The 57671-nt window shown below is 60.8% G+C and carries 41 protein-coding genes (2 of these 41 cut by a window edge); 34 read left to right on the top strand and 7 right to left on the bottom strand.

All coding sequences use genetic code 11. The annotated features are described in order from the left end of the window. From pglX to hypD, 6 genes are all read left to right on the top strand, one after another. Positions 1 to 3319, top strand: the 3' portion of a protein-coding gene (gene pglX / locus GS_RS10575; RefSeq protein WP_010942751.1) for a BREX-1 system adenine-specific DNA-methyltransferase PglX. It extends 494 nt beyond the left edge of the window; 3319 of the gene's 3813 nt are visible here — the last part of the coding sequence; the start codon falls outside the window, past its left edge; its stop codon occupies positions 3317 to 3319. A gap of 15 nt (positions 3320 to 3334) precedes the next feature. After that, on the top strand, positions 3335 to 5932 hold the full coding sequence (locus tag GS_RS10570) for a PglZ domain-containing protein (RefSeq protein WP_010942750.1): 2598 nt from the start codon (positions 3335 to 3337) through the stop codon (positions 5930 to 5932). Positions 5933 to 5940: 8 nt separating this feature from the next. Beyond that, positions 5941 to 7971 carry a protease Lon-related BREX system protein BrxL gene (gene brxL, locus GS_RS10565; RefSeq protein ID WP_010942749.1) on the top strand — a complete coding sequence of 677 codons (2031 nt, stop codon included), beginning with the start codon at positions 5941 to 5943 and terminating at the stop codon, positions 7969 to 7971. Positions 7972 to 8641: 670 nt separating this feature from the next. Continuing rightward, positions 8642 to 9142, top strand: a complete 501-nt coding sequence (locus GS_RS10560) for a YybH family protein (RefSeq protein WP_235044871.1) — start codon at positions 8642 to 8644, stop codon at positions 9140 to 9142. Between the two features lie 295 nt (positions 9143 to 9437). Next, positions 9438 to 10334, top strand: coding sequence for a glycyl-radical enzyme activating protein (locus GS_RS10555; protein WP_010942747.1), 897 nt, complete (start codon positions 9438 to 9440; stop codon positions 10332 to 10334). A 4-nt stretch (positions 10335 to 10338) separates the two neighbouring features. Continuing rightward, the gene (gene hypD, locus GS_RS10550; RefSeq protein ID WP_010942746.1) at positions 10339 to 12699 is read left to right on the top strand and encodes a trans-4-hydroxy-L-proline dehydratase; all 2361 of its coding nucleotides are present in this window, start codon (positions 10339 to 10341) and stop codon (positions 12697 to 12699) included. 1017 nt (positions 12700 to 13716) lie between these two features. Here hypD and katG read toward each other — a convergent pair. Next, positions 13717 to 15900, bottom strand: a complete 2184-nt coding sequence (gene katG, locus GS_RS10545; RefSeq protein ID WP_010942744.1) for a catalase/peroxidase HPI — start codon at positions 15898 to 15900, stop codon at positions 13717 to 13719. 300 nt (positions 15901 to 16200) lie between these two features. On the opposite strand from katG, the gene GS_RS10540 reads away from it, so the two are divergent. The 8 genes from GS_RS10540 (at position 16201) to GS_RS10500 (ending at position 25774) form a co-directional block, all read left to right on the top strand. After that, the gene (locus GS_RS10540) at positions 16201 to 16899 is read left to right on the top strand and encodes a LytTR family transcriptional regulator DNA-binding domain-containing protein (RefSeq protein ID WP_010942743.1); all 699 of its coding nucleotides are present in this window, start codon (positions 16201 to 16203) and stop codon (positions 16897 to 16899) included. Positions 16900 to 17031: 132 nt separating this feature from the next. Then, a complete protein-coding gene (gene cooS / locus GS_RS10535; protein WP_010942742.1) occupies positions 17032 to 18954 on the top strand; it encodes an anaerobic carbon-monoxide dehydrogenase catalytic subunit in 1923 nt (640 codons plus the stop codon). Positions 18955 to 18971: 17 nt separating this feature from the next. Next, positions 18972 to 19850, top strand: coding sequence for an AAA family ATPase (locus GS_RS10530; RefSeq protein WP_010942741.1), 879 nt, complete (start codon positions 18972 to 18974; stop codon positions 19848 to 19850). 16 nt (positions 19851 to 19866) lie between these two features. After that, the gene (locus GS_RS10525) at positions 19867 to 20460 is read left to right on the top strand and encodes a 4Fe-4S dicluster domain-containing protein (protein ID WP_010942740.1); all 594 of its coding nucleotides are present in this window, start codon (positions 19867 to 19869) and stop codon (positions 20458 to 20460) included. Then, entirely contained in the window at positions 20460 to 21728 is a 1269-nt protein-coding gene (locus tag GS_RS10520; protein ID WP_010942739.1) for an NAD(P)/FAD-dependent oxidoreductase, read from the top strand. The genes GS_RS10525 and GS_RS10520 overlap by 1 nt, the downstream gene beginning before the upstream one ends. Before the next feature lie 593 nt (positions 21729 to 22321). Beyond that, a complete protein-coding gene (locus GS_RS10510) occupies positions 22322 to 23311 on the top strand; it encodes an HD domain-containing phosphohydrolase (protein ID WP_010942736.1) in 990 nt (329 codons plus the stop codon). Between the two features lie 242 nt (positions 23312 to 23553). Further along, a complete protein-coding gene (locus tag GS_RS10505; RefSeq protein ID WP_010942735.1) occupies positions 23554 to 25191 on the top strand; it encodes an ABC-F family ATP-binding cassette domain-containing protein in 1638 nt (545 codons plus the stop codon). Between the two features lie 28 nt (positions 25192 to 25219). Continuing rightward, positions 25220 to 25774, top strand: coding sequence for a YaeQ family protein (locus tag GS_RS10500; protein ID WP_010942734.1), 555 nt, complete (start codon positions 25220 to 25222; stop codon positions 25772 to 25774). 93 nt (positions 25775 to 25867) lie between these two features. Here the strand turns inward: GS_RS10500 and GS_RS10495 are convergent, their stop codons facing one another. Further along, a complete protein-coding gene (locus tag GS_RS10495) occupies positions 25868 to 26758 on the bottom strand; it encodes a phosphoribosylaminoimidazolesuccinocarboxamide synthase (protein ID WP_010942733.1) in 891 nt (296 codons plus the stop codon). A gap of 25 nt (positions 26759 to 26783) precedes the next feature. Then, positions 26784 to 28367 (bottom strand): peptidylprolyl isomerase, encoded by a 1584-nt coding sequence (locus GS_RS10490; RefSeq protein ID WP_010942732.1) that lies wholly within the window; start codon positions 28365 to 28367, stop codon positions 26784 to 26786. 203 nt (positions 28368 to 28570) lie between these two features. Here GS_RS10490 and GS_RS10485 point away from each other — a divergent pair, with 203 nt between their 5' ends. The 12 genes from GS_RS10485 (at position 28571) to rodA (ending at position 40336) form a co-directional block, all read left to right on the top strand. Further along, complete coding sequence (locus tag GS_RS10485) at positions 28571 to 29614, top strand: rod shape-determining protein (RefSeq protein ID WP_010942731.1); 1044 nt, start codon at positions 28571 to 28573, stop codon at positions 29612 to 29614. Positions 29615 to 29670: 56 nt separating this feature from the next. Then, on the top strand, positions 29671 to 30876 hold the full coding sequence (locus tag GS_RS10480) for a glycosyltransferase (RefSeq protein WP_235044870.1): 1206 nt from the start codon (positions 29671 to 29673) through the stop codon (positions 30874 to 30876). Continuing rightward, positions 30873 to 31442 (top strand): D-sedoheptulose 7-phosphate isomerase, encoded by a 570-nt coding sequence (gene gmhA / locus GS_RS10475; protein WP_010942729.1) that lies wholly within the window; start codon positions 30873 to 30875, stop codon positions 31440 to 31442. The genes GS_RS10480 and gmhA overlap by 4 nt, the downstream gene beginning before the upstream one ends. Further along, on the top strand, positions 31439 to 32389 hold the full coding sequence (locus GS_RS10470) for a hypothetical protein (RefSeq protein ID WP_010942728.1): 951 nt from the start codon (positions 31439 to 31441) through the stop codon (positions 32387 to 32389). Before gmhA ends, GS_RS10470 begins: the two co-directional genes overlap by 4 nt. Before the next feature lie 7 nt (positions 32390 to 32396). After that, complete coding sequence (rfaE1, locus tag GS_RS10465) at positions 32397 to 33869, top strand: D-glycero-beta-D-manno-heptose-7-phosphate kinase (protein WP_010942727.1); 1473 nt, start codon at positions 32397 to 32399, stop codon at positions 33867 to 33869. Between the two features lie 3 nt (positions 33870 to 33872). Continuing rightward, positions 33873 to 34448, top strand: coding sequence for a D-glycero-beta-D-manno-heptose 1,7-bisphosphate 7-phosphatase (gene gmhB / locus GS_RS10460; protein WP_010942726.1), 576 nt, complete (start codon positions 33873 to 33875; stop codon positions 34446 to 34448). Between the two features lie 81 nt (positions 34449 to 34529). Beyond that, positions 34530 to 35432: a glucose-1-phosphate thymidylyltransferase RfbA gene (rfbA, locus tag GS_RS10455; protein ID WP_010942725.1), complete on the top strand. Its 903-nt coding sequence runs from the start codon at positions 34530 to 34532 to the stop codon at positions 35430 to 35432. Continuing rightward, positions 35422 to 35910: a dTDP-4-dehydrorhamnose 3,5-epimerase family protein gene (locus tag GS_RS10450; protein ID WP_010942724.1), complete on the top strand. Its 489-nt coding sequence runs from the start codon at positions 35422 to 35424 to the stop codon at positions 35908 to 35910. The genes rfbA and GS_RS10450 overlap by 11 nt, the downstream gene beginning before the upstream one ends. Before the next feature lie 103 nt (positions 35911 to 36013). Then, positions 36014 to 36838: a rod shape-determining protein MreC gene (mreC, locus tag GS_RS10445; protein ID WP_010942723.1), complete on the top strand. Its 825-nt coding sequence runs from the start codon at positions 36014 to 36016 to the stop codon at positions 36836 to 36838. Next, complete coding sequence (gene mreD / locus GS_RS10440; protein ID WP_010942722.1) at positions 36831 to 37316, top strand: rod shape-determining protein MreD; 486 nt, start codon at positions 36831 to 36833, stop codon at positions 37314 to 37316. Before mreC ends, mreD begins: the two co-directional genes overlap by 8 nt. Then, complete coding sequence (gene mrdA / locus GS_RS10435; protein WP_010942721.1) at positions 37313 to 39232, top strand: penicillin-binding protein 2; 1920 nt, start codon at positions 37313 to 37315, stop codon at positions 39230 to 39232. The genes mreD and mrdA overlap by 4 nt, the downstream gene beginning before the upstream one ends. A gap of 3 nt (positions 39233 to 39235) precedes the next feature. Further along, positions 39236 to 40336, top strand: a complete 1101-nt coding sequence (rodA, locus tag GS_RS10430) for a rod shape-determining protein RodA (protein WP_010942720.1) — start codon at positions 39236 to 39238, stop codon at positions 40334 to 40336. Between the two features lie 16 nt (positions 40337 to 40352). Here the strand turns inward: rodA and GS_RS17430 are convergent, their stop codons facing one another. Continuing rightward, on the bottom strand, positions 40353 to 40505 hold the full coding sequence (locus GS_RS17430) for a hypothetical protein (RefSeq protein ID WP_010942719.1): 153 nt from the start codon (positions 40503 to 40505) through the stop codon (positions 40353 to 40355). A gap of 1154 nt (positions 40506 to 41659) precedes the next feature. On the opposite strand from GS_RS17430, the gene GS_RS10425 reads away from it, so the two are divergent. From GS_RS10425 to GS_RS10390, 8 genes are all read left to right on the top strand, one after another. Continuing rightward, positions 41660 to 43081: an IPT/TIG domain-containing protein gene (locus GS_RS10425; protein ID WP_010942718.1), complete on the top strand. Its 1422-nt coding sequence runs from the start codon at positions 41660 to 41662 to the stop codon at positions 43079 to 43081. Positions 43082 to 43202: 121 nt separating this feature from the next. Then, positions 43203 to 44660 (top strand): S8 family peptidase, encoded by a 1458-nt coding sequence (locus GS_RS10420; protein ID WP_010942717.1) that lies wholly within the window; start codon positions 43203 to 43205, stop codon positions 44658 to 44660. 14 nt (positions 44661 to 44674) lie between these two features. Beyond that, positions 44675 to 45640 carry a peptidylprolyl isomerase gene (locus GS_RS10415; RefSeq protein ID WP_010942716.1) on the top strand — a complete coding sequence of 322 codons (966 nt, stop codon included), beginning with the start codon at positions 44675 to 44677 and terminating at the stop codon, positions 45638 to 45640. A 54-nt stretch (positions 45641 to 45694) separates the two neighbouring features. Continuing rightward, on the top strand, positions 45695 to 51034 hold the full coding sequence (locus tag GS_RS10410) for a putative Ig domain-containing protein (RefSeq protein ID WP_010942715.1): 5340 nt from the start codon (positions 45695 to 45697) through the stop codon (positions 51032 to 51034). Positions 51035 to 51234: 200 nt separating this feature from the next. Continuing rightward, complete coding sequence (locus GS_RS10405) at positions 51235 to 51888, top strand: lysophospholipid acyltransferase family protein (protein ID WP_010942714.1); 654 nt, start codon at positions 51235 to 51237, stop codon at positions 51886 to 51888. Continuing rightward, on the top strand, positions 51872 to 52321 hold the full coding sequence (gene rnhA / locus GS_RS10400; protein WP_010942713.1) for a ribonuclease HI: 450 nt from the start codon (positions 51872 to 51874) through the stop codon (positions 52319 to 52321). The genes GS_RS10405 and rnhA overlap by 17 nt, the downstream gene beginning before the upstream one ends. A 16-nt stretch (positions 52322 to 52337) precedes the next feature. Continuing rightward, positions 52338 to 52643 (top strand): HNH endonuclease, encoded by a 306-nt coding sequence (locus tag GS_RS10395; protein ID WP_010942712.1) that lies wholly within the window; start codon positions 52338 to 52340, stop codon positions 52641 to 52643. Next, entirely contained in the window at positions 52627 to 53265 is a 639-nt protein-coding gene (locus GS_RS10390) for an HAD family hydrolase (RefSeq protein ID WP_193360256.1), read from the top strand. Before GS_RS10395 ends, GS_RS10390 begins: the two co-directional genes overlap by 17 nt. A 25-nt stretch (positions 53266 to 53290) precedes the next feature. On the opposite strand, the gene pfkA is transcribed toward GS_RS10390, so the two are convergent. The 3 genes in view from pfkA to GS_RS10375 are tightly spaced (at most 37 nt apart) and all read right to left on the bottom strand, a layout consistent with a single transcriptional unit that may run on beyond the window. Beyond that, entirely contained in the window at positions 53291 to 54250 is a 960-nt protein-coding gene (pfkA, locus tag GS_RS10385; RefSeq protein WP_010942710.1) for a 6-phosphofructokinase, read from the bottom strand. Further along, entirely contained in the window at positions 54247 to 55569 is a 1323-nt protein-coding gene (locus tag GS_RS10380; protein ID WP_010942709.1) for a replication-associated recombination protein A, read from the bottom strand. Before GS_RS10380 ends, pfkA begins: the two co-directional genes overlap by 4 nt. Before the next feature lie 37 nt (positions 55570 to 55606). After that, positions 55607 to 57671, bottom strand: partial view of a glycogen/starch/alpha-glucan phosphorylase gene (locus GS_RS10375; protein ID WP_010942708.1) — the 3' portion only. The gene runs 449 nt beyond the window's last position; the window shows 2065 of its 2514 coding nt (coding positions 450–2514); its start codon lies beyond the right edge, outside the window — the gene reads right to left on this strand; it ends in the stop codon at positions 55607 to 55609.

Raw genomic sequence — 57671 nt, 5'->3', positions numbered from 1 at the left:
GCTTGCCCGCGATGTGTCCGTGCTCTTTGACCCATCCACACTTCCTACCCGCCTCTTCCCCCGGCCAGCGATTGTCAAGCAACTCGCTGAATCCATGAACACCGAAGCCCGTATAGAAGCTTGGAAACCGGGTAATGAGGAAACCCTCGGGTGGGTTTATGAAGGCTTTATTGAAGATGAAAACGAGGCTGTCTTTAAGAAATTCAGCAAAGGGAAAAAGGTCATTGCCGAGGAAATCGGCGCGGCGACTCAGCGGTTCACCCCTCGCTGGATCGTTCGGTTTCTGGTGGAAAACTCGCTGGGACGATTATGGGCTGAGATGCATCCTGACAGTAGGCTCAAGGATTCGCTCTCTTACCTCGTGCCAATAGAGAACTCTCAAGCCCATCCGCTGAAGCTGGTACGTGATATTACATTCCTTGACCCCTCATGCGGGTCAATGCATTTCGGTCTGGTAGCATTCGACCTCTTCGCTGAGATGTATCGTGAGGAATTTGAAAAGGCGGGACAGCCCGGCTGGCCGGAGAACCCTTCCGTTAATGCTGAAGATGAAATTGCGAGCAGTATCATTGCTCATAATCTGCATGGGATTGATATCGACCTTCGTTCCGTCCAGATTTCCGCTCTTACACTCTTATTGCGTGCGCGAACTTTAAGCCCCAAATGTGCCTTTACTGACCGTAATCTTGCCTGTGCGAACGTCGAACAAACCAGCGGCGGCAAGCTTGAGACTCTCATTGCTGCTGCTAAATTCAGTCACCCCATCTATGAACGTGTTCTCCGGACCCTTGCCGCTGAGATGAAGGATTCGGACCAGCTTGGTAGTCTCCTCCGTTTGGAGAGGAGTCTGGAGAGACTGGTGATCGAAGAACGCCGTAAGGCGGAAGAAAATAAGCAGTTTCTTCTCTCATTTCCCGGGATATCGCCAGAGCAATTTGATACCCAAGCAGGCATTGAGGAGTTTTTTGATCTCCTCTCTGATCAGTTGCTGCGGCATCTTGACTTTTTTGTTCGTGCGTCACGAGAGATGGGAGGCGACCCTGGCCATATTGTAAACGAAGCTGCCAAAGGATTGCGATACATGCAGTTGGTCTCTCACCATTATGATGTTGTAGCGACCAATCCGCCCTATATGAGCCGCCGGAACATGTCCGATGTCATCGCTAAGCATCTTGATAAACATTACCCTGAAACGAAGGGTGACCTATACGCCGCCTTCATTGCCCGATGTTTGGAATTGGTTGCACCACAGGGAAAGGTGGCCATGGTAACGCAGCAATCGTTCATGTTCATCGGGACTTATGAGAAATTCCGAAGCAACCTACTTTCTAGAGTGACTGTTGAGACGATGGCGCATCTGGGGCCTAAAGCCTTTCCCAATATTACTGGAGAGAAAGTCAATACAACTGCCTTCGTTATTCGGCGTGAGCCGGATGGAAAGTCGCTGGAGGAGCACTGTGGGGTGTACTTCCGCCTAGTGCGCGAGAGGGATGCTGTAGCCAAGCAAATAGCTTTTGAGGGTGCAGTCTCCGCTATGCGTTCAGGCATGACCACTCCAATTGTCTTCACCTACCGCCAAATTGACTACGACACCATACCAGAAAAGCCCTGGGTTTATTGGATGCCTGAAAAGATTCAGGAGCTTTTCCGCCAAGGTCGCCTCCTTTCCGTTGTTGCCCCACCCAAGGTTGGTCTTCAGACAGGGGATAATACGCGTTTCCTCCGCAAATGGTGGGAAATTGGGGTGAATCATATTGCCAGAAATGCGACTTCATGCTCAGACACCAAGCGTTCTGGAGTTAAATGGATTCCTTATATGAAAGGCGGAGCACCCATCCCTTGGAATGGGAATCATGAACATGTTGTTAACTGGAAGATGGATGGTGTTGAAATACGGGCCTTCTGTCCCAGGGCAGTTGTTAGAAACCCCACCTTCTATTTCCGAAAAGGCGTGACGTGGAGCGATGTAAGCCCCAAAGGTTTTGCAGGGCGGTTATCCCCAGGTGGGTTTATTCATGATGTAAAAGGCATGACGTGCTATCCGAGTGACGAATCGCTCAATGAAGTCCTTGGCATTTTTAACTCGACCACAGCGAAGTTTATCCTGAGCGCCTTGAATCCCACCATTTCCTTTCAAGTAGGTGATATCGAACGCCTGCCAATCCCCAGCAAGTCTTCCAAGGACCTAGAAGCTAAAGTTGAAGAATCAGTATCATTGGCTCAAAAGGACAGCTCCGACAGCGAACGGACCTACGACTTTATTCACCCGCCGCTTTGTGTAACGGAAGTAGACGAGAGACATGCCCGCTTGCGACGAATCGAGGAGGAGATTGACCAGGAGGTCACTCGCCTCTACGGTCTGGATGAAGCGGACCGTCTTGCCCTCAAAACCGAACTGGAGGGAATAAAGGCTGTAGCTGAAGATAATAATGAAGAAGAAGGTGATACAGAGGAAGAAGAGGAAACCGTCGCAGGGGCGTGGACCGACTTATCGCTTGCCCGCGCCTGGGTGAGTTATGCTTTCGGCATGGCCCTTGGCAGATACCGGATTGGCGAGCCCGAGGGCTTGGGGCGAGGAAACTTTGATGCTGCGACCATTGCCGCCATCAGCGCCCTCATCGACTCTGACGGGATCATGCCTTCGGACGCCGGCCATCCCCAGGACATCGTGTCTCGGACTCTGCGAATTCTGGAACTCATGCGTGGGGAGGATACTGCGCGGAGGCTCGTCCGTGCAGCCACCGGCGGCGACGGCGTGCCGGAGAACCTTCTGCGCGGCTTCCTGGATCGCTTCACTGGTCAGCCAGAGGTTTCGTACTGGCGCTATCATTACCAGCTCTACCGCAAACGCCCCATCTATTGGCCGTTGCAGTCGCCAAAAAGAAAATTCACCGTCTGGATTTTCCAGGAACGCTTCACCACCAACTCCCTCTTCGAAGTACGTAGAATGGTAGAGGAGCGCCTGCGCATGCTGGAGCGGGAGATCGCCGACAAACGAATCGTGGCAGCCAGCAATCGCAGTGTGGCGAAAGAACTCGACAAGCTCCTCGAGCTCTCCGACGATCTGCGAGATTTTTCGAAAAACCTTCAAGACATCCTTCAGGCCGGATACACCCCACATATCGACGATGGGGTGCTCCTCAACGCAGCTCCACTGCATACTCTTCTGCCGAGCTGGCCGGAGACTCAGAAGGCTTGGCAGGAGCTTGCCGAAGGGAAATACGATTGGGCGCAACAGGCCATGGACCATTGGCCCGAACGGGTACGGGAAAAGTGCAAGACGAACAAGTCATTCGCCATCGCCCACGGGCTGGCGTAAGCCGAGGCAGAGAGCATGGGTAAGGTTTCCGACAAGGTTTGTGAATTGCTGAACCGCCAAGTCAAAGAGCGGGGGATCGTCGTCTGGTACGACTCGGAGAAGGTCTATGACGGCTTGGCAAAACGCCTGCAAATTCCGGAGACGACCGTACTGTGTTATGAAAATGGCTTCTTCCCCTTACGGGAGCGGATGGAGCAGTTCCTGGAGTTCGTCACCGAAGACGGCCGCCCCCAGGACGATTGCGGCGTGCCACCCAAGCTGATTGTCTATGTCCCGAAGTCACGGAGTGAAACAGGTTTTGCCCTCATCGAGGCTGAATCGGTCGGAGCGGTGGTTGAGCCTGGCGCGCCGACAGCGGATCGTAATTCGCGGCTTTCTAGCCTGGTTGAACAGGTCTTCAACGGAGTAGCCCCGGAAAAGGCGGCCCATGTGGCACGCCAGACCGAAGAAGGTTTGCTGACACTTGCGGAACTCGACCAGATGGCCGAGGAGGCGGGTACAGTAACCACCGGGGCACTCAAACTCATATTCGGCGCAGCATCGCCGGTGGATGTGATCCTTTCCTTCTTGGCCGGGAATGAGTTCGATGTGAAGCTTGAGAAAAAGCACAGCCTAAGCGAGCTGGCTGTCGTGGCCCGCGAAGAGCTTGGGCTGGATGTCGAGCTGATACCAACGGCGACGGAACTGCGAACGGCCATCCGCCGGCATCTGCTCCTGTGCGAGTTGATCCAGGGACTACCGGAAGAGGGTTTTCCTCCCTCGTTATCTACCATTGCTCTCCCCCGGAAACCAGTCCAGTTCGACACGATCCGTCATGTTCTGAATGTCTGGCGGCAGCGCCTGGATCTCCAAGAAGCCTACCGCGAGACTGCCGAAAACGTCCAGGCAATGACGCAGCTGGATAAGGCGGTTTTTCCAACAGAAGCGCTTCGTGGTCTCGAAACATTTCCCTTCATCGAATACCGTCTGTTGCTGTCCGCAAGAAACAACTTGGCCCAGAGGGACACAGACTCGCCGCTGGCTCTGGCCAAGGAGCGCAGAGCCTCTTTCTGGAGCCGTGTCTATCCCGAAATCAGTCTGCGTTGGTCCCTCGTTGAGGTGGCGGCCAGGCTGCTCCAAGTATCAGGCTTGATTTGCGATGCTCTGAAACGGCGCAAATTTACTGCCGAAGAACTGATAACGGCTTATACGCGTCATGGTGAGCCGTGGATGCTCTTGGATCGTTATGCGCGTCACCTGGAAAGCCGCTATGTCCGCTGCGAAACCTTCGGTTCTACTGATGATGCTGGCATGGATGAATTGATGCACCAATGCCGGGTCGAGTATGCGAACACCCTGGCGGTGCTGGCGGAAGCGTACAGCGGGGCATTGGAGAGGGAAGGATTTACCCCTGCGGGATTCGACCAACAGTCACAAACATTCAGGAATGCCGTGGCGCCGCTCCTCAAAGATGGTGGCAAAGTGGCCTATTTTCTGGTTGACGCCCTACGGTACGAAATGGCCGATGAACTCTGCGAGGGCCTGAGTGCGGATTTTACGGTACATCTCGAACCGGCACTGGGGCAGTTGCCCGGCATAACTTCCGTGGGAATGGCAGCCCTTCTTCCCGCAGCTGAGAACGGGCTCGCGCTCGAAGCTGTCGGGGGGCGGATGCGCGTCTGTGTACAGGGAGAGACGGTGAATGATCGTTCGGCCCGCGTGACCTGGTTTCAGGAGAAAAGTGATTCACCGACCAAGGTATTCAAGCTCGGCGATATTGTGCGCTTGACGCCGAAACGGAAAAGGGAGCTGGCAGAGGCACAACTGGTCATCGTGACCTCTCAGGAGATCGACCGGCATGGTGAAGAGGGGGGGGAAGATGAGGAAACCCGTCTCTACATGGACGAGGTGCTCGAAAAGTTGCGCCGGGGACTGCGTAACCTTGTCCAGGCGGGGATAATGGAACTTGTCATTGCCGCAGACCATGGCTTCATCTTTGCCGAAGCGCTTGAATCTGGGCTGAAGATGGATCCGCCGGGCGGCAAAACGATAGCTCTTCATGACCGGGTCTGGATCGGACAGGGTGGCGTTGCTGCGGATGGCTTCTTCCGGGTCAATGCAAGCGACCTTGAGCTGGGCGGTCCCCTTGAGCTGGCATTTCCCAAGGGCCTGGGAATCTTCAAGGTCCCGGGTGGCGGTTGCTCGTATTTCCACGGCGGCGCGTCCTTGCAGGAGCAGATCATCCCGGTGTGCCGGCTGACGGCGAAGGCTCCAAAACGATCTGCTGTTATCACGGTTAATCTGAAACTTCAACTGGCCAAACCCAAGATCACGAATCGCTTCTTCTCAGTCACAGTGAGTCTGGAGGCGGAAGGGCTTTTCACGGACGTGGCGAAACGGGTCCGTCTGGAAATTCTTTCCGGCAAGGATGAGGTTGGTCATACGGCTATGGCTGCCTATGGATTTGAGGAAGGCTCGCGGGAGATAGTTGTGGACTATGGGAAGCCCAATTCCGTCACGATTATGATCTCAGAAACCAAAAAGCTTGAGCATATCGAAATCCGTGCCGTTGATTGTGAGTCCCAGCTGCTGCTTGCCTCATTGACTGGAGTGCCGGTCGAACTGGCAATATAGGAGTTACCATGAACGATGTTCTAGACCAGAAGCTGGTCGATGTATTCTCCGGCAAGGTGGTGCGCAAGGACCTGGTGCGCAAGGTCAAGGTCGGGGCCAACGTGCCGGTATTTGTCCTCGAATACCTTCTGGGAAAATACTGCGCCACGGACGACGAGGCGGCAATGGAAGCGGGACTTCGGGTGGTGAACAACACCCTCGCCGAAAATTTTGTCCGCCCCGAGGAGGCGAACAAGGCTCAAGCACTGGTCCGAGAGAAGGGGCGCCATACCTTTATCGACAAGGTGAAGGTCCGCTACCTTGCAGAGGATGACAAATACTGGGCGGAATGCGTCAACTTCGGCCACAAGTACCTGCATATTCCGGAACGCTACATACGGGAGTACGATCGGCTGCTCATGGGCGGTGTCTGGGCGCAGATGGAGATCCGGCACCAGTACGACGAGGAGGCCAAGGGGCGCCGGAGTCCCTTCTGGATTGAAAGCATCACCCCTATTCAGTTGGCCACCTTCGACTTAAACGCTTACCAAGAAGGACGTCGGCAGTTCACGTCCGAAGAGTGGGTGGATATGCTGATCCGCAGCGTCGGCATGGAGCCGGAGCATTTCACGCGGCGGCTGAAGCTGCTGTTTCTGATACGGCTCATTCCGCTGTGCGAGGCCAACTACAACCTTGTCGAGCTTGGACCGCGCGGCACCGGCAAGTCCTACGCTTATCAGGAGTTGAGCCCCTACGCCATTCTGATGACCGGCCCGACGACCGTGGCAAACCTGTTCTTCAACATATCCACCAATAAGATGGGGCTTGTGGGATTGTGGGATGCGGTGGCTTTTGATGAGGTGGCCGATCTGGAGAAGATGCCCAAGGAAGTCGTAACCACGATGAAGACGTACTGCGAGTCCGGGTCGTTCGCCCGTGGCAAGGAGTCGCTCTCCGGCATGGCATCCATTGCGCTGTTCGGGAACACCAACCAGCCTGTGGAGACGATGGTGAAGTCCTCACACCTCTTCATCCCTTTGCCGGAGATTGTCAGGGAAGACATGGCGTTCCTGGACCGGATTCACTATTACATCCCCGGCTGGGAAATCCCCAAGATGCGGATCGAGTATTTCACCCAGCATTACGGCTTCGTCGTGGACTACCTTGCCGAGGCCCTGCGGGAACTGCGCCGGCATAACTTTACTGAAGTCAGCGACCGATATTTCTCGTTCGGCGCCCACCTGAACGCCCGGGATGTGAAGGCCGTACGCAAGACGGTGTCTGGCCTCGTCAAGCTGCTCTATCCTCATGGTGAGTTCACTAAAGACGAACTGGCCGAGACCGTCGACATCGCCATGGAGGGCCGGCGGCGGGTGAAGGAACAACTCAAGAAGATGGGCTCCTTCGAGTACCACCAGACATCCTTCTCATACCGTGACAACGAGAGCACGGAGGAACGCTACATCGGCGTCCCCGAGGAAGGTGGCCGTGCCCTGATATCCACTGACCCGCTGGCACCCGGCTCCGTTTATGCGGCATCCGTCAATGCTGATGGCAAGGTAGGTCTCTATCGGATCGAAGTGGGTGTCTCAGCCGGCACCGGCAAATTGAAGCTTGCCGGTGGCGTGGAGTCAACGATGAAGGAATCCATTACTCGCGCTTTCGGATTCCTTCAGGGACACAAGGTTCCGATGGGGATAGCGAGTATTTTCGATACAACGGACTTCCATGTCGAAGCCATCGATCTTCTTACCAACCGGGTAGGTTGCGAAGCCGGTATTGCCTTCATCATAGCCATCATATCGGCCATAAAGAAAACCCAGGTTGCCCCGGGAATGGTGATCCTTGGTGACCTGAGTATCCAAGGGAACATAAAGGGGGTCTCTTCTCTGTCGGAACCGCTTCAGATCGCAATGGAAAACGGCGCAAAGCGGGCACTCATTCCTCTTGAGAACAAGCGCAACTTCCTAGAAGTATCCGGGGAGATCGTGGAAAAGGTTGACCCTGTGTTTTTCTCTGACCCCCAGACTGCTGCTGCGAAGGCGTTGAACTTATCTTGAGAGGCGGCTTTGCTTGTCAGGATAATTGCGCGATACGAAGCCACATGCGCTATGGCCAGTTAGAGCGGAGAATAGGTTGTGTTAAAACCTTTGACCAAACTTTGACCAAATGTTTGTGAGATAGTGTCTTCAGTTGAATGTTTGCAAACGAAAATCAACCGAAAAGTGAGTTGCAAGTAGCTAATATTGTATAAATATTATAAATACCCTGTGTTGATCAGCTTCTGTTTTCTGTGGCTTCGAATCCCGTTTCCCGCTCCAAAAAGATCTAACGATCTCAGATGGTTACGAGGTTGTTCGCGAAACTGTCCCCGGTACTGTATCCATACGGTATCGGGGATTTGCTTTTCCGGGGGAAAACGAAATCCCTACCGAAACACCGGAAGATGTGTTCCGCGTCCTCGTTCCGTCAATCCCGCATCTTAAGCGCTGAAAATTGGATATCTGTCTCTGTTGCCGCTGGTGCAGGAGTTGTTCCGTAACGGCAGTGGGGGCAAGCTGCGGTTGAGCGCATACAACTGCACGTAATGTGGGGGGTTATCGGTTATTTCACCGTGCGGATGTGCTCCATGGTATAAATTGTCAATTCAGAGCTGGTAAACACATTAGGGGAGGTGCGTGTATGAATGTTATGAGTATCAGGGCTAAGTCAATAGTATCACTGACAACTATGATGCTGCTCGGGTGTATTGTGGCCGAAATCTCGTTGAACGGCACCGTGTATGGTTATGATAAGCAAGCAAGTGCTAACGATTCGTCAAAAGAAGGAGTCGCCTCAAATTCTATAGAACGCCTCTCAGAGGCGTTGCGTAAAGCGCTTGGCGAGTTCGATCACGCCTTCCAGTCGAGAAATGTCGATGCCCTGAAGCAATTGTTTGCTCCCGATATCGTGATGTATGAACAAGGCACGCAGAACCGCGGCAGGGATGATGTGCTGACAAACCACCTGGGGCCGGAGTTGTCGTCGTTTCAGGAGCTGGCCGCCACGTACAGTGATATTCGGGTTATGGAGTCAGAACGGATGGCCATCATTACCCGGAACTTCTCTATCAAAGGCAAGAGGCAGGGGCGGTTTTTCGGTATCCGGGGAACCGAAACGCAAGGATGGCAGCTTCGAGATGGGCGGTGGGAACTGGCGCATCTTCACTGGTCGTTTCCCTCTTCGCACTAGGGCGGTTCATCGGCGGACAGTGCCAATGACGGGAGTGCAGGGGCATCCGCGATGAGCGGGCAGGGGGGCCGGTCAAAGGGGAGCACCGCAGCACTTCTCCTCTTAAGAGTATCCATGAATCCAAAGGGTTATGGCTTGATGTCATAACCCTTTGTGCGTATGGCACGGTTACCTGCTGAAATAAAATGATAATTCGGCTATCATTCAGCTTTCTGCGTCTCTCCCGGCCGTGTAATCCTTCAAGTTCGCCCCGAACCGGGGAGCGTAGCCGCATCTGTCCGGCCAAGGATACTCGATGATCGATCGGGGCATTGTCTTCAATATCCAGAAATATTCCATCTCCGATGGCCCCGGTATCCGCACGACCGTGTTTCTGAAGGGGTGCCCGGCCAGTTGCTGGTGGTGCCACAACCCGGAAAGCCAGGCGCCGGCCCCGGAGATGACCCTGGTGGAAGGGCGCTGCCTCTCCTGCGGCGAATGTGCCCGGGCCTGCCCGCACGGGACCGCGGGCCGCGGGCAGGGGCGCGAGGCGGCCTGCCTGATCTGCGGCCGGTGCGCGGATGCCTGTCCCACCGGCGCGCGTCGCCTGGCCGGCACCGAGATGACCGTGGCCGACGTGCTTGCCGCGCTGCTGAAGGACCGGATCTTCTACGAGGAGTCGGGCGGCGGCGCAACCTTTTCCGGCGGCGAGCCCCTGTGCCAGCCCGGTTTCCTCAAGGCGCTCCTGGCCGGCTGCCGGGAGCGGGGCATCCGGACGGCGGTTGATACCGGCGGATTTGCCCCGCGGGATCAGTTCCTGGAGGTCGCCACTGCCGCCGACCTGATCCTCTACGACCTGAAGCTGATGGATGCCGAACGGCACCGGGCCGTGGTTGGGCTGGACAACCGGATGGTACTGGACAACCTGGCGGCGCTCGGCGCGGTGCACGATACCATCTGGATCCGCATCCCGATCATTCCCGGCGTCAACGACGACCGCGCCAACCTGGAAGCCACCGCCGCCCTGGCGGCACGAACGCCGGGGGTGCGCCAGGTGAACCTGCTCCCCTATCACCGCACCTGGCACGGCAAACTCCGCCAGCTGGGCAGGGCAGGGGCTGATGACGCAATCGCTACCCCCAGCAGGGAGCGGATGGAAGAACTGGTGCGGATATTCCGCGCCGCAGGACTGACCACCATCATAGGAGGATAGAGATATGACCGAGCGCACACGGGAACTGCGCCGCAGGAGCCTGGAGGCACGCCCCGCCATTTCCGCCGAACGGGCGCTGCTGCTGACCGAATTTTACCGGGAAAACGAGGGGAAATACTCGGTGCCGGTGATGCGCGCCCTGTCGTTCCTCCATATCTGCCGTCATAAGACCATCTGGATCGGGGAGGGCGAACTGGTCGTGGGCGAGCGGGGTCCTGAACCCAAGGCGGTCCCCACCTATCCCGAACTGACCTGTCACAGCCTGGAAGACCTGCGTATTCTCGATTCGCGTCCCCTGACGAGCTATGCCGTTTCCGCCGAGTGCCTCGCCGCCTACGAGGAAACGGTGATCCCCTACTGGCGGGGGCGCTCCCTGCGGGACAAGATGTTCGGCGAACTGGCCCCGGAATGGCACGAGGCGTACGCCGCAGGCATCTTCACCGAATTCATGGAACAGCGCGCCCCGGGTCACACGGTCCTGGACGAGAAGCCCTTCCGGCGCGGCCTGCTGGATTTCAAGGCCGACATTGCCCGGGAGATCGGGCGGCTCGACTTCGTGCAGGACGGCGCGGCCTGGGAGAAGCGCGAGCAGCTCAGGGCCATGGCCATTTCCTGCGACGCGGCCATCCTCTTTGCCGAGCGGCATGCCGGCCTGGCCGACGAGATGGCGGCGCGGGAGACGGATCCGCACCGGAAGCGGGAACTTGAGCGCATCGCCGAGGTCTGCCGCCATGTGCCGGCCCATGCGCCGCGCGACTTCCACGAAGCGCTCCAGGCCTACTGGTTCTGCCACCTGGCAATCATCACCGAGCTGAACGGGTGGGACGCCATGAGCCCCGGCCACCTGGACCAGCACCTGCTGCCGTTCTACGAGCAGGGTCTGGCCCACGGCTCCCTGTCGCGGGATGCGGCGCGGGAGCTGCTGGAATGCTTCTTCGTCAAGTTCAACAACCACCCGGCCCCCCCCAAGGTGGGAGTCACCGCCGCCGAGAGCGGCACCTACACCGATTTCGCCAACATCAACCTGGGCGGTCTGCTGCCCGACGGTTCCGACGGCTCCAACGAGGTGTCCCACCTCCTGCTCGACATCATCGACGAGATGCACCTGCTCCAGCCCAGCAGCAACATCCAGCTCTCCCGCAAGTCTCCCGACGCCTTCCTGAGCCATGCCCTGCGTGTCATCAGGAACGGGTACGGCTTTCCTTCCATCTTCAACGCCGACAGCGTGGTGGAGGAGCAGTTGCGCCAGGGCAAGAGCCTGGTGGACGCCCGGGCCGGCGGCTGCAGCGGCTGCGTCGAGGTGGGGGCGTTCGGCAAAGAGGCCTACATCCTGACCGGCTACTTCAACCTGGTGAAGCTCCTGGAACTGGCCCTGCACAACGGCGTCGACCCTCGCACCGGCAGGCAGCTGGGCCCGGCCAGCGGCGATCCCTCCGGTTTTGCCTCCTTCGACGACCTCTACGCCGCCTTCGAGGCGCAGCTGCGGCATTTCATCGAGATCAAGATGGCGGGCAACCAGCTGATCGAACAAATCTACTGCCGCCTCATGCCGGCGCCGTTCCTGTCGGTGCTGATCGACGACTGCATCGCAACCGGCAGGGACTACAACGCCGGCGGGGCGCGCTACAACAACACCTTCATCCAGGGCGTGGGGATCGGCAGCATCACCGACTCACTGTCCGCCATCAAGGCGCTGGTCTACGACTCCGGCCACATTGCGCTGCCGGACCTGGTGGCCGCACTTGACGCCGATTTTGCGGGGCAGGAGCCGCTACGCCAGCGCCTGCTCAACAGGACCAGCAAATACGGCAACGACGACGACTACGCCGACGACCTTATGCGCCGGGTCTTCGAGAGCTTCTTCAGGACCGTCGATGGCCGGCCCAACAGCAAGGGTGGGCAGTACCGGATCGAGATGCTCCCCACCACCTGTCACGTCTACTTCGGCTCGGTCACCGGCGCAACCCCGGACGGGCGCCGGGCCGGCACCCCGCTCTCGGAGGGTATCTCCCCGGTCCAGGGGGCGGATCGCTCCGGGCCGACCGCGGTCATCAAATCGGCCGGCAAGATGGACCACATCAGAACCGGCGGCACCCTGCTCAACATGAAGTTTGCCCCCTCCCTCGTGGAAGGGGAGCAGGGGATCAGCACAATGGCCAGCCTCGTGCGGAGCTATTTCCGCATGGACGGGCACCACGTCCAGTTCAACGTCGTGCGCGCCGACACGCTCCGCGCCGCCCAGGCCGACCCCGATGCCCACCGCGACCTGATCGTGCGCGTGGCGGGCTACAGCGACTACTTCTGCGACCTGTCGCGGGAACTGCAGGACGAGATCATCACGCGTACCGAGCATGATAGTCTCTGATGTCGGCTGTTTGTTGGTTCTGGCGTGCCGTGGTTTCTGATGGGTAGGAGTTGTGGCGGTTGAGAGGATAGGGTGGGGATGGAGTCAACCGAAAGGTTAGGTAGCAGTCGCACAGACTTCGAGCACTGCCGCCGATGTTTCGGCAGTCGGCAAGGCAAACAGTGCTAGGCGGTGTTCTGCACAAACTTGTATTCCATCTGCGCGTGCTTGCGCTACCGCCGCATCTCGAGCGGCGGCAATGTCACTAGCTGAAAGAGACCGCAACCAAACAAAGACGACTAACCAGCGCCCGTCGCGCAACTTGAGGGATGCAATGTGCCGAAGCGCAGGGTTGCCATCAGTGGGTGGCGGGTAATCAAGTTGTCGAGTGAAATAGAAGCAAAATTCAACAGTCGATCCGACCGGTGCGTTCCCTATCCAGAATGCCTTTTTCTGGCTCGATGTAATAGGCTCCGAACGAAGCTCTGATACAGGAACTGCGACGCGAAAGGCTAATATCGCGTTGTTGTCTTGTGGGTAGGTCACATGCCACTTGGCGATATGCCGATCGGCGTTTCTGCGGCTTGGGTCTCGTCGGACCCATATGTCCGTGCAGGACCATTGACACTCCCCAGAAGAATGCAGCGAGATCTTCATCTCGTTGCCGAACAGCCGTCCAGTAATGTAGGCCTCGGCCCCCTGGACCCAGCACTTCCACACGGTTGAACGCAGACCGTCCTTTGAACCGACCGCAAAGCGGAACTCTCGCAATGCACTACCTCGCAATTTGACGCCTAACGTCTTAATTGAATGGTCTGAGCGGTTTTTCGCCCTGTGAGAAAGCCGGGAAAGACAGTGATAAATTTATTTGCCTTTAATTTCCTTTGGTTGTTCTGGGACGGTAGTCCTGTTGGCCTAAAACTTCTCTACTTACCGGGGTGACACGGCCGTCGGCCGATGCCGAATGGGTTGACTACATTGATTCAAGGGGACGCAGTTGATGCGCCGATCAACTGCGTCCCCTTTGCGTTGTCAGGGTCAGGCCAGGTCGAAGCGGTCGAGGTTCATCACTTTGTTCCACGCGGCCACAAAGTCATTCAGAAACTTCTCCTGGGAGTCCGCGCAGCCGTAGACCTCCGCCACGGCCCGGAGCTGGGAGTTCGAGCCGAAGATGAGATCGACCCGGGTGCCGGTCCATTTGAGTTCCCCGCTCACGCGGTCGCGGCCCTCGAACAGGTCCTTGTCTGCCGCGGTGGGCTGCCACACGGTGCCCATGTCGAGCAGGTTCACGAAGAAGTCATTGGTGAGCGTTTCCGGCTGCCTGGTAAAGACGCCGTGCTTGGACTGGCCGTAATTGGCGTTCAGGACGCGCATGCCGCCAATGAGCACGGTCATCTCGGGGGCGGTCAGGGTCAGTAGCTGGGCCCGGTCGATCAGCAGTTCCTCGGCGGTTACGGCATATTTGGCTTTCTGGTAGTTGCGGAACCCGTCCGCCACTGGCTCCAGGACGGTGAAGGACGCGGCATCGGTGTGCTCCTGGGACGCATCGGCGCGGCCCGGGGTGAAGGGGACGGTCACATCGTGGCCGGCTTTCTTCGCGGCCTGTTCGACCGCCGCGCAGCCGCCCAGCACGATCAGGTCGGCCAGCGAGACCTGCTTGCCGCCCGACTGAGCGTTGTTGAACTCCTGCCGGATTCCTTCGAGGGCCTGGAGCACGGTCGCGAGCCGGGCCGGCTGGTTGACCGCCCAATCCTTCTGGGGGGCGAGGCGAATGCGCGCGCCGTTGGCTCCGCCGCGCTTGTCCGAGCCGCGGAAGGTGGATGCCGAGGCCCAGGCCGTGGCGACCAGGTCGGCGATGGACAGGCCGGACGCCAGGATCGTGCCCTTGAGGGCGGCGATGTCCTGTCGGTCGATCAGCTGGTGAGTGACCGCCGGGACCGGGTCCTGCCAGATGAGTTCTTCCGCGGGCACGTCCGGGCCGAGGTAGCGCGAGCGGGGCCCCATGTCGCGGTGGGTCAGCTTGAACCAGGCCCGGGCAAAGGCGTCCGCGAATTCCTCGGGGTTCGCCAGGTAGCGCCGGGCAATGGGCTCGTAGATCGGGTCGAAGCGCAGGGAGAGGTCAGCCGTGGTCATCATGGGCCGCCGCTTTTTCGACGGGTCGTGCGCGTCGACCACCATGTCCTCGTCGGCCACGTCCTTGGCCAGCCACTGATTGGCGCCGGCCGGGCTCTTGACCAGTTCCCACTCGTACTTGAACAGCACCTTCAGGTAGCCCATGTCCCAGGTGGTCGGATTCGGCTTCCAGGCGCCTTCCAGGCCGCTGCCGATGGCGTCGCCCCCCTTGCCGCTGCGGAAGGTGCTCTTCCAGCCGAGCCCCTGATCTTCGAGGGGCGCGGCTTCCGGTTCGGGGCCCACATGGGTCGCCGGGCCGGCGCCATGGCACTTGCCGAAGGTGTGGCCGCCCGCGACAAGGGCGACGGTCTCTTCGTCGTTCATGGCCATGCGGGCGAAGGTCTCGCGGACGTCGCGGCCGGACGCGACCGGGTCGGGCTCGCCGTTGGGCCCCTCCGGGTTCACGTAGATCAGGCCCATCTGCACGGCGGCCAGGGGATTTTCGAGGTCCCGGTCGCCGGAGTAGCGCTTGTCGCCGAGCCAGGTGTCCTCGCTGCCCCAGTAGATGTCCTCTTCCGGCTCCCAGACATCCACGCGGCCGCCGCCGAAGCCGAAGATCCTGAACCCCATGGACTCCAGGGCGCAGTTGCCGGCCAGGATCATCAGGTCGGCCCAGGAGATCTTCCTGCCGTATTTCTGCTTGATGGGCCAGAGCAGGCGCCGCGCCTTGTCGAGGTTGACGTTGTCCGGCCAGCTGTTGAGGGGGGCCAGGCGCTGGGAGCCGGAGCCTGCCCCGCCCCGGCCGTCGCCCATGCGGTAGGTTCCCGCGCTGTGCCACGCCATCCGGATGAAGAGCCCCCCGTAGTGGCCCCAGTCGGCCGGCCACCACTCCTGGGAGTCGGTCATCAGCGCATGGAGGTCCTTCTTCACGGCGGCCAGGTCGAGCTTCCTGAATTCGTCCGCGTAGTTGAAATCCCCGCCCATGGGGTTGCTCAGGGCGGAGTGCTGGTGGAGGATGTGAAGGTTCAACTGGTTCGGCCACCACTGGCGGTTCGACGTGCCGCCTCCGGCTGCCCGCCTGCCTGTTCTGCTCTCGTTGTCAGCACTCATGCATCGGCTCCTTTCATGGTCCTGGGATAGTGGAGTGGTTCACTTCGTCGGCGATTTTGCCTTTCGGTTGTCACTCGGCAGCAGAATCCTCCGTCACGCCCGGATGGTGCCGTGGTGTTTTTCTGTGTCGATTGTGAAGTTATCATTTTATCAGACAAATCCTATTAGTGAATTCTATCGTTGCGGAGCCGCCCCGGTCGGCCTTGGGCGGGGCCACGCCGCGCGGGGAGGAATTGACTCGACCCCGCGGCCGATGATATACCTCTCGGAACCCTGCAGCCGTCGAGGAGCAGCATCGCCATGAACCGCATCCTCTCCATGATCGAACAGATGGAACCGGGGGTCGTGATCTTCAACGACGACCTGACCATTTCCTCCGTCAGCAGCATGGTGTTCATGATTTTCGGGCATATCCCCCGTGAGCGCATCTTTGCGGGGGATCTCCTGGATATCCACGACGAGGCGGCGCGGGAAAAGGTGAAGGAGACCCTGCGGCTGGCCCGCCAGGCGCAGCGGCACATCCCTCTTTCCCTCAAGTTCATCACCAGCGAGGGGCACGACCGCTACCTCCTCGTCAAGCTGATCACCGTGGCGGAGCGGGACCCCGCCAGCGAAAAGATCTGCGCCCTGTTTTACGACATCACCCCCTTCATCGTTGCCGAGCGAAAGCTCACGCGGGTGCCGGTCACTTCCCGCGGCGACATCCACCTGCTCAGGCCTGAGGAGATCGTCTACCTGAAGGCGGACAATATCTACTCCCTCATCTATACCGAAGCGGGCGAATTCCACAGCGACCTGTCCCTGGGGGCCATGGAAAAACGGCTCTCCGAGGACATCTTCTACCGCATCCACCGCAGCTACCTGGTCAACCTCGCCAAGGTCAGGAAAGTCCACCGGGAAAGCAGCGAGTGCACCGTCGCGGCGGGTGGGGGCGAAGTCCGCCTCCCGGTGAGCCGCGACAAGATGCAGCGCTTCCTGACGGATCTCGGCCTGAAGTAGCGCCGGCGGTTCACTCCCCGTTTCCCACCGTTCACAAGTCCCAGACACCTTCCGCAAGTGTCGGCTGGCATTTCATGGTCACTTCGGCTACAGGTAGGAAAACCACACCTGCACAACGCGAGGGAGGAGCATATGGACCAGGCACGCAACGGTCATGACAGCCGCAGTATCGATCCGGCCGCGAAGGAGATGCTGCGTATCGCCGACCGCGAAGGATACGCAACCATCTGGGAGCGTTACGAACAGCAGCAGCCCCAATGCAGCTACGGCCAGCTCGGCACCTGCTGCCGGATCTGCTCCATGGGACCGTGCCGGATCGACCCCTTCGGCGACGGCCCCACCCGCGGGGTCTGCGGGGCCACCGCCGATACGATGGTGGCGCGCAACTTGGCCCGGATGGCCGCGGTTGGTTCCTCCTCCCACTCCGATCACGGCCGGAAGGTGGCGCTGCTCCTCAAGGCGGTGGCCAACGGCAGCAACACCGACTACCACATTGCCGACCCGGACAAGCTCACGGCGGTTGCGGAGCGCCTGGGCATCCCCACGGCCGGCCGGTCGACCGCCGAGATAGCCGGCGACGTGGCAGCGGTGGCCATCGACTGTTTCGGCAACCAGGGGGAAGAGCCCATCGTCTTCATGGAGAAGTACATGCCCAAGAAGCGGTTCCAGCGCCTGCGGGAGCTGGAGGAGACCCTCTACCGCACCACGGGCGCGAAGACCGGGCTCCTGCCGCGGGCCATCGACCGGGAGGCCGTTGACATCCTGCACCGCACCCACTTCGGCTGCGACCACGATCCCCTTTCCCTGGTGGCCCAATCTGTCCGCTGCTCCCTTTCCGACGGCTGGGGGGGCTCCCTGATCGCCACCGAGCTGCAGGACATCCTGCTCGGCTCGCCCATCATCAGGCCGGTGAAGGCCAATCTCGGCGTGCTGGAGGCGGAGAGCGTCAACGTGGTGGTCCACGGCCACGAGCCCATCCTGTCGGCCAAGGTGGTGGAGATGGCCCAGTCCCCCGAATGTCGCGCCGCGGCCGAGGCCGTGGGGGCCAAGCGGGTCAACGTGGTGGGGCTCTGCTGCACCGGCAACGAGGTGCTGCTGCGCCAGGGGGTCGGCATGGCGGGGAACGAGTCCCACAGCGAGCTGGCCATCATGACCGGTGCCGTCGACGCCATGGTGGTGGACGTGCAGTGCATCTACCCGGCCCTGGCCGATCTCGCCTCCTGCTTCCACACCAAGTTCGTCACCACGAGCGAACAGGCCAAGATCCCCGGCGCGCTCCACATCCAGTTCGAAGAGCACGAGGCCGACGCCATCGCCACCCGCATCATCAAGACCGCCATCGACGCCTTCCCGAACCGCAACAAGGCCCGTGTCTACATCCCGCAGCACACCAGCACCGCCATTGTCGGCTTCACCGTGGAGGAGATCCTCAAGGCGCTCGGCGGAACGCCCCAGCCCCTGATCGACCTGATTGTCACGGGGACCATCAAGGGGGTCGCCGGCATCGTCGGCTGCAACAACGTGAAGGTGCAGCAGGATTTCTTCCACCGCACCCTGACCGAGGAGCTGATCAAGCGCGACATCCTCGTGATCGGCACCGGCTGCTGGGCCATTGCCGCGGCAAAGTCGGGGCTCATGGACCTGCCCGCCCGCGAGCTGGCCGGACCGGGGCTCCAGGCGGTATGCGGCCAGCTGGGGATTCCACCGGTCCTCCACATGGGCTCGTGCGTCGACTGCTCGCGGATGCTCAACCTGGCCGGGGCCCTGGCGGATCACCTGCAGGTGGACATTTCCGATCTGCCCCTGGTCGGGTCCGCGCCCGAATGGACCACGGAGAAGGCGGTCGCCATCGGCACCTATTTCGTCGGCTCGGGCATTCCCGTGCACCTGTGGCCGCTGCCGCCCATCCTGGGCGGACCGCAGGTAACGAAGATCCTCACCAGCGACGCCAAGGATGTCCTGGGCGGGTGGTTCTTCGTGGAGGAAGACCCGAAGGCCACGGCCGACCGGATGGAGCAGATCATCATGGAGCGGCGCGCCGCCCTCGGGATCTGACAGGGAGGGGAGTCGTCATGTGCCAGCCGCAGTCGCCCGGAATGCGCGTCGTGATTACCGGAAAGGGGGGGGTGGGGAAAACCACCCTCACCTCGTGCCTCGCCACGGTCCTGGCCGGGGCCGGAACCCATGTCCTCGCCGTGGATGAGGACCCCCAGATGAACCTGCCCAACGCCCTCGGCGTCCCGTACGAGGAGGCGGCCGGCATCGTGCCCCTGAACCGGCACGCCGATTACATCGAGGAGAAGACCGGGATCAGGCCCGGCCGGAACGGGTGGGGCGCGCTCTTCAAGCTCAACCCCGACGTGGATGATGTGGTGAGCCGGCTCGGGCTGAAGGTGGCCGAGAACCTGAGCCTGCTGGTGATGGGGACCGTGAAACAGGCGGGGGGCGGTTGCCTCTGCGCCGAGAACGTGCTCCTCGACGCCACGATCCGGCACCTGGCCCTGCGGATGAACGAGGCGATCCTGCTCGACACCCAGGCGGGGATGGAGCACTTCGGCCGATCCCTTGCCAAGGGGTTCGGCCAGTGCGTGGTAGTGGCGGATTCCTCCTTCAACGCCCTGAGCGTCGCCCTCCAGTCCGCCGCCCTGGCCCGCGAGTCCGGCATCGGGCTGGTCCACCTGGCCGTGAACCGGGTCACCGGCGACGACCTCCGGCTGGAGCGATTCCAGCGGGAGACCGGGCAGAGCCTGCCGGATATCTTCGACAGGGTGGTACAACTGCCGGCGGAACCGCTCCTGCAGACTCTGGACCCCCACGTGGCACGGATCATGGCCGACCGCCACAGCGGCTACGCGGCGGCAGTGACCCGCCTGGCATCAGTGCTCTGCTCCCCGCCGTGCCCCTGCGCCTCTCCCCGCGACCATGCCCGCCACCATCACCATGCCCATTGACGAGGGAGACCCTGCAATGAAACGGATATTCGTCGATTACAAAAAGTGCCTCGCCTGCAAGGCCTGCGAAACCGCGTGCGCCGTGCGGCACCATCCCGGCGGCTCCCTCCTGGCCGCCCTCGGCGACGACCGGACCGAAGTGAATGTCCGGGTGCTCGGCATCGACGAGGAGGCATTTCCGCTCTCCTGCCGGCACTGCGACCCGGCCGAGTGCCTCGATGCCTGCCCCTCGGGCGCCCTGGGCCGGGACCCGGAAAACGGCGCGGTCATCCTGGACCCGGCGCGCTGCAAGGCCTGCGCGATGTGCGCCATGGTCTGCCCCTTCGATGCCATTTCCTTCAAGGCCACCCACCGCTCCGACTACGGCCGGGACGTGGCCCACAAGTGCGACCTGTGCACCCCACGGGTCAGGGAAGGGGGGACTCCAGCCTGTGTCGAGGCCTGCCATTCCGGCGCCCTCGTCTTTGCCGAGTACGGGGCCGTCCGCGCCGAACGGGCCGCCAAAAGCTTGCGGCACTACCTCCTTGGCAGGGAAGGACTGCCGCCCGGCCTCGAACTGCTGCGGGAGATGCGCCGGAAAGAGTTTGCCCGGCGCCGCGGAGGTGAGTGATGAAGGTGGTAACCGTGGGGACGGGAATGGCGGCCGCCGAGTTCGTCGAGCGGCTCAGGCTCGACGGATTCGCGGGCGAGATCGTCATGTGCGGTGACGAGGAATTTGCTCCCTATTCCCCCTGCGTCATCCCCTTCTACCTGGCCGGTGAGCCGCTGGAGACCGTCTACTGGAAGGGGAGCGACTTCTACGGCCGCTACCGCGTGACGCCGCGCCTGGCCGACCCGGTGGTGGAGGTGGATGCGGAGCGGCGGCTGGTGCGGACCGCATCGGGACGGAGCGAACAGTACGACCGCCTCTTCTACGCCGCTGGCGCCCGCAGCTGGTATCCCCGGCCCGACTGGCTCGACACCCGGGGCGTCTTCGGTTTCAAGACTCTGTCGGACATGGTTGCCATCGACCGCTACATCCGCGAGCACAACGTGGGCGAGGCGGTCGTGTTCGGCGGCGGCTTCATCGGGGTGGACGCGGCCCTGGCCCTGTGGCACCGCGGGCTCGCCATCACCCTGGTCCACCGCAACACCCGGGTCCTGTCCCAGATGACGGACGAAGAGGGGGGGCAGTTCGCCACCGCGAAACTGGTGGAAAAGACCGGGATGGACATCCGGCTCAGGACCACGGTGGCCGACATCGTGACCACGGGGGGAGAGCTCTCAGCGGTCCGTTTCTCCGACGGCACCGCCAGGGAGACGAAGCTGCTGATCGTGGCAATCGGAGTCTCCCCCAACTCGGAGCCCCTGCGCGGCGACGACAAGGGGGTGCCGTCGGACCGGCAGATGCTGGCGGAAGCGGGCATCTACGCAGCCGGGGACGTGGCCGTCACCCCCCATGCGGTCACCGGCGAGGCCGGGGTTTATGCCACCTATCCCAACGCCATGCGCCAGGCCCGCACCGCCGCACGGCACCTGTTGAACGGCGACGGCAGCTACGCCGGCTCGGTCAATACGAACGTGCTCAAGAAGCACATCGACTTTCCCATCGTCTCGGCGGGCAGCTTCACGGGCGAGCCGGTCACCTGGCAGCGGGGCGACGTCTGGCGCCGGGTCTACCTGAAGGACGGCATGATCAACGGCTACATCATCATCGGCGACACGAAGATGTCGGGATACGTCTATCAGCTCTACGTCTCGCGTCAGCGGGTCGACGGCACAATCCGCACCATCCTCTCCTCCCCGCGCCACGATGCATACTACCGGCAGGTGACCGGATGCGGCGCCGGCAGGGCGTCCGGGCGGGGGTACGGGATGCAGGGCGTCATGGCCGGATAGCCTGTCGCCCCTCTGCACGCGGCGCCGTTGCGGTGCGAAGGGGGAGAGGGCAGATGCCTATTGCTACCGCTCAGGGACCGGATTGCGAATCCGGTCCCTTTTTTGTCGTGTCGTGCCAGCGTGTCCGCACGGTGTTCAAACAAATGTGCAGGCTATGCCATGGCAGCCCGACTGCCGCGGCGGGCCCTGCGCAGCGGCGGGGAGATTTCGGGGACCTGCTGATTTTATTGCCCGGCGCTTCTACTATACCACCCACTCTCCGCGAATCCCCGATACCGCCTTCGGACGGTATCGGGGATTTTTTTCGGGGAATGCGATAGGCAGTCAGGGGTTTCGGAAGGCCTTGTCAGGAATTTCCCGATGGTTCCGCGCACAGGATTATGCGCGATTATCCGATACGTTATGAAAAGGGTTGATTTCAAATCGGGATGTCTCCGATCGCGTTCGGCCCCCGGCGCGATTGCTGCCGTCTGGGGGTGAGCCCATTGATGAGGTTGTCGTGAAATACTATCGCTGTGACTGGTTCCGACTCCGAACTCTGGCAATGGGAGAGGATGAGGGTGGGGGGCTGGTTTCCGAATGGAGGGGTGTACATGAGTGTTAGTATCCTGTTTGTTGATGATGAAGAGCATATCCTTAAATCTCTGGTACGGCTTTTTGCCGACACGGGAATGGACGTGTTGCGGGCCGGGAGTGCGGTCGAGGCCCTGTCGCTCTTTGAACGGCACGAGATTGCAGTGGTCGTGGCAGACAACATGATGCCCGGTATGCGGGGCGTGGAGTTTTTCAGCCGGCTGAAAAACATTGCCCCCAAGACGGTCAATATCCTGATGACGTCCTATACCGACCTCCCCTCCGCCCTTGAGGCGATCAACCGCGGCGAGGTGTACCGGTTCGTGGTCAAACCGTGGGATAACGATGAGCTGGTGACGATGGTGGAGCAGTCAATACACCGCTATCTGACACTATCCACCCTTGCCCGTGAGGACGAGACGGTTATTCAGGGCCTTGCCCAGACCATCGAGTTGAAGGATCCCTACACCCGGGGCCACTGCGGCAGGGTTGCCTCCTACGCCCTGATGATTGCCGATGAACTGCGGCTTTCGCCGCAGATGCGCAAGGACCTCCGTTATGGCAGTTGGCTTCACGACTGCGGCAAGATCGGGGTGCCCGAGGCTATTCTCAACTTCGGCGGTCCTGTGGCGGCACGCGAGTTCGACACCATAAAGAAGCATCCTGTAATGGGTGCTGAAATGGCCAGACAGGCACAGCTGCCTACGGCAGTCGTGAATATCGTGCTTTATCACCATGAACGCTTTGACGGAGAAGGCTATCCCCATCGGCTCGCCGGAGAGGCGATTCCCGTGGCGGCACGGATCGTCGCCGTTGCCGATGTTTATGATGCGCTGACGACTGAAAGGCCCTATCGTCGAGCCTATAGTTTGCAAAAAGGAGTTGAAATCCTCCTCTCAATGAAGGGAAATGCACTTGATCCCGCACTTGTGGATTGCTTCGTGGGAGCTCTCAATAAAAGAAATTTGCTGCTGAGCGATTGTGTGAGTGAAGACCGTGGCCACGGTTGAATCTCCGAAACTGCCCCGGTCAGGGTGCATACCACCGCTCACGAGGAGCCTGTGCCAGAGCCTGTCACCGTGCAGCCGTCCCGGTAAACGCTGCAACGCACCCGACGGGCAATAAACCGGCACGGAGCGGCTGTCCGCGACCGGATCGCCGCTCCATGCGTCCCGCCGCACCTCAAAAAACAGTTGTCACCCCGTGCCGGTCGTGATAGGTGAAGCAGTTCACTTTTCCGGCAGGAGCGGCAATGATCCATCTTTCGAACATCACCAAACAACACGGCAACCAGCTTCTGTTCCGCGACGCCAGCTTCCAGATCCTTCCCGGCAGCCGCACCGGCCTGGTGGGCCCCAACGGCGCCGGCAAGACGACCATCTTCCGGATCATCACCGGCGAGGAGGAGGTGGACGCCGGCGAGATCACCTGCGCCAAGCGGACCTCCATCGGCTATTTTTCGCAGGACGTGGGGGAAATGGCCGGCCGCACGGCTCTGGAGGAGGTCATGGCGGTCTCGGCCGAGACCGTGCGCCTGGCGGCGGAGCTGAAGGAGATGGAGGCGGCCATGGCCGAGCCCATGGACGATGATGCCATGGCGGCCCTGCTGGAGCGGTACGGCACCGCCATGGAGGAGTTCGAGCACCGGGGCGGTTACGACCTGGACACCCGGGCGCGGACGATTCTGACCGGGCTCGGCATCGGCCCGGACCGTTACGACCATCCGGTGGAGTCCTTCAGCGGCGGCTGGAAGATGCGCATTGCCCTGGCCGGCATTCTGACCCTGCAACCCGATGTGCTGCTCCTGGACGAGCCCACCAACCACCTGGACGTGGAGTCGATTATCTGGCTCGAAGAGTGGCTGGCCGGAGAGTTCACGGGCGCACTGCTCATGACGAGCCACGACCGGGACTTCATGAACCGGATCGTGACACGCATTATCGAAGTGGCCGATAAGACCGTCACCACCTACGGCGGCAATTACGATTTCTACGAGCGGGAGCGGGACATCCGCCGCGAGCAGCTGCTGGCCAGCCACAAGCGGCAGCAGGAGATGCTGGCCAAGGAAGAGGAGTTCATTGCCCGCTTCGCGGCCCGGGCATCCCATGCGGCCCAGGTCCAGTCACGGGTGAAGAAGCTCGAAAAGATAGATCGGATCGAGATTCCTCCCGAGGAACGGGTGATCCGGTTCGAGTTCAACGACCCCCCTCGCAGCGGCGACGACGTGGCCGTGTTCAACGGGCTCGCCAAGAGCTGGAGCCTGCCGGGAGGCGGCGAAAAATCAGTCTTCAGCGGCGTGTCCGGCGTGATCCGCCGCCAGAACAAGATCGCCGTGGTTGGGGTCAATGGCGCCGGCAAGTCCACCTTCCTCAAGGTCCTGGCCGGCCGGACCGAGCCCACCGACGGCAGCGTGGCCCTGGGCGCCAATGTGTCCCTGGGCTACTTCAGCCAGCACGCCATGGAACTGCTCGATCCGAAAAAGACCGTATTCGAGACCGTGCAGGACGCCATGCCCCTGGCGACCATCGGCGTGATCCGCAACCTGCTGGGGGCCTTTCTCTTCTCGGGCGATGCGGTGGACAAGCGCATCGAGAATCTCTCCGGCGGCGAGAAAAGCCGGGTGGTGCTGGCCACGCTCCTGGCCCGGCCCCTCAATTTCCTGGTGCTGGACGAGCCGACCAACCACCTGGATATCCGTTCGCGGGAGATTCTGCTGGACGCGCTGCAGAACTTTACCGGAACCGTGGTGCTGGTGAGCCATGACCGCCACTTCCTCCGGCTGCTGGTGGACCGGGTGTTCGAGATCGATCATGGTGAAATGCGGATCTACGAAGGGAATTACGGCTACTATCTCGAAAAATCGCAGCAGCTGCACCTGGCGGCCTGCTGACATTCCCTGCCCGCAAGGAGCATCCCGCATGGCCCTGCCATCCACAGTCCATCGCGCCGTCGTCCAGCTTTCGCACGTGGACCGCGGCATCTACGAGACCCTACAGACCACCCTTGCCCGGCATCCGTCCGAGACGGCGGAGCGGGTCGTCTTGAGGCTGCTTGCCTTTGCCCTCTGGTACGAGCCTGAGCTGACCTTCACCAAGGGGATCTGCGCGGGAGACGAGCCCGACCTGTGGTGCAAGGGGCCCGATGGCCGGGTGACGCTCTGGGTCGAGGTTGGTACGCCTGACCCGGAGCGGCTGCTGAAAGCGTGTCGCCATGCGGAGCGGGTCGTTCTCCTGGCCTGCGGCCCCGCCAGGTTCCGTTGGGACGATCAGCACCTGGCACGGCTGACCGGGGTCCCGAACCTGAGCGTTCTGGGGATCGATCATGCCGTGGTCGCCCAACTTGCAGCCGGGCTGGAACGGAACATCTCCTGGGAGCTGACCGTTACCGACGGCACCCTCTACCTGACAACGGGGGGAGAGACCCTGGAGGCCGTCCTGGAATCGCTGGCCGGTTCGGCCCCGGCCGCCGGCTGACTCTTCGTCCCCTTACATCCCGAGCCGGAAAGCACGAAACCCCGACCGTAGCGGCCGGGGTTTCGTGCTTTTGATCTGGTGGAAGAGGACGGGTTACTTGCCTTTTCCGGTGAGACGGACCAGGGCTTCCATGTACTTCTCGCCGGTCTTGCGGACGATTTCCTCGGGCAGGGGCGGCGCCGGCGCGGTTTTGCCCCAGTCGAGGGTCTCCAGGTAGTCCCGCAGGAACTGCTTGTCAAAGGAGGGCTGGGCGCCGCCCGGCTTGTAGCTGTCCTTGGGCCAGAAGCGCGAGGAGTCCGGGGTCATGCACTCGTCGATGATGATCAGTTCGCCGTTGTAGATGCCGTACTCGAACTTGGTGTCGGCGATGATGATTCCTTTGGTGTCGGCGATGTCCCGGGCCCGCTTGTAGATGGCGATGGTGACGTCGCGGATCTTTTCGGCCAGTTCACGCCCGATCAGCTCCACGCACTTGTCGAAGGAGATGTTCTCGTCATGCTCACCCAGTTCCGCCTTGGTGGAGGGGGTGAAGATGGGCTCCTCCAGCTTGTCGGATTCCACGAGGCCGGCCGGGAGCGTGATGCCGCAGATGGCGCCGGTGGCCTTGTAGTCCTTCCAGCCGGAGCCGGAGATGTAGCCGCGCACGATGCATTCCACCGGCAGGGGCTTGGCCTTCTTGACCAGCATGGAACGGCCTTCGAGCTGGGCCGCATACTTCTGGCACTCGGCCGGGAAGTCCTTCACGTCGGTGGAGATGATGTGGTTGGGGATGATGTCCTCCATCTGGCGGAACCAGAAAGAGGATATCTGGGTGAGGACGTACCCCTTGTCGGGAATCGCCTCGTTCATGATGACGTCGAAGGCCGAGATCCGGTCGGTGGTGACGATGAGCAGCGCGTCGCCCAGATCGTAAATGTCGCGTACCTTGCCGCGGCCGGCAAGTTTCAGGTCGGGGAAATCGGTCTTGAGCACCAGTTCTGCCATGGCTTGAATCTCCTCTTGTTAATGGTCAAATGTCCTTGAGGGCGGGGTTGATCTCGATCTTCGCCTTGCTCCGAAGCTCTTCGATCCATTTGCGATATTCGTCGTCCTGCTTGCGCGGCAGGATCTCCTGCTTGATCTTTTCCTTTTGCGCCGCAAAGTTGGCGGCGTTCAGCTCGGTGCGTTCCTTGAGGCGGAAGGCAATCCAGCGGGCGCCTACCCGGATCGGCTCCTTGGGTGCCGGCGCCGCGGTGGTGAGTTTGAAGGCTGCTTCCATGAGCTCCGGCGAGGCGCCCACCGTGGGGATGTTCCCCTTGGCGTCGAAGGCGAAGGGGCCGGAATCCCGGAGCGTGAGGCCGGTCGAATCGCCTTTGGCCAGCTTTGCCTGGGCCTCTTCGGCTTTCTTCTTCGCCAGATCCACTGCCTTCGCTGTCTTGGCCTTCTCTTCGACCTGGGCGCGAATCTGGGCCAGCGGCGGCACTTCGGCGGGTTTGCGCTCCTTGATCTTGATCAGGTAGATTCCCTTTTTCGTTTCCACAGGGCCACCCAGTTCGCCCTCCTTGAGGATGAAGGCCCGGCGGATCAGCTCTGTTTCGCCGGCCAGGGCGGGTGCGGGCTGCTGGGCCGTGAACAGGGCGGTCTCTTCCGTCTTGGCGCCCAGGGCCCGGGCCACGGCGCCGATGTCGCCGGTTGCCTTGTTCTTGTTGATAGCGGCGGCGGCCAGTTCGTAAGCGTGCTGACCGGCCTTGAAGCGCCGGGCGTCCTCCCGGACCTTCTCCTTGACCTCGGCCAGCGGAAGGATGCCTGCAGGTCCCTGGTAGCGGTCGATGTTCTTCTGGTACCAGGCCTGGATATCGGCCTCACTCACCTCAAGGCCACCCACCTTCAGGGGATCGACCATCACGTAGGTGATGCTGATCTTCTCGGGGGTCTTGAAGTCGTTCTGGTTCTTGGCGAGAAAGTCGGTAAGCTCCTGGTCGGTGAGCTTGATCTCCGCCTTCACGTCGTCGGGGGAGTAGGATACATAGGAAATCGCGAGCCGGTCGTTGCGCTTGCGGAAAAGCTCGCGCGCCTCGTCGTCGCTCACCGTGGCCCGGGATTTGATCTGGTCCTGGGCCTTCTTGATCATCAGCTCATCCTTCTGCCCCTCTTCGAACTCCTTGGGCGCAATCCTGTTGGCTTTGAGGACCTGTACGTACTGGTTGAAGCTGAAGGCTCCGTTCACCTGGAACGAGGGCATGGCGGCGATGGCCTGCTGAACATCATCCTTGCTGACCTTGATTCCCATATCCCGGGCGGCGTTGCGAACGAGCGCACCTTCGACGAGGGTGTCGAGGGCCTGCTTCTTGACGTTGAGCTGTTTTTCCAGGTCGGGGGTGAGGGCGGGACCGTAGAGCTGGACATAAATGTCGCGCAGCCGGTAGTAGGTCCGCTGAAATTCCTCGTAGCTGATTTTGGTCCTGTCGACCTTGACGGCGTAGCTGGAAGGAGTCAGCTTGCCTTCTCCCTTGCCCCAGACCAGGAAGATGGTTCCGATGAAGGAGAGAACGATGACGCCGAAGACCACCTTGATGACGGGGGACTGCTTGTACTTCCTCATGATGCCGAGCATTGGCGGGGACTCCTTTGTGCCGGATGGATTCGGATGCGCCGTGGAAACGACGGGTCCGAATACTACTATAAGTACCTATGGGAACGCAACATGATTACACTATCCGGCGCTTTTCCCCCTTGCACGCTGGATGGGTTTCTGCTACGATTCAGCGCTTCAAAAACGTCATTCCCCCTTTGCATGCGTGAAAGGATTCAGAGTCCATGCTCAAGATATTCGACAGCCTTTTCGGCTTGTTTTCCAATGACCTGGCAATCGACCTCGGCACCGCCAACACCCTCGTTTACCTGAAGGGGAAGGGGATCGTGGTGCGTGAGCCGTCCGTCGTGGCGGTGCAGAAGACCAATATGGGCCAGCAGAAGGTGCTGGCGGTGGGGATGGAAGCCAAGAAGATGCTCGGCCGCACGCCGGGCAACATCACCGCCATCCGCCCCATGAAGGACGGCGTCATCGCCGATTTCGACATCACCGAGGAGATGCTCCGCTACTTCATCCATAAGGTTCACAACCGCAAGACCCTGGTTCGTCCCCGGATCGTCATCTGCGTTCCCTCGGGGATCACCCAGGTGGAGAAGCGGGCCGTCAAGGAGTCGGCCGAGTCGGCCGGCGCCCGTGAAGTCTATCTGATCGAGGAGCCCATGGCGGCAGCCATCGGCGCAGGCCTTCCCATTACCGAGGCGAGCGGCAACATGATCGTCGATATCGGCGGCGGCACCACCGAGGTGGCGGTCATCTCGCTGGCAGGCATCGTGCTCACCAAGTCGGTACGGGTCGGCGGCGACAAGATGGACGAGGCCATTGTCCAGTACATCAAGCGCAAGTACAATCTCCTCATCGGCGACCGCATGGCCGAGATCATCAAGATCGAGATCGGCGAAGCCTATGCCGCCGGCGAGATGCGGACCATGGAGGTCAAGGGGCGGGACCTGGTGTCCGGCATTCCCAAGACCACTGAGATCAATTCGGACGAGATTCGTGAGGCCCTGTCCGAGCCGGTCAATGCCATCGTGGACGCCGTCAAGATCTGCCTTGAGCGGACCCCCCCCGAGCTTGCCGCCGATATCGTGGACCGGGGAATCTTCCTGGCCGGCGGCGGTGCCCTTCTGCGTAACCTGGACATGCTCCTGCGCGAAGAGACGGGGCTGCCGGTCTTCATCGCCGACGACCCTCTCTCCTGCGTCGTTCTCGGTTCCGGCAAGGTTCTCGACGAGCTGAACCTGCTCCGCCGGGTCGCCGTCAGCTCCTGACCGGACGCCGTCCCCCCGGACGCATACACATTGTTTGCACGGCCGCACCTCACCCGATGTGCGGCCGTGCCGTCATCCCCTCTATCCAGTCACACGGCAGCATTCCGATGGCATCCTTCTCCGTCGACATACTCGTTCCCGTCTGGAACCGTCCCGTTGAGACACGCAACTGTCTCGTGTCACTCGTGGAGTCCACTCAGGAAGCTCGCCTCATCCTCATCGACAATGGCAGCGACCGGGAAACCGAACGACTCCTCGAAGAGTTCGCCGAGCGGCTCGGCGAGCGGGCCCTGCTCCTGAGGAACGATATCACCAGCGGCTTTGTTCCGGCGGTGAACCGTGGCCTGTCCCGGGCCGAAGCCCCCTTCGTCGTGATCGTGCGTAATACCACAGTTGTGGCGCCCGGCTGGCTCGAGCCACTGGTGGAACTGGCGAGGGCACGGTCCGAGATTGGTCTCGCAGTTCCCCTTCTGGTGTTGGATGCCGCCACGTCGCGCCGCGGCAGGGGGAAGCCTGATGTGACGGTAACCGAGGTCTCCCACGGCTCCTTTGCGGCGATGCTGATCCGTCGTTCCCTGTTCGAGCGCATGGGCGGCTTTGACGAAGAACTGGACGGCGATCTCTTGTGTCTCAGGGACTACTCCCGCCGGGCCCTGGCCGGAGGGTGCCTGACCCTGGCAGCCGAAGGCGTGCCGGTGGCCTTTCGGGATGAGGTGCTGCTCGGCTCGCCCACGCGCCGCCGGGAGCTGGTCAGTGCCAGCGTGGCAACGGTGGATGCCCGTTGGGGCCGCGAGGCTTCGTTCCTCGTCTATTTCCCTGCCGAGGCGGACCCGGAGGTCGTGCGCGCCCGATTCGGCGTGCTGCTGCGAGCGGCCCGCATGGGCCATCGCTTCACCGTGGCGATCGGTTGTAAACTCAGGCGGGCGGTTTCTGCCGCAGGGCTCGGTTCCCTGCACCGCAGCATCGTCGTGGAGGAACTGCCGCGCTTTTTCGCCCCCTCCGCCCTCCGCAGGATCGCGGACCGCTGTGCGGCCGAGGAGAACGACCTCGTCTGGGTGGCAGGGATCGACGGCATTGATCTGCCCGGGGAAATGTTCTTTCGTCCATTCGCGTGGCTCGAGGGGGAGGTCGATGCCCGGGAAGAGGAGCTCTACCGGCGCGAAGGGGAGCAAAATCCGGTGACAGCCCCGGCCGATTGCGTTACAGTAGCAATTTCCGACGGAACCCGCCAGGGGGATGAGCGGAAGGAGGTGGCCCAGTGATAGACGACATTACGGCACAACTGCGCGCCGGCCGACAGGTCCTGGAGGCGCTCGAACGGGAACTGGCAGGCCGCATCGCATCGTTCGCGGAGCTCCTTGCCGATTCTCTGGCAGGGGGGCGCAAGCTCCTCGTCATGGGGAACGGCGGCTCGGCTGCCGATGCCCAGCATTTCGCGGCGGAGATCGTCGGGCGCTTCAAGCTCGAGCGCCGGGGACTGCCGGCCGTGGCGCTTACCACCGATACCTCCATTCTCACCGCCATCGGCAACGACTATGGGTTCGACGCCATATTCCGCCGCCAGGTGGAAGCCCTGGCCGACGAAGGGGATGTGGTGGTGGGTATTTCCACCAGCGGCAACTCCCGCAACGTTCAGGAAGCCCTGCTCCTGGCCCGTGAGCGCGGCTGTCGTACCATCGGACTCCTGGGCCGGGACGGTGGTTCCATCCGCGATATCGTGGACCTGGATCTCACCGTGCCGAGTGCCGATACCCCCCGCATCCAGGAGGGGCACATAACCATTATTCACATCGTCTGCGACTTGGTCGAAAAGAGGCTGTTCCCATGAAATACCGTCCCGTGGACCTTTCCGGAGTCACCACCTATCCCCTTGCCGAACGGAAGAACAAGGTGAGCATCCGGCGCGATTTTGCCGGATCGGTCACGTCGGGGATGAGCGTTGCGGATCTGCTCCGGTCCCTGCCGAACCAGTTGGGCGCAGAGGCCCTCACGGGAGTCATCGGCGCCGTGGTCTCCGCCCGAGAAAAGGGGAAGCCGGTTATCCTGGCCATGGGGGCCCACGTCATCAAGTGCGGTCTTCAGCCGGTCCTGAAGGCACTGGTGGAGGCCGATGTCGTCACGGCGGTTGCCCTGAACGGCGCCGGGTCCATCCATGACTACGAGTTGTCGCTCATTGGCGAGACGAGCGAGGATGTGGGGGCGGTTCTCCACTGCGGTACCTTCGGCATGGCGGAGGAGACCGGTAGCCACATCAACCGGGCCCTCAGGGAGGGTGTCGCCCGGGGCCTGGGCTATGGCGAGTCCGTGGGACGGTTCATTGTCGAGAACAATAATCCCCACCGCGCGTCGAGCCTCCTGGCCACCTGCGTGGAGCACGATATCCCGGTGACGGTCCACGTGGCGGTCGGCACCGACATCATCCACCAGCACCCCGAGGCGGACGGCGCGGTCATCGGCGAGGCCACCTTCAGGGACTTCCGGCTGCTTACCTCCGTGGTGGCCGACCTGGGCGACGGCGGCGTCTATCTGAACGTGGGAAGCGCGGTGCTCCTGCCCGAGGTATTCCTCAAGGCCCTTTCCATCGCCCAGAATCTGGGGCACCACGTGGATCACTTCTCAACCGCCAATTTCGATATGCAGCAGCATTACCGGCCCCTGCAGAACGTGGTGAAGCGTCCCACGTCGGGCAAGGGACGGGGATACACCATCACCGGCCACCACGAGATCATGATCCCGCTTCTGGCGGCGGGCATCCTGGACCGGATACGGGGGTAGGGGAGCCATGGAGCGCAAGAACGTCGAATCTCTTTTTGCCCATGCCGGGGCGATCAACGCCCTGGTGATCGGCGACCTGATGCTCGACCAGTACCTGTGGGGCAAGGCCGAGCGGATTTCCCCGGAGGCGCCGGTTCAGGTGGTGGACGTGACCCGGGAGGAGATCCGGATCGGCGGCGCCGGCAACGTGGCCAACAACCTGGTGGCCCTCGGCTGCCGGGTGAGCGTGGCGAGCGTGGTGGGGGGGGACGAGAACGGCACCATTCTCCTCCATGCCTTTTCCGGCAAGGGGATCGACGTGACCGGCATCGTGGAGGACCCGTCGCGCACTACCAGCCGAAAGACCCGCGTCCTCGCCTCAAACCAGCAGATCGTCCGGATTGACCGGGAATCCCGGGACGAGATCGGCCCGGACAACGAGCGGCGCATCGTCGACTACCTGAACGCCCACGGCGACCGCTTCAACGTGATCCTCGTGTCGGACTATCTGAAGGGGGTCCTGACCCCGACGCTCCTGGCCGAGGTGATCGCTTTTGCCCGCAAGCGCGAAATCCCCGTCGTGGTTGATCCAAAGGGGAGCGACTACGCGAAATACCGGGGTGCCACGGTTTTGACCCCCAACCGGAAGGAGGCGGAAGCGGCCTCCGGCATCGCCATCCGCGACGATGAGAGCCTCTGCCGGGCCGGCGAGCGGCTGCTGGAGACGGCCGATCTGACCGCTCTGGTCATCACCCGGAGCGAGGAGGGGATGTCGCTCTTCCTGCGGGGCGGCCAGGTGGTGCATATTCCCACCTATGCCCGCGAGGTATTCGACGTGACCGGCGCCGGCGATACCGTGCTGGCCGTGCTCGGCATGGCCCTGGCCGGCGGGGTCGGTTTCGCCGACGGGGCCCGGCTGGCCAATGTGGCGGCCGGCGTGGCGGTGGGGAAGGTGGGCACGTCCACGGTATCTCCTGCCGAGATTGTCGGATCGCTGGGATTCCAGCACGGCGAGGGGGACGCCAAGGTCAAGAACCTGGATGTCCTCGCCGGCATCATCGCGGCGGAAAAGGCGCAGGGCAAGCGGGTGGTGTTCACCAACGGCTGTTTCGACCTTCTGCACGTGGGGCACGTCAAATATCTCCAGAAGGCCCGCAGCTTCGGCGACCTGCTGGTCCTGGGTCTCAACAGCGATGCCTCCATCCGGCGGCTCAAGGGTGAAAAGCGCCCGCTCATCGGCCAGGAGGAACGGGCCCACATCCTTGCTGCCCTGGATTGCATCGATTACGTGGTCGTTTTCGATGAAGACACTCCGCTCAACCTGATCGAGACCCTCAGACCGGCGGTGCTGGTCAAGGGAGGCGACTACACCCTCGACGGGGTAGTGGGGCGCGAGGTGGTCGAATCCTACGGAGGGCGGGTGGAACTGGTGGCCTTCGTGGACGGTCGCTCCACGACGAACATCATCGAGAAGATTCTGAAGGCCTACGGCGAGGAGTGACCGGTGACGGGTGGCAGACGCGCTGTTTTTCTCGACCGTGACGGCACCATCAATGTTGAAAAGGGCTATGTCCACCAAGCCCATGAATTCGAGTTCGTCCCCGGAGCCCCCGAGGCGATCCGGCTCCTCAACGGAGCCGGTTTTCTCGTGGTGGTGGTGACCAACCAGTCGGGGGTTGCCCGCGGATACTACGACGAGGAGGCGGTGCACCGGCTCCATCGCTTCATGGATGCCGAACTGGCCAAGGATGGTGCCTTCGTCGACGCCTACTACCTTTGTCCCCACCATCCCCACCACGGCGTGGGTCCCTACCGCATCGAGTGCTCCTGCCGCAAGCCCCTGCCGGGGATGCTTACCGGCGCCGCTCGGGACATGGACATTGATCTGGCCCGTTCGTACCTGATAGGCGACAAGATGTCCGACGTGGAAGCGGGGTTGGCTGCGGGCTGTACCTCTCTGCTCGTCCTCACCGGGTACGGTGATGACGAGTGTCCCCGGGTCCCCGCCGGGGTCCTGGTCTGTGCCGACATCCTTGCCGCCACCCGCCGGGTTATTGAGCTGGAGGGAGATAGCGTTTGACGCTGTTTTGCCCGCTGTGCTATAACTACTGATTTAAAGAGATGTTTTCGGTGTCGAGGGCACTGAAGTTCAGGAGAGTCCATGGCCATTTCCAAGGGAATCATACTTGCCGGCGGAGCCGGCAGCCGTCTGTATCCTCTCACGCTCGTCGCCAGCAAGCAGCTCCAGCCGGTCTACGACAAGCCGATGATCTACTATCCCCTTGCCACGCTCATGATGGCGGGGATCAAGGACATCCTGATCATTTCTACCCCCCACGATACCCCCCGCTTCCAGGCGCTCCTGGGCGACGGCTCCCGGTGGGGGATAACCCTTACCTACAAAGTGCAGCCCGAACCCAAGGGAATCGCCCAGGCGTTCCTGGTGGGCGAGGAGTTCATCGCCGGTGACCCGGTCTGCCTGATCCTGGGAGACAACATTTTTTACGGCAAGATGGGGCTCGACCGTCTGGTGCAGGATTTCACGACGGGAGCCTGGATCTTCGGGTACTACGTGAACGACCCCGAACGCTACGGCGTCGTCCAGTTCGACGGCAACGGCAAGGCCATCGGCATCGAGGAGAAGCCTGCCCAGCCCAAAAGCAACTATGCCGTCCCCGGCCTCTATCTCTACGACGGCAGGGTTGTGGACGTCGCCCGCAACCTGGCGCCGTCTCCCCGGGGTGAGCTGGAGATTACCGACGTGAACCTTGATTACCTGCGGCGGGGCGAACTCATGGTGGAAAGACTCGGGCGCGGTATTGCCTGGCTCGATACCGGAACCCACCAGAGCCTGCTGGAGGCATCACATTTCATCGGTACCCTCGAGGCACGCCAGGGGTTGAAGATCGCCTGCCTGGAGGAGATCGCCCTGCGTATGGGATTCATCGACTGCCGCCGGATGGCCGAGGTTATCGCCGAGACCCCCAAGTCGTCCTACCGGGACTACCTGGCCCGTATCTACAATGAAACCGAACTGTGCGGAGGTGTTGTTCATGAGCGTTAGTCCCGAGTTCACCCGCGGCAAGATCCACGACGTGGTGGTGAAGCCCCTTGGCAAGTTCCTGGACGAGCGGGGCTGGCTCGCCGAACTGTTCCGCAGCGACGAAACCGATCCCGCGACCATGCCGGTCATGGCCTACGTTTCCATGACCCGGCCGGGCATTGCCCGGGGGCCTCACGAGCACGTGGACCAGACCGACTGGTTTTGCTTTATCGGTCCGTCCAATTTCAAAGTCTATCTCTGGGACTCCCGGCCCGACTCGCCGACCCACGGCGTGAAGCAGACCCTGTTCGCGGGGATCGACGCGCCAATGTCCGTTATCGTGCCGCCGGGCGTCGTCCATGCCTACAAGAATGTCGGCGGTGTTGACGGCATTGTCTTCAACGCGCCCAACAGGCTGTATGCCGGAGAGGGAAAATCCTCACCGGTAGATGAGATCCGCCACGAGGACGTGGCCGGGTCCCCCTTCATCCTGGATTGACCATTCCGACACAATAGGCCGGATTTACGCTGACCGCAGGGGGGCATTGCCTCCCTTGCGCGTTTGTACCCGTCACGGAGTTGACGTGCGCTGCGAGCATTGAATGCTGGAGCTGATCAGAAAATATCGAGTCTATATCGTGGCGGCCGTGGCCCTGCTGGCCGCACTCACCTTCTACTCCCTGAACCTGCGCCAGAAGGAGCAGGCCAACCTGTTCGAGCGGGTGATCATCGACCTGTTTGCACCCGTTTACAATCTGGGCTCACGGGTCAGCACCTTTATGGGAAGCGTCTGGGGCGATTACATTGACCTAGTCGATGTGCGCCGCGAGAATAAGGAGTTGCGTGAGTCGGTCAAGATCCTGAACGGCCGGATCATGGAACACCGCGAGGCAATTCATGAAAACGGCCGCTTGCGGCAACTTCTCGGCTTGAAGGGAACGGTCGGACTCCCCTCGGTGGCCGCCCAGGTCATCGGAGAAGACAACTCTCCCTGGTTCAAGACGCTGGTCATCAACCGGGGCGCCGTGGATGGTCTCGCGGAAGGGATGCCGGTGGTTGCCGCCAGCGGTGTGGTCGGCCAGTTGGTCAAGGTTGCCGCGGGCAGTTCCCGGGTACTGCTGCTCACGGACCATGCCAGCGGCATAGCCGCCGTGGTGCAGCGCTCCCGCGCTCGGGGGGTGGTCAAGGGGCAGGGGGGAGGACTCTGCAGCCTCGAGTTTTCCCTGCGGGAAGAGGATGTGAAAGTCGGCGACGTGGTGGTCAGTTCCGGCATGGGAGGGATTTTCCCCAAAGGGCTGGTTATCGGTGAGGTCACCATGGTAAAGAAGGGGGAGTACGGAATCTTTCAGAACATCAACATCCGCCCCGCCGTCAATATTGCCCGGCTCGAGGAAGTACTCGTGCTGATTCCCCGGAACAATGATTAAGCTCATCTGGTACGCCATTCTCGTCTTTGCCGCGATCATCCTGCAAGTGTCCGTGATTCCGACGCACATCGCCGATCCCTTTAAACCGAACCTGCTTATTCTGTTCGTAGTGTTCATGGGGTTGCGCGAGGAGCTCGGCTGGGGAGTGCTCGCTTTTGTCCTCGGTCTTCTGCACGATTCGTTCAGCGGGCTCTACCTGGGGCTCAACGCCTTTTCCTACTTGGTCATTTTCCTGCTGTTCAGCCTCGTGGCCGGGCGCCTCTACACTGACCGCCGTTCACTCATGATCCTCGGCACCTTCTCGGCAACCATGGTCAGCGGCCTGTTCAGCCTGCTCCTGCTGCTTCTGTTTTCTTCTTCCCACGGCATCTATGCTTCGCTGCTCGAAGGCCTGGTTCCCCAGAGCCTCGTGAATGCCCTTGTCGCCTCCATCGTCTTCACCTTCACCCCCCTTGCACGGTTGGGGGACATTCGATGAACGGTCAGCGCTTCATACGCGATACGCAGGAGCCGAAGCGACAGCTGGTCGTGCTGCTTATCGCGGTGGGGGTGTTTTTCTTCATCCTCGTCACGCGGCTCTGGTACCTCCAGATTATCAAGGCTGAGGATTTTCAGAGCCTTTCCGAAAACAACCGGCTGCGCCTCGTGCCCGTCGCGGCGTCCCGCGGGACCATATTCGACCGTAACGGAGCGGTCCTGGTGAGCAACCGGCCTTCCTTCAGCGTTGCCGTCATTCCCCAGGAAGTCCGCGATCGCGATTGGCTGGTCGATCAACTGGTTACCCTCCTTGGTGCCGACAGGGATGAACTCGTCAAAAAGTGGGAGAAAGGGAAGGGACGTGCCCGCTACTATCCCATCGTTCTCGCATCGGGGATCACCCGTGACCAACTGGAGCTTCTGGAAGAGAAACGGCTCTGGCTCCCCGGCATCGAGGTCGAGATGAAGCCGGTACGTCAGTATGAGAACGGTACACTGGCGGCTCACCTGCTGGGCTACATCGGTGAAATCTCGGACGAAGAGCTGAAAAACCCGGCCTTTGTCGGCTACAATTCAGGCGATTACCTGGGCAAGAGCGGGATTGAGCGCAGCTGGGAAGAGGTGCTCCACGGCCACGACGGTGGACGGCAGATCGAGGTAGACGCCCGGGGGCGGATCCTCAGGACAATTGCCGAGACGCCCCCCACCATGGGGTCGAGCCTGGTCCTGACCATCGACGCGCAACTTCAGAAGCGGGCGGAGCAGGCTTTTGGCGACCAGGCGGGAGCTGCGGTGGTCATGGAAGTGAACACCGGCGAAATTCTGGCATTCGTCAGCAATCCCGAATTCGATCCGGCTCTGTTCGCCGGCAGGATGCCCCCCGAAATCTGGAAACAATACCTGGAAGACAAGCGCCATCCCCTGGAGAACAAGGCCTTGAAGGGGCAGTATCCGCCGGGATCGACCTACAAGATCATCACCGCTCTGGCAGGGCTTGAAGAGGGGATCATCGACGACCACACTACGGTAACCTGCAAGGGTTCTTATGCGCTAGGGAATACCACGTTTCGCTGCTGGGACAAGAAGGGGCACGGAGCGGTCGATCTGAGGCGAGCCCTTCGCGAGTCGTGCGACGTCTACTTCTATGTGCTCGGCGAGAAGCTCGGCATTGACCGGCTTTCCGCCTATGCCCAAAAGTTTGCCCTCGGTGCGCCCATGGGGGTCGGCCTGGACAATGAAAAGGGTGGGCTCATCCCCACCTCCGCCTGGAAGCTTCAGCGGCACAAAACCAGGTGGTTCCAGGGAGATACGCTGAGTGCGGCCATCGGCCAGGGCTACGTCCTCATGACCCCCATCCAGCTGGCATCAATGACCGCTGCCATTGCCACGGACGGTATCGTGTACCGGCCCCGGCTGGTAAAGCGGATCATTGACCGCGACGGCAAGGTCCTCAGGGAGTTTCAGCCGGAGATCATCACCCGGGCCGATATTTCGCCGCGCAGTTTCAAGTCGGTCAAGGAAGGACTGTGGGCTGTCGTGAACGAGTCGGGTGGTACCGGCGGCATGTCACGGATTCCTGATGTCCGGGTCGCCGGCAAGACAGGGACTTCTCAGGTCGTCAAGCTGAGAGATACGCGCGGGTTTATCCCCTATCAGTATCGCGATCACGCCCTGTTCGTGGCCTACGCCCCCTATGAGCACCCCGAAGTTGCTGTTGCGGTGGTGATCGAACACGGCGAGCACGGAGGCTCGGCGGCGGCACCCATTGCCGGCAGCATTCTGCGCGCCTACTTCGAAGGGAAGGGGGTCATCCGCCGACCGGTCAAAGCCGGGAAGGGAACTGCCGCCGGGGACGACGGCTCCGGGGAAAACGCGACATCCGACGAAGGGGCGCAGCCCCGCGAGGATCAGGAATAGACAATGATCGACCGACGACTCATCACCAACTTCGACTGGATGCTGCTGGGACTCGTGCTGCTTATCTGTGCGGTAGGAGTTGTGAATATCTACAGCGCCTCATCGTCGTACGTTCTGTCGGGCACACCTTACTATCTCAAGCAGATGTCCTGGGTTTTGGTCGGCCTCGCCATCATGCTGCTGGTCTGCAGCATCGACTACCACCTGCTGGAGGATGTTGCCTACTGGTTCTACGGCATCCTGTTCCTTCTCCTGCTCGTGGTGCTGGCTTTCGGCAAGACTTCAATGGGAGCCACCCGATGGCTTCACCTGGGATTTATCAGTGTTCAGCCATCTGAACCCATGAAAATCATAGGGATCATCACCATGGCCCGCATCCTGGCCAATATTCCGGTGTCAGGCGGCCTGGGGCTGCGGGAGCTGGCCTTCCCCGCCCTCATGATCGGTGCGCCCGCCATTCTCATCATGAAGCAGCCCGATCTCGGCACGGCGATACTTGTCATCCTCATTGCCGGATCCATGCTCGCGTTTGTCGGCATCCGTCTTTCCGCGCTGGCTGCCGTATGCATTGCCACCGTACCGGCCGTCTGGCTTGGCTGGCATTACTATCTCAGGGATTATCAGAAAAACAGGGTTCTCAATTTTCTGGATCCTGAGAGGGACCCGCTCGGCACGGGGTACCACATCATCCAGAGCAAGATTGCCGTGGGATCGGGCGGCCTGTTCGGCAAGGGATTTCTCCAGGGGACCCAGAGCCAGCTCCGCTTCCTGCCGGAACAGCACACGGACTTCGCATTTTCCGTTTTTGCCGAGGAATGGGGATTTGTGGGGAGTCTTGTTGTTCTGCTGCTTTACGCGGTGCTCACCCTGTGGGGGCTCCAGATTGCACGGCGCTGCAACGACCGTTTCGGAAGCCTCGTGGCTGTGGGCGTCACGGCAATGCTTTTCTGGCACATCATCATCAACATCGGTATGGTAATCGGACTCTTCCCCGTGGTCGGGGTGCCATTGCCTCTGTTTTCCTACGGCGGCACATCCATGATCACGTCAATGACGGGCATTGGCATTCTCCTTAACATCAGCATGCGACGCTTCATGTTCTAGGAGAAGGCGGCCCGCCTTACGCAACCTTCTTGTTGAGCAGAACAATCCCTTCAAATTCCTGAATCCAGATCGCACCACAGGTGGTGCATTCCAGCAGATTATCGGCATAGCCGTCAGAGTGCATATCAATGGCGATTCCCGTGTGATCGTTGCAGATAGGGCATTTCATGGCTCTTTTCTCCTTTGCGTTGCTTTCTTTTACTAAACTATAGAAGAGATTAGATGGGCAAACAAGAGGTAAAATACATATAAATATCACTAAAACAATAGTTTACGCCTGCAGGTGGCCTCGAAGCGTACACCGCCATTATGCTGTCTCGCTCGAACGACTAACAGCGAGGATACGAAGGGTAGTCCTAATACTCTGAATTTACGGGCGAATCGTGGATAAAACGAAATTATGTATTCATGATCGGTAGTTGGACTGATTTTCGAGAATCAGGCAGCTGAGATCGCAAAAAAAATATCAGGTGCAATTTTCAAACTGAAGTTAGGGAAATTGCGCATGAGATTCGGACTGACCCTGTTGTGACTCATCAAATCGCCTGGGATGACACCATATGCCTTCCATTGGATCAAAAATTTCGGCTCGACGCTTGCAATTTTGAGATAGTGTTAACATTAGAGGATATGGTTGTTGGTAGTAGTTGAATATATTAATTAAATGTAACATGATGTGTTTTCATTGTTTCATGTAAGTTTGGTAATGACTCAGTCGCAAGTGCCGCCTTTAAGGGTCTGGCTATTTCACGGTGACGACAGTCAATTGACGTAAAATTGACCAACTTGATCCGGTCAGATAGGTGCTGCTCGTCTGTCGCTGCTAGTTATATGCAGTAAAATAGCGTATCAGGCGAGCTTGGCGGAAGAGAACGTCAAATTCTTGTCTGGCGGGATTGCAAGTATGTGTGTTGCTAATTTGTTGCTGAACGTTAAAATGGCCTTTAAAAGTATGTTGACAAAAAGCTCTGAATAGCTACAGTACACAGTTGTGTTTATCCTACTTAATGATATATGTGATGCGATATCCCGGCCCTGCTCGCCCCCTGAACACAGCCAGGTACCATCTGAAAAATCTGCCCGAAGACCATTCCGGCCTGCGCATCGCCGGACGCAGAGACATGCGGGTCTACCGGTCAATGTGTATGCGTCCTGCTGCGGTTGTCCGATGCAGCGCCTTTTAGTCGCAGAACCATGCATTGAATTTGCCAGAGTGAGGGGACATGACATGCCGAAAGGAGGTGGCAAGGAGGAAGGAATACGTCAATCGCTTTGAATGTAATGTTTCATAATGGAGTCTTCACAAGAAAGGAGCAGAAAGGAATGAAGAAAAAGGTACTGATTGGCGCATCGCTCGCAGCCGTTGTCTTAACCGGCGCAGCAATGGTGGGTGCAGCTGTTCCGCCCCCGCCGGTAAACCAGTTCCTGGGGATCTACGATACCAAGTTTCCCAACCTGACCAAAGCCGACTGTCTCGAGTGTCACGTCAGCGACACGGTGCTCGTCCAGCAGCATCACGCCCTGATCAACACGGTTACGCCGCCGGCAAGCTGCATCAATACCTCCGGCACTGTCCCCCCGACCCTTGCCACCGGTTGCCACGTCATGGTTCCCGACGGCTCGGGCGGTTTTACCTTCCAGGATTTCAGAAACTGTTTCAACTGCCACACCCAGACTCCGCACCACACCTCTCCCGCCGCTGTTGCCAAGGACTGCAAGTACTGCCACGGCAACTTCATCGACAACCCGCTTGACGGCCACTACATTCCGACCTACAGCGCAAGCTCCGTCACTCCGATGCCGAGCGGCAGGTCTGTAACCGCTACGGATGGCAATGTTGTTATCGTTCAGGGCTGCGAAGCATGCCACCAGGCCGCACCCAACGCCATCGATCCGAAGACCAATACGGTCCGCCCGATCTTCAGCAACCAGGATACTCACCACGGCACCGGCATCACCGACTGCAACCTCTGCCACAATACGTCCTCCAATGTACCGATCCGCCAGTGCGAGGTCTGCCACGGCGTGAACTCGCTCCACAATATCCAGAAGGACAGCCCCAATGCCGCCAACCTCGGCACGGTCAAGCCGGGGCTGGAGGATCTGGGCTGGGGCCACATCGGCAACAACTGGGACTGCCAGGGCTGCCACTGGTCCTGGTTCGGTAATTCCTCGCCCTACACCAATGCCACCGTGCCCGCCATCAACGGCCAGAGCAGCTACACGGTCACCGCGGGCAAGGAAGCCGTCCTGACCATCGTCGGCTCCAGCTTCGTCAACGTCGGACCCGACGGCGTGACCACCTATCAGCCCACTGTTGCGCTCGTCAGCGGCAGCACGAGCCTGACACTCACTCCCTTCTCGGTCACCGAAAGCGAGATCAAGGTGTCCGTACCCGCCCTCGTTGAAGGCGTCTACGAGCTCCGCATCACCAAGGCCAACAAGGTCAGCAACCTTGCCAAGCTGACCGTCGCGCCGGCGCGGATCATTGCCTCCGCCACCCTTGCGACTGGCAAGACCCTTACCATTACCGGCACCGGTTTCGGACCGGCACCGAGCTCCGAGTACGACGCCGGTATCGGTGTGTACGCCGGAACCACCCAGGCAAACGTCATTTCCTGGAGCGACACCAAGGTGGTTGCCACCAGCCCGGACTTTGCAACCAACGGCTACGTGACCGTAAAAACCATCAACGGTCCGCTCTCCGGCAAAATCCTGGCGGCTCCGAAGAAAGTCAAACGGTAATACCTTTCCGACCAACGGGGCAGGGGATTCGTTCCCCTGCCCTCCATCTCCTCCCCAGACATCATTTACATGCATTCGCGATGTGATTCACCATCGTCGAACGTGAAGGGATACGTGCACCATGAGGTATCTGCTCGCCGTTACGGCTCTTTTTATCCTGCTGCCTCCTCTGGGTGACGCTTTTGCCGCCGACAGGAAGGTCATTGTAGGATTTCGCTCCACGGTGGAAAAAAGGGACGTTCGCCACAAAGAGAAGGTCTATCGGCACGGCGGTCGCGTCAAGAGGACGCACTCTGCGGTAAACGCCATATCGGCAACCCTGTCCGAAGAAGAGATCGAGCGCCTGAAGAAAGATCCCGACGTTGCCTACGTGGAGACGGACTTCGTGCTTTCGTCCATTGAACCGGCCGCGGCTTCGCCGGAGGAGTATGCCGCAGCGTGGGGCGCGCAGCACATCGGTGCCGACCAGGTTGCGGCGGCCGGCATCACCGGCGCGGGGGTCCGGGTGGCAGTGCTCGATACGGGCATTGATTACACGCATCCCGATTTGAAGGACAACTACAAGGGGGGGTACAACTTTGTAGCAGACAACAACGATCCCATGGACGACGCATACTCCCTCAGCCATGGCACCCACGTGGCCGGGATCATCGCCGCCCGCAACAACGGTACCGGTGTGGTCGGCGTCGCGCCCGCAGCGGAGCTCTATGCGGTCAAGGTGCTTAACGGCGGCCTCGGCGGAGAGTTGAGCGACATTATCGCCGGCATCGAGTGGGCCATCGAGAACCGGATGCAGGTCGTCAACATGAGCTTCGGCAGCATGGAGTTCTCCCAGGCGCTCAAGGATGTCTGCGATCTGGCCTATCGATCGGGAATCGTGCTGGTGGCTTCGGCCGGCAATTTCTCGCCGGGGGCCGTACTCTATCCCGCCGCTTTCGATTCGGTCGTGGCGGTTTCCGCCACCTACCAGGACGACACGCTTGGAACGTTTTCCAGTTACGGTCCCCAGGTCGAATTGGCCGCACCGGGGCACAATATCTATTCCACGGCGATCGGCGGCGGCTACCGCATCAACTTCGGCACATCGCAGGCCGCACCCCATGTCACCGGTGCGGCGGCGCTTCTCATCTCGGCCGGCACCACCGACACCAACGGTAACCGCTCCGTTGCCGACGAGGTCAGGCAACGACTTGCGGCAGCCGCCCGGGACCTGGGTGAAATGGGCAGGGACATCTACTATGGTTACGGCCTCGTTGACGTAGCCAAGGCCGTTCTGTCGCCGCCGAACATCGAGACGGTGGTCACCACGCCGCGGGGGAAACGGTGTGCATCTGCTGCAGCCCTTGATCTGGCGAACTCGACCTACCGGCTGGACATTACGGGAGCGACGTTGCAGGCGCTTGAAGTCCGCGTCGGGAGCGCCGACGGGCCTCTTGTGAGCTTTATCCGCTTCCGGCGTGGGACTGAAGGGGCGGTATCGTTCAGCTACACGGCATCCGGCACTGTCAGGCTGGTGCTGATCCCCCACGGCAAACCGGGAACATCGGCGCGGGTGACGGCCGTTCCGGAGCAGCTGTGAGTCGGGCGGGCACGATGAAGACAGTACGCAACCTCATTATTACCATTCTGTGCTTGCTGGGAAGCGTTCCGTCCGCGCCCGGCGCCGAAACGGCCGTCGCTCCCTCCGGCAGAGCCGCTGCGGCTGTTGTGAACGGCGCCGTCATCTTCCGGGACGAACTCGATCATTTCGTCGAATTTGCCTTGAGTCGACGGAGGGGAGCCGGGCGTAAGGTTACCGACGAGCAGAAGAAGAGAGTCGAGCGCCAGGAGCTCGATAAGCTTATTGCGATGGAGTTGCTGGCCCAGGCGGGCGAAAAGCTGAATCCTGCCGATCTGTCCAAAAAGATTCAGGCCCGCCGGGAAGCCATCGGTTCGAGCGTATCCCGGGGCGGGAGCGTGGTGGCACCGTCCGAGGACAGACTTAACGACACCGCTCGCCGCGACGTCCTTGTGGACGCCTATCTGGCCTCGCGCGGCATCGATGCGATCAAGGTTCCCGAAACGGATCTCAGGGCCTATTACGAAAAGAACAAGTCCGGTTTTAAAAAGCCTGAGACAATCGCTGTCCGGCATATCCTGGTGAAGGTCGAAAAAGAGGCTTCCCCGGAGACTCAGGCGGAGGCCCGGAAAAAGATCGAGGGCATTCGCGACCGGATTGGCGCCGGCGCCGATTTTGCCGTTCTTGCCAGCGAGAGCTCCGATTGCGCCAGTGCCGCCAAGGGCGGAGATCTGGGAGAGATTCAGCGGGGCTTCATGCCGCGCGAGTTCGACCAGGTCGCCTTTTCCCTCAAACCGGGTGAGACGAGCGGAATCGTCAAGACGCACCATGGGTTTCACATTATCAGGGTGATGGAACGGCATCCCGAAACGGTCAGGACCTTCGAAGAGATGCGGGATTTCATCGAGCAGTATCTGGCAAAGGATTACCAACGCAAGAAGGTCGAGGAAATCGTTGAAGAGCTGAAGCGCGCAGCAACAATAGATATTCGTATTCAATGACGCTATGACGGAGCCTTTTCAGTCGGGAACTGCAAGTACGAGGAGCGTGTGGAAATGAAAACTCTAGCAAGTTTGTGCAGGGCGGTCGCGGTGGCTGTGCTGGTGGGGCTCGGCATTGCCTCCGGTGTCGTGGAGGCTGCCGATTGGACTCTGTCCAGCCGGAATTCCACGGTGAATTTCGAAGATGCCTCCACCTACGGCGTATACGGCTGGACGATCGACGGCAAGCAGATAGTGAGCCAGTTGGGCTTCTACTGCCGTGTCGGGACCTCCGGGCCCGAGTATCCGCTGATATCCAATGACGTTGACGCCGAAGGCATGTTCACCGTCACGCGTCCGGCGAACCAGGCGGACCCTGCGGCGCTTGCCCTTGTCTATACCTCCCTGGACGGCACCTATTCCGTTGAAGTTGCCTATCGCCTTACGGGTGGCGCGACGGGGAGCAAAAGGTCCACCCTGAAACGAGTCATCACGATCAAGAACCTTAGAGGTTCCCCTCTTGACTTCCATTTCTATGCCTACTCCGATTACGACCTGAGTCTTCCCTTCAGTAACGACAACGTGGCCATCGTGGGGAAAAGGGCCTTCCAGTCCGGCTTCACGAGTACCAGCGACAAGAACGGCAACGGCTACAGCGTGGTTCAGTCGTCAACCCTTTCGCCCAGCAGATACGGCGTCGACATGACTCAGTTCATCGGCCTCCTCGCCAATGGCTCCACTCCTTACAATCTCGATAATTTCGGCGGCCCGTACACCAATACCAATGCGGACGTTCAGTTTGCGATCCAGTGGGACCTGGCGATCCCCGCGAACGGCTCCGTCTCCTTCGAGATTGCCGACGAGGCGTACCCCTCGAAGCCCCTGTTCCTTGCCAAGACCCATCCCGGCCAGTGCGCGGCATACGCTCAGCCGCTCACCTACACCTATACCTACGACAACACGGTCAATACCATCGATCTACACAACCTTCTGATTTCAGACAAGCTACCCGCCGGCATTGACTTTGTCTCCGCAACCAACGGGGGAGAGTACAAGGCGGACACGCGGGAGATTGTCTGGAGTTTGCCCCTGCTCGCCAAAGGCGCCGGGCAGCAGACGTTCCAGGCAACGGTCCTGTACAATTCGCCCCGTGACATCGCGGCAAACACGGCCAACAACCTGACCATGGGATTGAGCGATGAAACCTATCCCCGCTATGTGCAGGATACGATCGCGCTCTGCAACCATCCGCCGCAGATTTCCTCAGTGCCCGCAACCGTTGCGTCCGCGTCCGCCCTTTACACGTACCAGGTGCGCGCCTCCGACGCCGATGCCGGCACGGTACTGACCTACTCCTTTGACGCCGCGCCGTCGGGCATGTCAATCAGCTCGGCCGGCCTTGTCCAGTGGACCCCCACGAACAGCCAGACCGGAACCTTCCCGGTAACCGTGCGGGTGAGCGACGGTCAGCTCGCCGCTACCCAGAGCTTCTCGGTCGCCGTGGCTCCGGCCAACAGGCCGCCGGTCATTGCATCGAGTCCCGTGACAGCCGCCGTTGTGGGGCAACTCTACTCTTACACCGTCTCCGCCACGGACCCGGACGGGGACACGCTCTACTACAGCATCAGCGCGCCCACGGGCAAAACGCTTCCCACCGGCATGGCAATGGGCATGACCACCGGCACCCTCACCTGGACACCCTCAAGCTCGACACCGGCCAACTGGGATGTCATCGTGGCGGTGACTGATACGAAGTTCAACAGGACAACCCAGAGCTTCACCATTACGGTCACTGACGGCAAGGTCAACCAAGCTCCGTTGATCGCTTCCTCGCCGGTGACGAGCGCCACGGAAGGAGCCCTGTACAGTTATCAGGTGGTGGCGAGCGATCCCAACGGCGACTCCCTCACCTATGCACTCACCACTGCGCCCTCGGGCATGTCGATTGCCGCGAACGGCACCATCTCCTGGACTCCTCTCGCATCCCAGGCCGGCGCACATACGGTTGTCGTAACGGTAAGCGACGGGGCGCTCTCCGCCACCCAGACCTTTACGGTAACGGTAACGAAGCTCAATCGTGCGCCGGGCATCACGTCAACTGCCGTCACCTCGGTAAGCGAGGGTGCCGCGTACGGATACGCCGTCTCCGCCAGCGACCCGGACGGCGACGCTCTTACCTACAGTCTGACAGCATCCCCCCCGGGCATGACGATCTCGCCGGCCGGGCTCATCTCTTGGAATCCTGGTTATACCGATGCCGGCAGCTATACTGTGACGGTAAAGGTGAGCGATCCGGCTGGCCTCTTTGCCACTCAGACCTACACGCTGCTGGTGACCGACACGAACAGGGCTCCGGTGGTAACAATGCCGGCTGACCAGTCTACCCCCGAGGGGACGGCGGTCAATCTCCATATCAAGGCGTCCGATGCGGACAACAACACCCTTGCCTACAGTGCCACGGGACTTCCTCCGGGGCTTAGCATCAATTCATCTTCCGGAGTCATCACCGGCACCCTGGGTTACACGGCTGCCGGCATCTACTCTGTAAGAGTTATGGTTGGTGATGGGATAACCAGCAGCAGCGTGAGTTTTTCCTGGACCGTGACCGACGTGAACCGTGCGCCGGGTGTCATCGCTCCGGCGAACCGCACGAATGTTGAGGGGACGGTCGTCAACCTTACCGTCGCCGGCACCGACCCTGATGGTGACGCTCTTACCTACAGTGCCACGGGCCTGCCTGCGGGCCTTGCCATCAACGCTTCTACGGGTGCCATTACCGGAACCATTGACTACAGCGCCGCCGCCGGCAGCCCCTACACCGTCACCGTCACCGCCACCGACCCCTCCAACGCCAAAGGAAGCGCAAGTTTTACCTGGACCGTGACGGCCTATGTCAAGCAGACCCCGAGCATCAGTTGGGCGACTCCTGGTGCCATCACCTACGGGACAGCTCTCGGCGGCACCCAGCTCAACGCCACGGCGAGCGTGCCCGGCACCTTCGTGTACACCCCTGCCGCCGGCACTGTCCTCAACGCCGGGACCCGGACCCTGTCGGTGGTTTTCACCCCGAGCGACCCGAACGCATACACCAGCGCCAGCGCCACCGTCAGCCTGACGGTTGACAAGGCCGTTGCCTCCGTATCGCTCACCGGCCTGAGCGCCACCTATGACGGCACGCCAAAGGCCGTTGCCGCCAGCACGATCCCGCCTGGCCTCGGCATCAACCTCACCTATGCCGGGGGCAGCAGCGCGCCGACAGCCGCCGGGAGCTACCCCGTCGTCGCCACGGTCACCGATGCCAACTACAGCGGCAGCGCCACGGGAACACTCGCAATCGCCCGTGCCGTTCCCGCCATCAGTTGGGCCGAGCCGGCAGCGGTCTATGCGGGCACGGTCCTCGGGTCGAACCAGCTCAACGCCACTGCCGACGTAGCAGGCAGCTTCAGCTACAATCCCGCAGCCGGCACCGTTCTCTCCACTGCGGGCCCGGTCACCCTGACGGCCACCTTCACGCCCGCCGATGCCGTCAACTACACCACGGCCACCAGGAGCGTGAGCATCACCGTCACTATGGCGCCTCAGCAGCCTCCAGCCGTTATAAAGCCTGCGGACCAGACCAGCGACAAGGACGTAATGGTCAACCTCCAGATCCAGGCGATCGACGCAGATGGCGATGCCCTCACCTACAGTGCCTCTGGGCTGCCGACAGGTCTCAGCATCAACAGTGCTACAGGTCTCATCAGCGGCATCCCCACCACTGTGGGAACCTACACGATAACCGTTTCCGTGACCGATGGAACGGCTACGACCAGAACGACCTTTACCTGGATGGTCATCATACCGCCGACTGCTCCGGTGGTAACCAAGCCCGCCGATCAGGCCAGTCCCGAGAATGGCAGCGTCAGCCTCCAAATCCAGGCCACCGATGTCAACGGAGACGGCCTCACCTACAGTGCCGCCGGCCTGCCGCCGGGCCTCACCATGAACAGCAAAACCGGCCTGATCAGCGGTAACATACCTTATTGCAGCGCCGGTACCTACCCTGTGACCATAATGGCCAAGGACCCGGGTAACCTCAGCGGCAGTACCATGTTCTCATGGGTGGTAACCAAAACCAACGTCGCGCCGATAGTGATCAAGCCTGCCAACCAGAGCAGTCCCCTGAACAATGGCGTGAGTCTGCAGATCCAGGCCACTGACCAGAATTGCGGCGACAGCCTCATTTACAGTGCCTCGGACCTTCCCTCCGGCCTTGCCATCAACTCCGGTTCGGGTCTCATCAGTGGCACCGCCACCGTCGCCGGGGCGTACAATGTCGTTGTCACCGTGGGAGACGGCATGACGACGTCAAGTACAACATTCAGTTGGACCGTGAACAGTCAGGTCGTCAACGAGCCGCCGGTGATCATTTCCTCCCCGATCCTGATCGCGGAAAAGGAGAAGGCGTACCGCTACGACGTCAACGCCGTTGATCCCAATAACGATGCGCTGACTTACCGGCTCATCCAACGCCCCTCGCGTATGACCATCAGTTCTTCCACTGGCCTCATTTCGTGGACGCCCCAAGATACTGGCAGCTACACGGTAACGGTAGAGGTGGCGGATGCGAAGGGACTGAAGGCAACCCAGAGCTATACGCTGCGGGTCATAACCAGCAACAGCGCTCCAACAGTTACGAATCCCGGCAATCAGACGTCATGGGAAGAGAAACCGGTTAATCTCCAGATCAGAGCCAGCGACAGCAACGGCGACAAGATCTTCTACAGTGCCACGGGCCTTCCCGCCGGTCTCAGCATCAACGAGTCCACCGGGCTCATCAGCGGCACCACTGCTGCCGGAGCAGCGGCAGCTGGGCCCTTTACCGTGACCGTGACCGTAAGTGACGGGTCCGCCTCGACGAGTACCGTCTTTGCTTGGACAGTGATCCCTGCAGTCGTCAACCTGCCGCCGGTCGTCACTTCTGCCCCGGCCACAGCGGCGATTCGCAATAAGATCTATCGGTACGACGTAAACACAACGGACCCCAACGGCGATACCGTTACCTACAAGCTGGTGACACGCCCTTCGGGGATGAGCATCAGTTCCTCGACCGGACTCATCCAGTGGACTCCGAAGGATACGGGTACCTATCCGGTCAAGGTCGAAGTGTCCGACGCCAAGGGGCTGAAGGCATACCAGTCCTTCACCGTGACAGTGTATCGCAGGAGTTCCGATGTTCCCGCGGGCGCGGTCATCGGCTTCAGTGCCCAATCGATTATGGATGCCTTTGACGCAAACGGTAATGGTGTGGTGACGCCCGGCGACTTCATGCAGATACTCAGAAGGGGGGAAGCCGGTTCCATCCTTCCGGATAGTAACGGCAACGGCAGGATTGACGGCCACGACATCCGGACATATCTGGGCGAGATGCTCTGATGGTAGCGGCCGTGATCGACGGTTCGTTCTGATCCGGATCCTTCGTGGAGAGATGACGAGAAGAGGGGGGCACGACATGCCTCCCTCGTTCTTTTTCGGCACGGCATCGGATCCGGCGCTCCCGTGACGAACAGCATTACCGTTGCCGTTATTTCCGGAACCATGCTATAAGATAACAACATCTGTACAGAGAGGCTCATTTGAAGGTATCGTTTCTTCGTCGGTTCTGGGTGACGTTTTCCGCATTCGTCGTCGGCAGCTACGCATCGCTCATCAACAGGTTCCGCGTCAAGGGGGTGGAACATATCCCCCGGGACGGCGGAGCCCTTATCGCATCCAACCATATCTCGGCCTACGAGACCATCTTTCTCCCCTGGGCGATTCTGCGTTACCATCCATTCCGAATGGTCTGGGCTCCTGCCAAGGAGGAGCTCTTTGCCAAGCCCTTCCAGCGTTTTCTCTACAGCTCGTGGGGTGCCTTCCCGGTCAAGCGGGGCAGGGACGTCCGTGCCGGCAAGACCATAAACGATCTGCTCCGGACCGAAAAGGTTATGCTCTTTCCCGAAGGAACCCGCCACAAAGACGGCGTGCTCGGCAAGGGGAACCGCGGGGTCGGGAAGATTATCTACGACACCCGGGTCACCGTTATTCCCACGGCACTCATCGGCCTCAACCGATGGAAGTTTCCCGGCTTGGGGCAGGAGGGCATGGTTGTGTTCGGTGCCCCTCTGGAACTGGACGATCTTTTTGCCCGAGATGACTGCAAGGAAACCCACCAACTGATCGTGGATCGGGTAATGGCTGCCATTGCCGACTTGCTCAAGGGGGAGGATGCCTATGTCGGCAGAAGTTGAGGTGTTCTGCGACGGCGCCTGTAGTGGTAACCCCGGAGTGGGGGGATACGGCGCGATCCTGCGTTACGGCAGCGCGGAAAAGGAGCTTTCGGGCGCCGATGGCGATACAACCAACAACCGGATGGAGCTTACCGCTGCCATCAGGGCGCTGGAAGCCCTCAGCCGTCCCTGTGCCGTGACGATCACCACCGATTCCCAATATCTGGTGAAGGGGATGACTGAATGGCTTTCCGGTTGGGTGCGTCGGGGATGGGTGAACAGCAAGAAGGAACCGGTCCTGAACCGTGATCTCTGGGAGCGGCTCAGGGAGCTGACCGGGAAGCATCAGGTCAGGTGGGTCTGGGTACGAGGCCACAACGGACACCCGGAGAACGAGCGGTGCGATGCCCTGGCGCGCCGTGCCATCGATGCGTACCGGAACGAACGCCGGTAGCGTGTGGCAGGGAGCCATGACCTATTTCGTAGTGGAAGTGACGGACCAGGAGATCCGGCGGGAGAAGGACAAAGCCCGAGAACTGCGCCGGAGCCGCTGGTGGCAGACAGTCATCAGCCGCCGTACGTGCCACTGGTGCGGGGGGGATTTCCCGCCCGAAGAGTTGACCATGGACCACGTGGTTCCCATCGTGCGCGGCGGCAAAAGCAGCAGGGGAAACGTGGTACCGGCCTGCAAGGAATGCAATAACCGGAAGAAATACCTCCTCCCCCTGGAGTGGGAAGAGTATCTCGAAAAGGCGAGGAATGGCGGTGAGCAGTAACGGCGGGGCCATCAAGGCGGTAATCTACGATTGTGACGGGGTCATGTTCGACTCATTCGAGGCGAACCTCGCGTTTTACCAGCGGATCATGGAGATGATGGGCCGCCCCCGGCTCAGCAGGGATAACGAGGAGCAGATGCGCATCCTCCACACGTACGCCAATCGGGAGGTGCTGGCCCATTTCTTCCCGTCACCCGGCGACTGGGAGGAGGCGGTCCGGTGTGCCGGCGCCATCGACTACCGGGAACTGGTCCCGCTCATGATCATGGAGGAGGGATTCCGCGAGGCCCTCGACACCCTGAAGGGGAGGGTGGGGCTCGGTGTCTGCACCAACCGGTCGACCTCCATGGACATGGTGCTCCGGTTGTTCAGTCTCGACTCCTATTTCAGCATTGTCATGACCGCGTCACGGGTGACGAACCCAAAACCCCACCCGGAACCCCTGCTGAAGGTGCTCGAACACTTCGGCATCGGCCCACGGGAGGCCCTGTTCGTGGGTGATTCCGAGGTGGACCGGTTGTCGGCCGAGGCTGCCGGCGTCCCCTTCGTGGCCTACAAGGCCCCGCTCCCCGCCGCGTACCGGATGGAGCACCACCGCGAGATCATAGACCTTCTCGGGTGACCGGGCCGCCCGGCACCGCCCCCCCTCATACGCCCAGCACCTCGGCCAAGCGCAGCACCTCGTCCTGAGGACGCTTCTCACCCTTGATGACATCCTCCAGGGGGGTGGCGAGGATTGCATTGCAGGACAGTCCCACCATCACTCCCCACGTGCCTGTCACCAGCAGCTCAACTGATTTCTTTCCCAAGCGGCTCGCCAACAGCCGGTCAAATACCGTCGGCGCGCCTCCGCGCTGGTAGTGACCCAGCACCGTCACCCGCGTCTCGAAGCCGATGGCGTCCTTGATGCTGTTGGCGATTTCATGGCCATGACCGGCCCCCTCCGCCAGAATGATGATGGCATTGTCGCGCCCTTCCTCGTAGCGTGCCCGCAACTGCTGACAGATCTCGGCCAGATCGTATTCCCGTTCGGGGACCAGTGCGTACTCGGCGCCGGTGGCGATGGCGGAGATGCTGGCAAGGTAGCCCGAATGGCGCCCCATAACCTCGATGACAAAGGCCCGCGCGTGAGAGCTGGCCGTGTCCTTGATACAGTCAACGGCGTAGATGATGTTGTTGAGGGCCGTGTCAACCCCCAGTGCCATATCGGTGAACGGGATGTCGTTGTCGATGCTGGCGGGAATGCCTACCACCGGCAATCCCAGACGGTTCAAGGCCAGGGCACCGGTGAGCGACCCGTCGCCGCCCATTACAACCATTCCCTCGACGCCGAGGGCCTTCAGGTTGTTCAGGGCCGTGCGCTGTCCTTCCGGTGTTTTGAACTCGGGGGAGCGAGCCGACTGGAGAAAGGTGCCCCCCCGGTGGAGAATGCCCGAGACCGCCTTGGTGTCCAGGGGGATGGCATCCCCCTTCATGAGCCCAAGGTAGCCCTTGCGGAAACCGACCACTTCGATATTCATGCGGATAGCCGTGCGCACCGCGGCCCGGATAGCGGCGTTCATGCCCGAGCAGTCGCCGCCGCTGGTGAGTATGCCGATTTTTTTCATTCGCTGTCGTTCTCCTTCAGTGTGCGGATGTAGTCCATGCGTTCTTTTATGGTCTTCTCGTAGCCGTGCCCCCGCGGGGCATAAAATCGTTTTCCTTCAAGCCGTTCCGGCAGATAGTTCTGGGGCGTGTAGCCTGCCTCATAGTCATGGGCATATTTGTACCCCTTATGGTAGCCCAGGTCCTTCATGAGCCGTGTGGGCGCATTACGGATGTGAAGCGGCACCGGCAGGGCTCCGCTCTTCCTGACTTCAGCCAGGGCCGCGTCAATGCCGGCGTAGGAGGCGTTTGACTTGGGCGCGGTGGCCAGATAGGTGGCGGCCTGGGCAATGATGATCCGTCCCTCGGGCATGCCCACGAGCTGAAACCCCTGGAGTGCCGCCACGGCTACCTGGAGCGCCCGGGGGTCGGCGTTGCCGATGTCTTCGCTGGCCAGGATCACCATCCGCCGCAGGATGAAGAGAGGGTCCTCGCCGGCCTCGATCATGCGGGCGAGCCAGTAGAGGGCGCCGTCCGGATCGCTGCCGCGCATGGACTTGATGAACGCGGAGATCACATTGTAGTGCTCTTCGCCCCCCTTGTCATAGAGCAGCGGCTTTTTCTGAATCGCCTCGCGGACGGACTCCAGGTCGATCCGGCCGTTTTTTACCAGACGGGCTGCCGTTTCCAGGGTGTTCAGAGCGACCCTGCCGTCGCCGCCCGACTGCTCTGCCATGAAGGCAAGGGCATCGTCGTCCGCGGCAAGGCCGCTCGCGCCGAGGCCGCGTTCAGGATCGGCCAGGGCACTCCGCAGGATCTGCTCCACATTTTCCTGCGAAAGGGGATTGAGCACGAGCACCTTGCAGCGGGAGAGGAGTGGCGCCACCACCTCGAAGGAGGGATTCTCGGTGGTGGCGCCGATGATGGTGAAGGTTCCCCGTTCCACGTAGGGGAGGAACGCATCCTGCTGGCTTTTGTTGAATCGGTGGATCTCATCCACAAAGAGGATGGTGTTGCGGCCCCGGTACTTTTTTTCCTCCTCCGCTTCCTTTACTATCTCGCGGATTTCCTTGATTCCCGAGAGGATGGCGGAAAAGAAGATGAAGTGAGATTTTGTTGCATTGGCGATGACCCGGGCGAGGGTTGTTTTGCCCGAGCCCGGAGGGCCCCAGAAGATGAGGGAGGTGAGAGTGTCCGACTCGATCAGTCGGCGCAGGAGTTTCCCTTCGCCCAGCAAGTGCTCCTGTCCCACGTACTCGTCTAGGGTGCGGGGACGCATCCGTTCGGCGAGGGGAGCATTCCTCAGGGCTTCTGCTGCAGCGGGTGCATCAAAGAGGTCCATGTCGTGATCGTGGCCGGTTGTGCGCTGACCGCCGCTCTTACGCCGGGCCGTCATGCTTGCGGAACTCGAGAACGGGCCGGACTTCCATCTGCTCCACGCCCCAGATGTCGCGGGCGTACTCGGCGATGGTCCGATCGCTGGAAAACTTGCCCATGCCGGCACAGTTGAGGATCGCCCTGCGGGCCCACTCGTCCGGGTCCAGGTAGAGCCGGCTCACCTCTTCCTGGCAGGCCACGTAGGAGGCATAATCGGCCAGCAGCATGTAGTTGTCGCCCTGGTTGAGAAGGGCATCGACGACGGGGCGGAAGAGGTCCGGCGTGGCCGGCGAGAAGAAGCCTTCGGCAATCTGGTCCAGCACCCGTTTGAGCTCGGGAATCCGGTGGTAGTAATCCCTCGGGTCGTAGCCCCGCCGGCGCAGTTCATCGACTTCACCGGCGGTCATGCCGAAGATGAAGATGTTTTCGCGCCCAACTTCCTCCATGATTTCGATGTTGGCCCCGTCCAGAGTCCCGATGGTGAGAGCCCCGTTCAGGGCGAACTTCATGTTGCCGGTGCCCGACGCCTCGGTGCCGGCAGTGGAAATCTGTTCCGAAAGGTCCGAGGCAGGGAATATCTTCTCCGCCAGCGACACGCTGTAGTTGGCCAGGAACACCACCTTGAGACGGTCTCCCACGTCCGGGTCATTGTTGACCACGTCGCCGACCGCATTGATCAACCGGATGATGAGCTTGGCCAGGGCGTAGGCCGGTGCCGCCTTGCCGCTGAAAATGACGGTGCGGGGGACGAAGTCTCCCGCGGGGGCTGCCTTGATCCTGTTGTAGAGCGTGATGACGTGGAGCACGTTCAGCAATTGCCGCTTGTATTCGTGGATCCGCTTGACCTGACAGTCGAAGAGGGAGTCTACGTTCACCTGGAGTTCATTGTTCCGGAATATGTAGTCGGCCAGCCGCTTTTTGTTCTCCTGCTTCACCCGCTGCCAGGCATGAATGAAATCCCGGTCTTTCGCAAGGTCAGCGAGTTTGCGCAACTGGTCCAGATCGGTGATCCAGCCGTCGCCGATCGCGCGGCTGATTAGTCCCGCCTGCCCCGGGTTGGCGCTTTTCAGCCAGCGGCGCTGGGTGATGCCGTTGGTTTTGTTGTTGAACCGCTCGGGCCACATCTCGAAAAAGTCGGTAAATACCTTTTCCTTGAGGATTTCAGTGTGGAGCGCCGCCACGCCGTTCACCGAGTGACTGCCGACAATGGCCAGATGCGCCATGCGGATTTTGCGCTCCCAGTGCTCCTCCACCAGCGACATCCGCTCCAGACGGCCCGTGTCACCCGGGAAGTGTTGGCGGACCTGAGCCAGGAACCGGTCGTTGATTTCGTAGATGATCTGGAGGTGGCGGGGGAGAATCTGCTCCAGGAACCAGACCGGCCACTTTTCCAGGGCTTCGGGGAGGATGGTGTGGTTGGTGTAGGCAAAGGTCCGGGTGGTGATGTCCCACGCGGTATCCCAGTCGAGCCGTTCCCGGTCCATGAGCAGCCGCATCATCTCGGGAATGGCCAGGGAGGGGTGGGTGTCGTTCAACTGGATGGCCACCTTGTCGGGGATCAGGCGCAGGTCGCTGTGATTCTTGCGGAAACGGTAGATCACATCCTGGATGGTGGCCGAGGCGAGAAAATACTCCTGCTTGAAACGGAGTTCCTTGCCCTCGGGGATGTGGTCTGCCGGATAGAGCACCTTCGATATGTTCTCGGACAGCATCTTCTTTTCAACGGCCCGGATGTAGTTCCCCTCGTTAAAGAAGGTCAGGTCGAAGTCCCGCGAGGACTTGGCCGTCCACAGCCGCATGGTGTTCACTGAGTTAGTGCCGAAACCGGGGATCGGGGTGTCGTAGGCCATGGCCATGACATCCTCGGTGTCGATCCAGGCGAAGACGGTGTTCCCTTCAGCGTTCTTGCGTTCTACAACCCGGCCGTAGAACTTGACCGGGTGAAGGTGCTCCTGCCGGTCCAGCTCCCAGGGATTGCGGTAGCGGAGCCAGTTGTCCGGGTATTCCACCTGGGCCCCGTCCACGATATTCTGGCGGAAGATGCCGTACTCGTAGCGGATGCCGTAA

The sequence above is a fragment of the Geobacter sulfurreducens PCA genome, assembly GCF_000007985.2.
In the GTDB taxonomy this organism is placed as follows: Bacteria; Desulfobacterota; Desulfuromonadia; order Geobacterales; family Geobacteraceae; genus Geobacter; species Geobacter sulfurreducens.
The sequence above is the reverse complement of the archived record's forward strand: the minus strand, read 5'-3'. Positions and strand labels throughout refer to the sequence as shown.

Excerpts from the sequence above, each read along its gene's own strand:
- mreD (WP_010942722.1), top strand. The coding sequence starts at position 36,831 with ATGATTAAGCTCATCTGGTACGCCATTCTCGTCTTTGCCGCGATCATC.
- GS_RS10480 (WP_235044870.1), top strand. The coding sequence starts at position 29,671 with ATGTGCGGCCGTGCCGTCATCCCCTCTATCCAGTCACACGGCAGCATT.
- rnhA (WP_010942713.1), top strand. The coding sequence starts at position 51,872 with ATGTCGGCAGAAGTTGAGGTGTTCTGCGACGGCGCCTGTAGTGGTAAC.
- brxL (WP_010942749.1), top strand. The coding sequence starts at position 5,941 with ATGAACGATGTTCTAGACCAGAAGCTGGTCGATGTATTCTCCGGCAAG.
- GS_RS10490 (WP_010942732.1), bottom strand. The coding sequence starts at position 28,367 with ATGCTCGGCATCATGAGGAAGTACAAGCAGTCCCCCGTCATCAAGGTG.
- GS_RS10505 (WP_010942735.1), top strand. The coding sequence starts at position 23,554 with ATGATCCATCTTTCGAACATCACCAAACAACACGGCAACCAGCTTCTG.
- GS_RS10540 (WP_010942743.1), top strand. The coding sequence starts at position 16,201 with ATGAACCGCATCCTCTCCATGATCGAACAGATGGAACCGGGGGTCGTG.
- GS_RS17430 (WP_010942719.1), bottom strand. The coding sequence starts at position 40,505 with ATGAAATGCCCTATCTGCAACGATCACACGGGAATCGCCATTGATATG.
- katG (WP_010942744.1), bottom strand. The coding sequence starts at position 15,900 with ATGAGTGCTGACAACGAGAGCAGAACAGGCAGGCGGGCAGCCGGAGGC.
- hypD (WP_010942746.1), top strand. The coding sequence starts at position 10,339 with ATGACCGAGCGCACACGGGAACTGCGCCGCAGGAGCCTGGAGGCACGC.
- rfaE1 (WP_010942727.1), top strand. The coding sequence starts at position 32,397 with ATGGAGCGCAAGAACGTCGAATCTCTTTTTGCCCATGCCGGGGCGATC.
- GS_RS10530 (WP_010942741.1), top strand. The coding sequence starts at position 18,972 with ATGTGCCAGCCGCAGTCGCCCGGAATGCGCGTCGTGATTACCGGAAAG.
- GS_RS10560 (WP_235044871.1), top strand. The coding sequence starts at position 8,642 with ATGATGCTGCTCGGGTGTATTGTGGCCGAAATCTCGTTGAACGGCACC.
- GS_RS10485 (WP_010942731.1), top strand. The coding sequence starts at position 28,571 with ATGCTCAAGATATTCGACAGCCTTTTCGGCTTGTTTTCCAATGACCTG.
- rodA (WP_010942720.1), top strand. The coding sequence starts at position 39,236 with ATGATCGACCGACGACTCATCACCAACTTCGACTGGATGCTGCTGGGA.
- GS_RS10415 (WP_010942716.1), top strand. The coding sequence starts at position 44,675 with ATGAAGACAGTACGCAACCTCATTATTACCATTCTGTGCTTGCTGGGA.
- GS_RS10395 (WP_010942712.1), top strand. The coding sequence starts at position 52,338 with ATGACCTATTTCGTAGTGGAAGTGACGGACCAGGAGATCCGGCGGGAG.
- GS_RS10470 (WP_010942728.1), top strand. The coding sequence starts at position 31,439 with ATGAAATACCGTCCCGTGGACCTTTCCGGAGTCACCACCTATCCCCTT.
- GS_RS10500 (WP_010942734.1), top strand. The coding sequence starts at position 25,220 with ATGGCCCTGCCATCCACAGTCCATCGCGCCGTCGTCCAGCTTTCGCAC.
- pfkA (WP_010942710.1), bottom strand. The coding sequence starts at position 54,250 with ATGAAAAAAATCGGCATACTCACCAGCGGCGGCGACTGCTCGGGCATG.
- GS_RS10380 (WP_010942709.1), bottom strand. The coding sequence starts at position 55,569 with ATGGACCTCTTTGATGCACCCGCTGCAGCAGAAGCCCTGAGGAATGCT.
- mreC (WP_010942723.1), top strand. The coding sequence starts at position 36,014 with ATGCTGGAGCTGATCAGAAAATATCGAGTCTATATCGTGGCGGCCGTG.
- GS_RS10525 (WP_010942740.1), top strand. The coding sequence starts at position 19,867 with ATGAAACGGATATTCGTCGATTACAAAAAGTGCCTCGCCTGCAAGGCC.
- GS_RS10420 (WP_010942717.1), top strand. The coding sequence starts at position 43,203 with ATGAGGTATCTGCTCGCCGTTACGGCTCTTTTTATCCTGCTGCCTCCT.
- GS_RS10495 (WP_010942733.1), bottom strand. The coding sequence starts at position 26,758 with ATGGCAGAACTGGTGCTCAAGACCGATTTCCCCGACCTGAAACTTGCC.
- GS_RS10425 (WP_010942718.1), top strand. The coding sequence starts at position 41,660 with ATGAAGAAAAAGGTACTGATTGGCGCATCGCTCGCAGCCGTTGTCTTA.
- GS_RS10450 (WP_010942724.1), top strand. The coding sequence starts at position 35,422 with ATGAGCGTTAGTCCCGAGTTCACCCGCGGCAAGATCCACGACGTGGTG.
- GS_RS10510 (WP_010942736.1), top strand. The coding sequence starts at position 22,322 with ATGAGTGTTAGTATCCTGTTTGTTGATGATGAAGAGCATATCCTTAAA.
- cooS (WP_010942742.1), top strand. The coding sequence starts at position 17,032 with ATGGACCAGGCACGCAACGGTCATGACAGCCGCAGTATCGATCCGGCC.
- GS_RS10555 (WP_010942747.1), top strand. The coding sequence starts at position 9,438 with ATGATCGATCGGGGCATTGTCTTCAATATCCAGAAATATTCCATCTCC.
- GS_RS10520 (WP_010942739.1), top strand. The coding sequence starts at position 20,460 with ATGAAGGTGGTAACCGTGGGGACGGGAATGGCGGCCGCCGAGTTCGTC.
- GS_RS10570 (WP_010942750.1), top strand. The coding sequence starts at position 3,335 with ATGGGTAAGGTTTCCGACAAGGTTTGTGAATTGCTGAACCGCCAAGTC.
- GS_RS10390 (WP_193360256.1), top strand. The coding sequence starts at position 52,627 with ATGGCGGTGAGCAGTAACGGCGGGGCCATCAAGGCGGTAATCTACGAT.
- rfbA (WP_010942725.1), top strand. The coding sequence starts at position 34,530 with ATGGCCATTTCCAAGGGAATCATACTTGCCGGCGGAGCCGGCAGCCGT.
- GS_RS10410 (WP_010942715.1), top strand. The coding sequence starts at position 45,695 with ATGAAAACTCTAGCAAGTTTGTGCAGGGCGGTCGCGGTGGCTGTGCTG.
- mrdA (WP_010942721.1), top strand. The coding sequence starts at position 37,313 with ATGAACGGTCAGCGCTTCATACGCGATACGCAGGAGCCGAAGCGACAG.